We start from the raw sequence: 53420 nt of genomic DNA, 5'->3' as shown, positions 1-53420 counted from the left end.
CGAACGGCCGCAGCGTCTGCGCGGCGGCGACGGCACTGAGCGCCGACATCGCCTTGTTCCGGGCCTCCGTGTCCTCGTAGACGGGATCGGAATCGGCGACGACGCCGGCGCCCGCCTGCACGTACGCCGTGCCGTCCTTGATCAGCGCCGTGCGGATCGCGATCGCGGTGTCCGCGTCGCCCGCGAAATCGAGGTAGCCGACGATGCCGCCGTAGATGCCGCGGCGCGTCGGCTCGAGCTCGTCGATCAGTTCCATGGCGCGAACCTTGGGCGCACCGGACAGCGTCCCGGCCGGGAAACAGGCGGTGACCGCGTCGAGCGCGTGCCTGCCCTCGGCCAGCCGTCCCGTCACCGTCGAGACGAGGTGCATCACGTGGCTGTACCGCTCGATGTGCCGGTAGTCGTGGACCTTGACGGTTCCCGGCTCGCACACCCGCCCCAGGTCGTTGCGGCCGAGGTCGACGAGCATCAGGTGCTCGGAATTCTCCTTCTCGTCCGCGAGGAGATCCTTCTCGAGCAGGATGTCGTCCTCCTCGGTGGCGCCGCGCCACCGGGTGCCCGCGATCGGGTGCGTCGTCGCGACGCCTTCCTTGACCGTGACGAGCGCCTCGGGGCTCGAGCCGACGATCGAGAACGCCGTGTCGCCGTCCGGGCCGGGCACCTGGACCAGATACATGTACGGGCTCGGGTTCGAGGCGCGCAGCATCCGGTAGACGTCGATCGGCTCTGCCGTGCAGTCCATCTCGAAACGCTGCGAGAGCACCACCTGGAACGCCTCGCCGGCCTCGATCTCGCCGATCAACCGGCGCACGTCCGCGCCGAAGCTCTCGGTGGTCCGCTGACGGCGGTACACGGGTTCCGGCCGCGCGAAGGTGGACACGGTCGACGGAGCGGGCGCCGCCAGCGCATCGGTCATCCGGTCCAGACGCGCGAGGGCGTCGTCGTACGCCTCGTCGACCCGCTCGTCGGAGCCGTCCCAGTTGACCGCGTTGGCGATGAGCGTGATCGCGCCCTCGTGGTGATCGACCGCCGCGAGGTCGGTGGCGAGCAACATCACCATCTCGGGGATCTGCAGGTCGTCCACCGCGTGGTCGGGAAGCCGCTCGAGCCGGCGGACTGCGTCGTAGCCGAGGAATCCGACCATGCCACCGGTCAGCGGCGGCAGGTCGGGTAGGCGCTCACTGCGCAGCAGCTCGAGGGTGCGGCCGAGCGCCACCAGCGGATCGCCACCGGACGGGGCGCCGGCCGGGGCACTGCCGAACCACGCGGCCTCGCCGTCGCGGACGGTGAGGGCGGCGGCGCTGCCCGCGCCGATGAACGACCACCGCGACCAGGACCGCCCGTTCTCGGCCGATTCCAGCAGGAACGTACCGGGTCGGCTACCGGCCAGCTTGGTGTAGGCGGACAGCGGGGTCTCGGCGTCCGCCAGCACCTTTCGGATGACGGGGACCACACGATGTTCGGCCGCCAGCGCCCGGAACTGCTCGCGGGTGGTGGTCGAATCGTGCCGTGGCCCCCGGCCCGGAACGGCCGAGGGAGCTGCTGGGATGGTGGTGGACTCGCCGCGCATGCACCCATCATCCCAGGAACACCGATCGCGGCCTCGGTCGCGGGTAGCGTCGGCGCCCATGAAGCCCGGTGAGCGCGCGCCCGAATTCGATCTTCCCGACCAGGACGGCACCCGTCACACGCTGACGTCGCTGCTCGCAGGCGGACCACTCGTGCTGTTCTTCTACCCCGCGGCCTCCACCCCGGTGTGCACGGCGGAGGCGTGCCATTTCCGGGATCTGGCGCACGAGTTCGCGGAAGCCGGGGCGTCCGTGGCGGGGATCAGCCGTGACGGCGTCGAGAAGCAGTCGAGCTTCGCCCGGGCGCAGTCGTTCGACTACCCGCTACTGGCCGACGTCGACGGCACCGTCGCCGAGCAGTTCGGCGTCAAGCGCGGCCTGCTCGGCATGATCACCCCGGTCAAGCGGAGCACCTTCGTCATCGACACCGACCGCACGGTCCTCGAGGTGATCTCGAGCGAACTGCGTGCCAACCTGCACGCCGACCGTGCCCTCGAGTTCGTGCGCAGCCGCGCCTGATCCGCGTCAGGCCACCTGGATCGAACGCTTGGCCAGTCCCATCCAGAAGCCGTCGATCACCTGATCGGCGATCTGCTCCGGGTTGCTCGACGCCCCGAGCGTGACGAACAGCGGCGCGAAGTGCTCGATCGTCGGATGCGCGTAGGGCATGCCGGGCGCCTGCGCACGGAAGTCGATCAGCGCGTCGACGTCGCCGGCCGCCAGGCGTTCCGCCGTCCAGGCGTCGAACTCCGCCGACCAACCGGGGGCGACCGCGTCGGGCGACGGGTCGCGCAGGAACGGCAGCCCGTGCGTCGCGAAGCCCGATCCGACGATCAGCACGCCCTGTTCGCGCAGCGGTTGCAGGCGCCGCCCGAGGTCGAGCAGGCGTACGGGATCGAGGGTCGGCATCGACATCTGCAGCACCGGGATGTCTGCGTCGGGGTACATGACGGTGAGCGGCACGTATGCGCCGTGGTCGAGCCCGCGGTTCGGCTGGTGGTGGACCGGTTCGCCGTCCGGCATGAGGGCGGCCACCTGCCGGGCCAGGTCGGGAGCGCCCGGCGATCGGTACGTGACCTCGTAGAAGCGCCGCGGGAAGCCACCGAAGTCGTAGACGAGCGGCGTCCCGGTCTCGGTGGCGCCGATCGTGAGCGGTGCGGACTCCCAGTGCGCGGAGACGACGAGGATCGCCGTCGGGCGCGGCAGATTCGCGGACCACCGGGCCAGCTCGGCGACCCACTGCGCGCTGTCCACCAGCGGGGGTGCGCCGTGACTGAGGAAGATGGCCGGCATGTCGCTCACAGGAACTCCTTTGTTGAAGCTTCAAGTTAACATGTGAGTCAACCGCCACGTACCGACATCTGTTCCCCGCACCGAGGCACCGGCTGCGCGGATTTGGCACGCTGGCACCCGAACATCGATTTCGACTTTCAGCGATCGGAGAACGACCCGATGGGCGTGCAGCACCACACCGACACCCCCTGGCTCACCGGAGCGCAGCAGGAGGCCTGGCGGACGCTCGTCTCGCTGGTGACACGGCTGCCCGCAGCACTCGACACCCAGTTGCAGCGCGACTCCGAACTGACCCATTTCGAGTACTTCGTGCTCGCGGTGCTCTCGGAGGCGCCCGGCCGGCGCCTGCGACTGTCCGAGCTCGCATGTCAGGCGAACGCGTCGCTGTCGCGCCTGTCGCACGTCGTCACGCGCCTCGAGAAGCGCGGCTGGGCGAGGCGCGAGACCGTCGCGGGAACCCGCGGGGCGTTCGCGGTCCTCACCGACGACGGTTACGACAAGGTCGTCGAGGCCGCACCCGGTCACGTGGCCACCGTCCAGGCGCTGGTGTTCGAGGGCCTCGACGACACGCAGGTAGCGCAACTGTCGACGCTGGGCAAGGCACTCGTCGAGCAGCTCGACAAGGGCATCGCCGCGGGCACCGGTAAGGCGTAGAGCGGATCCTCGTGACTGCCATGGCTCCGGTGCCACCGCGCAAACCCCCGCCGTGGGACGGCAGGCTGACGTTGACGCCCGGCGCGGTTCTCTATCGAGGCGTCGGCGGCGACTCGGGTCTCCACGCGCACCACGCCGTGCAGGTGATGGTCTCCCTGGACGAGCCGTTCGGGCCACGGGGTCGCGGGCTCGGCCTCGCCGCGGATCGGGCCCGCGGCGGGGAGTTCGAGGACGCGATGGAACGCATCGCGATCGATCACGCCGACGACTCGGACGCCGTGCGCACCATCGACACCCTGGTTCGCGCCATCGCCCCGGACGGGCCGCCGCGTCCGGCCCGCCTGTCGGAACCGGTGCTGTCGGCACTGCGGCAGCTGGAGAGCGAGCCCGGGTCGCGGGCCACGCTGGGGCACGCCGCTGCGGCGGCCCACATCTCCCCCTCGCGGCTGACCCACCTGTTCACCGCGAAGTGGGTATCCCCTTCCGCCGCTACGCGTTGTGGATCCGTCTGCGCACAGTCGGTGAGCGAGTAGCGTTCGGCGACAACCTCACTCAGGCCACGGTGGCAGCCGGATTCAGCGACTCGTCGCACCTGAGCCGGGTGTTCAGGACCAATTTCGGACTGAGTCCGTCGGCGCTGCTGGGAATGACGGTCCGCCGCGACGCGTGTCCGGAGAGCGCGTCCTGATCCCATCGACGACCGGTGGGTCGATCTCGAGGGGGTCATTCTCGATGCCGACTACCTGAACGGGCTCCGCAACACCGTGGCGCCGGAGGGCCCGTTCCCCGGATACGGCGCGGGTACCGAGGACATCGGCGATCCGCCGGTGGCGTGGACCGGCACGGATACTGCGATCCAGAAGACCGGAGTCAACGGCGACTTCGGTACGTACGACGATCCGGACGCCTTCTACGCACACCACGGAACCAACCTCACCGGATTACGGAACCTCTTGTTCCAGAAAGTGATCCGGCACGCGATGAATCGGAAGGTCGCCGCGATCCGCGGCTGCGGGGTCAGCCCAGAGGTTCGCCGCCGACGCCCCAGTGCTCCCGCGGAACCTCGGTGATGGTCACCCACACCGACGACGCGTTCTTTCCGGTCGCCTCGGCGTATGCCTTGGTGACCGCGGCGATCGTCTCGCGCTTCTGTTCGGCGGTCAGTCCGGGCGTCTGGCTGATCTGGATCAACGGCATGACGCCATTGTCGCCGCCGCCTGTCGCCCTCCGATCGCCGGGGCGGCGATGACGCAGCGGCCCCGGAGTCCACGGTTATCGTGCGTCGGCCCGGGGTACCCGCTCTCGCATGGGAACCGACAGCAAACTGCGCGTCGTCGTCATCGGCGCCACAGGCAACGTGGGTACGAGCGTGGTCGAGGCGCTCGGGGAGGAATCGGCGATCGGAGAGATCGTCGGCGCCGCCCGGCGCCCGACCGACCTGGTCCGACCGAAAACCCGCTTCGTGGTCGCCGACACCACCACCGACGATCTCCGCACCATCGTGCGGGGCGCCGACGTCGTCGTCCATCTGGCGTGGTTGTTCCAGCCGACCCACCGACCCGAGGTCACCTGGGACAACAACGTTCTCGGTGCGATCCGCCTCTTCGAAGCGGTCGCGGCCGAGCAGGTACCGGCACTGGTCTACACGTCGTCGCTGGCCGCCTACTCCCCCGGTCCGTCGGATCGGGCAGTCTCGGAGGAATGGCCCACCCACGGGTGGCCCGGCGCCGCCTACCCGCGCGAGAAGGCCTACCTCGAACGGTGGCTCGACGCGTTCGAACTCCGCCACCCCGACACCCGGGTGGTCCGTATGCGACCGTGCTTCCTGTTCAAGCGGCGGTCGGCGACCGAACAGCGCCGACTGTTCGCCGGGCCCCTCGTTCCCGGCAGCCTCGTTCGCCGCGGTCTGATCCCCGCAGTCCCCATGGCCGACGGGCTGATCGCGCAGGTGCTGCACACGAGCGACGCCGCCGCCGCGATCGTGCAGGCAGTACTTCGACCGGTACAGGGCGCGTTCAACCTCGCGACCACGCCGGCGATCGACGGCCGGTATCTCGCGGAACTTCTCGGGGCCCGCCCGATTCCGATTCCGCGCCGCGCGCTGCGGCTCGCGACGTCGGCCGCGTGGCATCTCCGGGTGCTTCCCGCCTCTCCAGGGTTGCTCGACACCGTCCTCGCGCTACCACTGCTGGACAGCACTCGGGCCGAGACCGAACTCGACTGGCGACCCCGGTTCACCCCGCGGGAGACCCTCGAGACCTTGCTCGGCGGACTCCGGTCCGGGGCGGGGCTACCGACAGCGCCGTTGGCCGGGGATTCCGTCTCGCGCCGGCTGCACGAACTGTCGACGGGTACCGGTCAGCGCGACGACTGAGACCTGCGCGCCGACCGGAACCCGCGGGCGGTGGCCGGGCGTCACGGGCAGGCCGGTGTGACGATGTCGTAGATCCGCTCGGCCTGATCCTGCGACGGCTCGGTGCCCTTGTTGGCCGCCAGCACCCGGATCTTGTCGGTCACCTGCTCTTCGCTCACCCCGTTGGCGAGGTCGTTGCACGAGGTGATGACGATGTTCTCGATGCTGTCGTCGTCGCGGTCCTCCGAGAGATCCGAGTAGCCGGTTCGGAACGCGACCACGAATGCGTCGAGCTTGGCCTGGTCGACGGTCCCCAGCTGTTCGGTCGATGTGACCGATGTGGGGCTCGCTTCGCCGGTCTCGGTTTCCGTGGTCGCCGGCATCTCCATCGACGTCTGCATCGTCGTGTCGGTGCTGTCGTCCTTGTCGTCGCCGCACGCCGCGAGCGTGAGCACGGCGCCGGCACCTACCAGGGCAGTGGCGATGATCTTCCTCATTCGATTTCCCTTCCTTGTCGGGGACCGGACGGGGGCCGGATCCCTACTGCTCGGCTCGGGTGGACGGGACGAACTGCTGCTCGTACAGGCGGGCCGCCTCCTCGAGTACCGAGCGATGGATCCGCGCCAACGGACGGAAGTGCGCCACGAGTGGCTCCAGGTCCAGGCTGTGACCGATGACGGTGCCGGTCAGCAACCAGGGGAAACGATCGGGCTGCCGTTCGTCGCGGGTCCGTTCGTCGGGCGATTGCTCGCCGAGACCGCAACAGCGGTGGAGGCGCCGGGCGATCCAGCCCTCGGCGGTGCCGGGCCACCACGGCTCGGGAGACAAGGGCGTCACGACCAGGCCCGGCATGTCGATCCCGGATTCCCGGTCGACACTCCGACAGTCGGCGCCGTCGCGGTCCGGGCCGGCCGAGTAGCGCAGGAAGATGCCGTGGGTCGACGCCGTCAGGGCGACCAGTTCGGCCAGAGTGGTGATCGAGACCAGCGGCGGACTCGACGGCTCCCGACCCGAAACCGCACCGGTCACGGCGCCACCCTCCGAACCCTCGTCTCGCACGAACTTCTCGACCGTTCGCCCCGTCTCGACGACGACGATCACGGTTCGTATACCCGGACCGGCGCCCGCCCAACCATCCTCCGGCCGTCGTCGGGCCGGGCAGGTTTCACTTCCGGGCGACTCGGGAATACACCGTCAGTTGCATCCGCTCCGGAGACGCACGTCCGAGAGGCAGACATGAGATTCGAGGCCCATTGGGAAACAACAGCTTCTCCGTCCCAGGTGTGGGACGTCCTCGCCGACGGCTGGCGCTACCCGGGCTGGGTGGTCGGGGCGTCGCGCATGCGTGCCGTGGACCCCGAATGGCCCGCGCCGGGCACCCGCATCCATCATTCGGTCGGTTTGTGGCCGTTCCTGATCGACGACCACACCGAGGTCCTCGAGGCCGATCCTGGGAAAGCACTCACGTTGATCGCCCGCGCGAAGGGTTTCGGCCGAGCGCGGATCGAGATACAGGTGCGTCCCGACGGCGTGGGCAGCGTGATCGAGATGGGCGAGCATCTCGCCTCGCCTCCCATGTCGTGGTTCCCGCAGAGCGTGGTCGAACTGGCCGCGGTGCCCCGCAATCGGGAGTGCATCCGGCGCCTGGCGCTCCTCGCGGAGAGTCCCTCCCATCCGGGCGACGGTTCGACCGCGCCGACACTCGGGTGATCGGATGACCGAACGAGCAGACGCAATCGTCGTGGGCGCCGGACCCAACGGGCTGGTGGCGGCGATCACGCTCGCCGACCGCGGATGGGACGTGCTGGTGCTCGAGGCCGAGCCGACCCCCGGGGGTGCCGTTCGATCCGGCGACCTCCATCCCGGCTACCGCTACGACCGTTTCAGTGCGTTCTATCCCCTCAGCGCGGTGTCACCCGCATTCGAGTCACTCGATCTGGAGACCCACGGACTGTCCTGGAGCAGGGCACCGATCTCGGTGGCGCACCCGCTGGACGCGGCGGACGAGGACGCCCCCGCCGTCCACCCGGACCCCGCCGCCACGGCGGCCGCTCTGGAGCGATTCCACAGCGGCGACGGCGAGCGGTGGCTCGAGCTGTACCGGATGTGGGAACGGATTCGCGAGCCCCTGCTGGGCACCCTGTTCGGCCCGTTCCCGCCGCTCCGAGGACCGATGAAGCTGCTGCGCGAACTCGGTTCCGCTGAGGCCCTGCGGATCGCCCGGTTCCTCCTGCTGCCGGCGAACCGGATGGGTCAGGAACTGTTCGCCGGCGAGGCGGCCAAGGTTCTGCTGCTGGGCAACGCCCTGCACGCCGACGTGCCACCCGACGCACCGATCAGCGGCGCGATGGGCTTCCTTCTGGGCATGCTCGCCCAGGACGTCGGCTTCCCGGTCCCGGTCGGCGGCGCGGGCGCGCTCACCGACGCCCTGGTCCGGCGACTGGAGGCAGCGGGTGGCCGGGTGGAGTGCAACAGCCGCGTCGAGGGTGTGACCGTCGAGGCGAACGCGGCCACCGGGGTCCGGTTGGCCGACGGTCGCACCGTCCGGGCCCGGCGCGCGGTCCTGGCGGACGTGTCCGCGCCCGCCCTCTACGAACAGCTGCTCCCCCGCGAGGTCGTCCCGGCCAACGTCCGGACCGCCCTCGAGCACTTCGAATGGGACACTCCCGTCGTCAAGGTGAACTACGCTCTGCGCGAGAAGATTCCGTGGCAGGCCGATACGGTCCGGCGGGCCGGCACCGTTCACGTGGGCGGTGACACGACGAAGCTCGCGAAGTGGCACACCCAACTGGCCGCCGGTGAACTCCCCGAACACCCGTTCCTTCTGGTGGGTCAGATGACGACCGCAGATCCGACCCGGTCCCCGGAGGGCACCGAGAGCGCCTGGGCGTACACGCATCTGCCGCGCGGCGTCGCCGACGACGCCAGCGCCGAGAAGATCGCCGAACGCACCGACGAACAGCTCGAACGCTTCGCCCCGGGCTTCGGGTCACGGGTGGTGGCGCGGACCGTCCAGCGGCCGTCCGACCTCGAACGCGCGGACGCGAACCTGGTCGACGGCGCCGTCAACGGCGGCACTGCGCAACTGCACCAGCAACTGGTGTTCCGGCCCGTCCCCGGCTCCTCCCGGCCCGAGACCCCAGTCGGAAAGTTGTTCCTCGCCAGCGCGTCCGCACACCCGGGTGGCGGCGTCCACGGCGTCTGCGGGCTCAACGCCGCCCGGGCCGCCCTTGCGCAGCACGGCCTCGGCGCCCCCGTCCGCCGAGGCCTCAACCGCGCGGTCGCCGAGGTCGTGTGGCGTTCGTCGAAGCGGAGGTGACGATGCGGATCGCGATCACCGGCGCCACCGGCAATCTCGGTACGGCGCTGCTGCGTGCCCTGTGGGAGGAAGGCGGCCACGAGATCGTCGGCATCGCGCGGCGGCGGCCACCGGACGAACCTCCCTACGCGGGGGCGTCCTGGCACACGGTGGACGTCGCGGCGCCGGACGCCGCCGAGCGGCTCAGGCTGCCGTTCGCGGGGGCCGACGCGGTGGTCCACCTCGCGTGGGGTTTCCAGCCGACCCATCGTCGCCGTTACCTGCACGCCACCGGGGTGAGCGGCACCCGCGCCGTACTCGACGCGGCCGCCGCGTGCGGCGTCGAGCATCTGGTGCACGTGTCCTCCTCGGCGGTCTATTCGGCGGGCGCGTACGGCCGCCCCGTGGACGAGTCGTGGCCCACCTCGGGGGTGCGCTCCTCCGTCTACAGTCAGGACAAGGTGGCGGCCGAGCACGCCATCCGCGGCCACGTGGATTCCGGCGCCGCCCCTTCCGTGACGGTGTTGCGGCCCGGGTTGATCGGGCAGTACCGCGCCGGAAATCAACTGCTGCACTACATGCTCCCGGATTGGATCCCGGCGCGGGCACTACGTTTCGCACCGCTGGTGCCCATCGATCGAAGCCTGTGCATCCCCGCGGTGCACGCCGCCGACGCTGCGGCAGCCGTCGCCGCTGCGATCCGGCAGCGACGGTCGCGGATCTACAACATCGCGTCCGACGTCCCGGCGACGAGCGCCGATCTGCTCGCCGGTCTCTCCGTCTCCGGCGTGCACGTTCCCGCCCGCGCGCTGCGCGAAGTCGCTGGGGCCACGTGGCGACTGCATGTGCAACCCGTCGACGGCGGATGGATCGACCTCGCGTATTCGACACCGCTGGTGGATGCCACCCGGGCGCGCGACGAGTTGGGGTGGACCGCGCACACCGACGGCCCCGAGGTCGTCCGCGAACTGGCGGAGGGGATGGTCGACCGGGCGGGTACCGGCAGCCCCGTTCTCGCGGATCGGTCGGTTCTCGAGCGGTTGACGGCGTCGCTCCGCCGGGGCCCCGTCGGGGTCCGGAAGCCGACGTGACGGTCAGTCCACTCGCCTCGCCGCCGGCTCCGCGTTGCGTGTCTCCAACGGCGGGAGAAATCCACCGATGAGGATCATCGCCACCGCGAGGCCCAGGTGGAGCCAATTGTCGGCGTCGTTGACCGGAATGAAATTGGCGGCGTCGTCGCGATCGATCGAGACGCCGTAGATCCACACCGCGAAGTAGACGATTCCGCCGCCGATCAGATATGTCCGGGCGAGTCCCATGCTCCGGGCCATCAGGATTCCGGCCACACCGAAGGCCAGGTGGATGATGTTGTGCAGTACCGATACCTCGAATATTCCGAGCAGCTTCGCATCCGAGTGATGACCTGCCCACGTCATCGTGTCGTAGTCGGTCGTGATCCCGGGGATGAAGCCCAGGATTCCGACGACGAGGAACACGACGCCGAACGCCAACGCCACCATCTCCGTTGCCGAGCGCTTCCGAGCGGATGTCCGCCGAGGGTCGCTGGACATCTCTCACCCCTTCCGTTTCGGGTCGTCCACCAGCGGGATACCCGCGATCACGAAGGTCAATCCCGCTTCCGCCCGACACTTTCGTGTGTCGCGATCCCGGCGAGTGGGTACTCGGCATGCACGAGGAAACCCCGCCGTCGGCCCTGGCGCCGGCGGATCTCCAGGAGGCAGTCATGACGCAACGACCGGGCGAACATCTGGACGAGGAACCGCAGTCCGAACGGGGCGCTCCCGGGTCACGCGACACCGGCGCCGACGACCCCAGCGCAGGTGAGCACCGACGCGAGGGCGCCTTCGAGGAGGAATCCATGACCTCGTCGGGCGAACCGGGCTGGCAGCGCCCCTCGGACGCCGGGGGTCACGGATCGTCGTCCGAAGACGCCGCCGTGCCGCCGTACGACGATCGCCAGACGGAGGCGAAGTCGGCCGAGCACATGCGTGCCCGGGCCGGAGATCCCGACGGCACCGGCGAGGCACAGCGAAGCGGCGTGGAACACGAACAGCCGTCTGCGTCCGACGAAGGCGTGGGACCGGCGCACGAGCCGGGCACCCGGCGAGGTGAGGATCACCCGCCGGAGACGACCCACCCCGAGCAGTAGCGCCCCGGAACGAAGGCACGACAGGAGGTAGAGCCGATGGAAATCCTGGTCATCGTCGCACTCGTGGTGATCATCGCCGCGGTGAACGTGCGCTGGTGGTATCGCCGGCGTCGCGGCGACGCGCCGACGCCCGAGGCCGGCACCGCGGAGGGCAAGACCCGTCAGATGAACGACGTGCACCGCGAACGCCGGCAGAACGACTCGTGAGCGCCCTGGGCCGTCACCATCGTCCGATTCCGTGGTAGGAGAAGCCGCATGCGGCCAGGGCCGCGGGGTCGAGCAGGTTGCGCGCATCGATGACGAGGGGCCGCTGCACTTCCCGCGCAGCGGCGCTCCAGTCGACGGCGCGGAACTCGGGCCACTCCGTCAGGACCACGACAGCCGACGCGCTCTTCACGGCCGCCGCGGAGTCGTCGACCACCTGGAACTCGCCGTCGGTGTCGACAGCGGACGCGCGTTGTGATCCGCACGCGGGGTCGTATGCGGTGACGACCGCGCCGCGGACGCACAGGTCGTGCACGACGGCCAGTGCGGGGGATTCCCGGATATCGCCGGTGCCGGCCTTGAACGTCAGCCCCAGAATCCCGATCCGATGCCCCTCGAGCGATGCCCCCGGGTCTCCCGTCAGTTCCTCGGCGATCCTCGCCACCAGCCGCTTTCGATGACGCGTATTGGAAAGCACCGCGGCCTGCACGGTGTCCAGCACCAATCCGACACGGCGTGCGGTGTCGATCAATCCGCACGTGTCCTTGGGGAGACAGGAACCGCCCCACCCCGGCCCGGGTGCCAGGAAGGATCCGCCGATGCGCGGGTCGGCGGCCATCACGGCGGTCACCTCCGACACGTCGGCGCCGACCGCGCTGCACAGGTCCGCGAGCTCGTTCGTGTAGGAGGCCTTGACCGCGAGGAATCCGTTGCACGCGTACTTCGCGAGTTCGGCGCTCTCCCAGTCGGTACGGAAGACGGGAGCGGCAACCGAGTTGTACAGCGACGCGACGGCGTCGACGGCATCACCGCTCGGTCCGCCCACCACGATGCGCTCGGGCCGGAGGAAGTCCGCGACGGATCGGCCCTCGCGCAGGAACTCGGGATTGCTGACGACGCCTATTCGACCCGTCCCGAGTGAATCCTGGAGCGCGCGAGCACTTCCCGGAGGGACGGTCGACTTCACCGCCAACGCGAACAACCCCGGGATCTCGTGGGAGATCGATTCCGACACCGACGTCACGCTGCCCAAGTCGGGTGCACCGTCCCGACCGGGCGGAGTGGGCAGGCAGAGAACCACGACGTCGCAATCGGCCAGCGCATCGAGACCGGTGTCGAAACGGACTGTCCCGTCACGCAATCCGCTGCCGACGAGATCGGCGAGCTGCGGCTCCAGGATGTCGACCGCGCCTCGACGCAGTCTCGCGACACGAGTGGCATCGTTGTCCACACACCGCACCGAGTGCCCCAGGTGCGACAGACAGGCGGCGGTGGTGAGCCCGACGTATCCGGCTCCCACGACGCCCACCTGCCGTCCGGTCATCGTCGACCTCACCTCACCAACTGTGCCGACGCGGCCGTCACCACGGCCTCCGCCGCGATGTCCGCCAGTCCGGGGTCGAGGCGCGCGGCATGCGGGTCCCCGCGGCGGCCGGACCACACCACGGTGTGCAGGTCCAGGTCGATCCGCGGCCCCCACGTCAGCGGGGGTGTCGGCCCGAACAGCACGACCGAACGCGTCCCGAATGCCGTTGCCATATGGGCCGTTCCGGTATCCCCGCAGATCACCAGCCGCGCATGCGCCACGAGCGCGGCGAGCTCGCCCAGTCGACACGGGACCGCGCGCCGAACCGGCACGCGGGGCCCCACGGCCCGGCACACGTCGTCCACGAGCGCCCGCTCCCCCGGACCACCGGTCACTACGACGGCGCCCCCGAACGCGTCCGCCAGCTCCCGGATCACCGCGGCGAACCGATCGGCGGGCCAGCGACGGGCCGCGCTCGCCGCACCGGGGTGGACGACGATCGCGCCGACGACGGGCGCCGTCCGGGGGCGCCGGATCCGCAGATCCGCCGGGTCGGCGGGCACCCCGTGGTGCAGCAGCAGCGCGCACCACCGGTCGACTTCGTGCAGCCGCTCGTCCCACTCCGGACCGTCCGCCCCGATGTGCGGATCCCGGTGGCACCAGACGGCGCCGGGGGCGGAGCGGCGCAGCAGCGTCGTGCTCTGCGGGCCCCGCCCGTGCAGGTTCACGGCCAGGTCCGGACTCGAACGGTAGGCCATGGCGCTCAATCCGGACGTGGGCACGATGTCGTCGACGCCGCCGATCATGCCGACGAGGTCCCGCAACTCGATCGCGGTGGCCAGGCGTAGTCGCGCACGCGGAAACCCGCGCCGCAACGCCCGCAGCGCCGGGACCGCCGTCAGCAGGTCACCCATGCCCAGCGCCCGCAGCGCCAATACGTCGCTCACGGCCACGACGACTCTTCGGACGCGCAGACCACCATTTCCCGGATCTCGCACCCGGGCGGCTGACCCAGCGCGTAGACGACCGCCGCGGCTACGTCCTCCGGCCGATTCAGGTGCGCGTCCGGCGGCGGACGATACTGCTCGGTACGACCGTCGAAGAATGCCGTGTCCATCCCACCGGGTACCAGCAGGGTGACCCCGTACCGGCCGGCCGTCTCGGCAGCGAGCGCACGGGTGAAGCCCACGACCCCGAACTTGGCCGCGCAGTAGGCGGTTGCGTCGCTCACCGCCTTGAGCCCGAGGGTCGACGCGCAGGTCACGACGCGCCCGGCCGGGCTGGCCAGATGAGGCAGTGCGGCGCGCACGACCGCCGCGGTGCCCATCAGGTCGACGGCGACGACGCGCTCCCAGTCGGTCGCGGGCACGTCCTCCAGCTTTCCGCAGCAGTCGATTCCGGCGGCCGTGAAGACGCCGTCGAGTCGCCCGCCCACCCCGGCCGCGAGTTCGGCGGTCGCCTCGGCCACCGCGGCACTGTCGGCGATGTCCACGAGCCGGTAGGCGTGTTCGCTGTCGGGCACCGCCACGTCGAGCACCAGCGGTGTCCCTCCCGCCTTGGCGACGGCGGTGGCGGTCGCGGCGCCCAGGCCCGACGCACCGCCCGAGATGAGCACGTTCCCGATGTCGGTCACGGATTCCTCCCTTCGAAGCCGAGACCGGCGCGGTCCCGGAACACTTCCCGTTGCGATTCGATCGCGGCAACGACCTTCGTCGTCGAGTAGTCACCGAACGTCGGGATCGTCCGCACTTCTCCCCCGTTCCGCCGGACCGTCTCCGCCTCGGGAAGATCGGTCGACCGGTAGTCGCCACCCTTGACCCAGACATCGGGCCGCAGCCGCTCCAGGAGTCGACTCGGGGTGTCCTCGTCGAACATCGCGACGGCGTCGACGGCGTCCAGTTCGCGCAGCATCGCCGCCCGCGCGTCCTGGCCCAGTACCGGACGGCCGGCGCCCTTCAGCCGGCGTACGGATTCGTCGGAGTTGAGGCACACCACCAGCGCATCCCCGAGCGCCGCCGCCTCGCGGAGCAGGCGCAGGTGCCCTGGATGGACGAGATCGAAGCATCCGCCGGTGGCAACCAAGCGGCCGCCCGCAGCACGCACCCGATCCGCGAGGATCCGCGCATCCGAGCAGCGTTCGGTGGGCCGCCGGACCCGCCTCGACGCGGCGCCGCGGTCCGCGGTGGCCATCGAACCCGCGCCGCCGGCGGACACGAAACGGGACGCATGGTCGACCGCGACCGCCACCGCTTCGGTCACCGATGCGCCGCCGCCCAGTGCGGCGGCGGCGGCCGTCGCGAAGCGATCACCGGCGCCGCAGGTGTCCAGTCGGCCGGTGCGCAGCGTCACCGGCACCTCGGGGACCGGCACCACGTGGACGCGATGTCCGCGCTCGACGACGGTCGCACCACCCGAGCCCTGGGTGATCGCCACCGCCCGTGTCCCCCACTGTCCGAGCAGGCGCCGTCCGGCCTCCGCCGGCACCAGCGCTTCGGAACCGCCGCCGAGTGCCCCGTACGCCTCGCGCAGGTTCGGCGTGACCAGCGCACACTCCGGCTCCGGCGTCGCACCGCGCGGGTGCGGATCCCACACCAGCGGAACGTCTGTCGCCAGCGATGCGACCAGGGTCCGCAGACCGCGGTGCCGCGTCGTGCCGCGCCCGTAGTCGGCGACGACGATCACGTCGGCGGCATTCAGCGCACGCTCGACGGCGGACGTGACGGGTGTGCTCGCGGTGGTTCCGTCGCCGGAATCGATCCGCAACAGGTGCTGCACGTCGGTCCGGATCCGTGTCTTCGTGACCGTCGCCCCCGACAGGCCGAGCGGGACGACGTCGCAGTGTTCGGAGACGAGTTCGACGAGCCGACGTCCGTCCGCGTCGGCGGCAACCGCCGTCACCAGCACCACGTCGTCGACGTCGCGGGCCGCGAGCACGGCGGCCAGCGCGGCGCCGCCGGGCCGTACCCGAACGCTGTCCGCGTCGAACACCGGCACCGGTGCCTCGGGCGAGAGCCGCTCGACGTGGCCCTCGAGATCGACGTCGAGAAGCGAATCCCCCACCACCACCATGCGGGTCACGGCGTGGACCTCGGCGCCGTGTCCCTCGGTGTCGTGTCCCTCGGTGTCATGTCCCTCAGTGCCGTGTCGATCTCGGCACACAGCGCGTGCACGAGGACCAGGTGGACCTCCTGCACGGTCGAGACGCGGGGCGCGTCCACCGCGATGGCCTCGTCCACGAGCGAGGCCAACGGGTTGGGCTCGCGCCCGGTCATGGACCACGTCGTGACCCCCATCTCGTGGGCTGCCTTGGCTGCGGTCAGCACGTTCGGACTTCGCCCGCTGGTCGACAGACACAGCAGGATGTCTCCCGCGCGGGCGTGCGCCCGGACCTGGCGCGCGAACATCTCGTCGATTCCGTAGTCGTTCGCGATAGCGGTGGCGGACGACGTCTCGGCGTGAAGGGCGATCGCAGAGAGCGGCATTCGCTCCCCCTCGAAACGACCGACCAGTTCTCCCGTGAGGTGCTGAGCTTCCGCCGCACTACCGCCGTTTCCACATGTCAACAGTCTCGCGCCTCCGGGCAGAGCGGCGGCGAGGTGCCGGCCCCACCGCTCGAGAAGCGGGGTCGCGGCCACCACGACGTCGAGAGCCGCGTGGAGTTGCGATGCATGGTCGTCGAGATGCTCCGACATCGAGGCCTCCGATTCCGAATGCGGGCGTGGACGGGCTACCCGTGCCGGAGGGCGTCAAACACCGACCTTGCGGATTCCCCGCCGCACGCGTGAGAAGCCCGCAGCCGGGGTATCCGTGACCATGACAGAAGAACCGACCGCACTCGCCCTCGTCTGCACGCTCAAACCCTCCCCGGGGCCGTCGAGCAGCGACCTGATAGCCCACCAGGTGCTGGGCGAACTGGAAAAGCACGGGATCTCGGGACGAACGATCCGGGTCGTGGACCACCACATCGCCCCCGGGGTCGAGAAGGACATGGGAGAGGGTGACGAGTGGCCGGCCCTCCGGCGCGCAGTCCTCGAATCCGACATCCTGCTGATCTCGACGCCCACGTGGCTGGGGCAGATGGCGAGCGTCGCGAAACGCGTCCTCGAGCGCCTCGACGCCGAGCTTTCGGAAACGGACGACGAGGGACGTCCCATCCTGTTCGACAAGGTGGCCACGGCCGCAGTCGTGGGGAACGAGGACGGCGCCCATGCCATCGTCGCGAGCTTGTTCCAAGCCCTCAACGACATCGGGTTCTCCGTGCCCGCCCAGGGCTGCACCTACTGGAACGGCGAGGCGATGACTCCCGGCGACTACAACGACCTGGAGGATGTTCCGGAGGCGGTGGCCTCGACTAACTCGACCCTGGCCGTCAACGCGGCGCACCTCGCACGGGTGCTGCGGGAGAAGCGGTATCCGGCCACGTGAGCGCGTCGGTCGAGATGGACGAAGCGGCCCGCGCGAACCACCGTCGGGGCTGATCGCAGCGGGCGGCGTACCTCACCAGACGCCGGTGGCCATCAGGATCAGCGCGACCACCACCGCGGCGAAGACCACCACGATGAGGGCGACCACGACGATCGTGGCCGCGCCGGTCACCGGAAATCCGTGGCGCGTGTCCGGTTCGTGCTCCGACACGCCCGACGTCCCGCCCGACGCGGGCGGCGTCGACCCGGCGGGCACGCCTCCGCCCGGCTCGAGGTCCGGTGTGTTGCGGGGGTCGGGATCGGGTCCGTCGGCTGCTCGTGGATCGGTCATCTCGTCCTCCTGGTCGCTTCTCACCCGAGTACCCCGTCGAGCCTCGAGTCATTCGCCGCGCTCCGTGTGGGCAAGTGAATTCCCGATCCGTGTTTGCACGGTCGCCGAAGCGGCTATCCGATCGCGTGGAGCGTGTCGATCCGGGCCGGTGGGGTGCCGGGCATGTCCCTCCCCGTACGAAGGAACCGGTCATGAAAGGTGGCATGCGAGTCGCCCTCGGTGTCGCGGTCGGCTATTTTCTCGGCCGAACCCGGAAGATGAAGGTCGCGCTGATGCTCGCCGGAGCGGGAGCGACCGGGCGCCTACCCAGCAATTCCCGCGATCTGGTGCGCGAGGGCATCAAACGGCTCGGCGACTCGGCGGAAGTCGGGAAACTCACCGAGAGCGTCCGAGGTGAACTCACCGATGCAGCGAAACGCGCGGCGGTCGCCGCCGCGAGCAACCGGATCGACGCCCTCACCAATCGCATCGAGGGCGTCGGATCCGGCGTGGGCGAGGGCGTCGGCAAGGTGGGCGAGGACGTCGGCGACACCGTCGGCAAGATCGGTGAGGGACTCCTCGGCGGCAAGGAGTCGCAGGGCGACGAGAAGGAAGCGGCGCCGGAGGCGGACGAAGACACCGAGGTATCCGAATCCGACGCGTCGACGGATGAGCGCCCGCCCGCCCCGCGGCAGCGCAAGAAGCGGACCGACTCCGACGACACCGCGGGCGACGACGAGCAGGAGGAGCCCCGTCGCCGAGCCGCGGCGCCACGGACGTCGACCTCACGACGCAGCACCCCGCGCACGCGTAAGGACTCCGAGCCGAAGTCGCGTACGCGAACACGGTCGACCGCGTCCGCCGACGCACCCGTGCGCCGTACCGGGAGGTGAGAGCGATGACCGCAACGAAGGAAGGGACCGAGGAACAGGGAGCCGCGGCCGGCGGGGACCAACTCAAGTCGTCCCTGCAGCACCTCGTCGGTGCCGTCGCGCAGAAGGGGGTGAAGTCGCTGACCGATACCGTCACCTCGACGGTCGGCAACCTGGATCAGTTCACGGAGGGCGGCGGCGGTGGCGGTCTCGCATCCGCCGTCACCGGACTCGCCCAGGGCGAGTCCCCCGCGAAAGTGGCGCTCAAGGCCGGAATGTCGTCCGTGACGGGAAAGATCAAGGAGAAGGGGCGCGACCTCAAGGACGCCCTCACCGGCGGAGGCAAGGGTAAAGGTAAGGGCAAGCGGGACAAGATCACCAACATCGTCGAACAGATCGACATCGGCGCACCGGTCGACCTCGTGTACGACCAGTGGACTCAGTTCGCCGACTTTCCCCGGTTCATGAAGAAGCTCGAGCAGGTGGAACAGATCTCGGATGAGAAGCTGAGATGGAAGGCGCAGGTCTTCTGGTCCCACCGCTCCTGGGAATCCACGATCCTCGAACAGGTCCAGGACGAACGCATCGTGTGGCGCTCGAAAGGCGACAAGGGATATCTGGACGGCGCGGTCACGTTCCACGAACTCACCCCCGACCTCACCAGGGTACTTGTCGTGATCGAGTACCACCCGCAAGGCTTCTTCGAGAAGACCGGGAACATCTGGCGCGCCCAGGGTCGACGAATCCGTCTGGAACTCAAACACTTCCGACGCCAGGTGATGATCCAGACACTCCTGCATCCCGACGATATCGAGGGTTGGCACGGCGAGATTCACGACGGCGAGGTGGTACCTGAGGACGAACTCGAGGAGGAGCCCGAGGGCGACGAGGAGGACGGGGCCGACGAGGAGGACGACGGGGCCGAGGATGGCGCGGACGAAGACGAAGACTTCGACGAGAGCGAGGAGAGCGACGACGAGCCGGCGGACGAGCCGGCGGACGAGGACGACGGCGGCGAGGAAGCAGCAACCGGCTCCGGGGGGCGAGAGGACCAGCGGAGCAGCACGTAAGCGCCGCCGGGAGGAGTGATCGGAAGATGACCATGGTTCAAGGGGGCGGTGGCGCGGGCGGCCCCGGCTCCCAAAGCCTCGCGGACGTCGTGGACACGATTCTCGACAAAGGTCTCGTGATCGATGCCTACGTTCGACTGTCCCTCGTGGGCATCGAACTCGTCACGATCGATGCCCGCGTCGTGGTCGCCAGTGTCGACACGTATCTGCGGTTCGCGGAGGCGGCCAATCGCCTGGAGATTTCCGAGACCCAGCCGAAAGGATTGCCGGACATGGTGCAGGACATGACCTCCGGCGTTGCGGAGGGCAAGACGAAGGGCGCCATCGAGGCCGCCGGCGAGAAGGTGCTCGACTTCCTCGGCGGCGCACAGGACGAGCGCGAGAAGCAGCGCCGCGGGCACTCCGGTGGAGGCAGGGACCGATGAGCGAACAGGAATCCGCGCCGGACGGAGGGGGCCCCGTGGTGTACGTGTACGGACTGGTGCCCGCGGACGTGGAAGTGAAGGAGGACGCCACCGGCATCGGTTCCCCACCGCGGCCGCTGAAGACCGTGACACACGACGACGTCGCCGCACTGGTCAGTGAGATCGACCCGGATGCCCCGCTCGGCAGCTCCGACGATCTTCGCACTCACGCCGCCGTGCTCGACGCCACGGCAACGGTGGCACCGGTGCTGCCGTTGCGCTTCGGTGCGGTACTCACCGATACCGATGCGGTGGTAGCCGAGCTTCTCGAACCGTATCGAGACGAGTTCCACGAGGCGCTCGAGCAGCTCGAGGGCATGGTTCAGTTCGTCGTCAAGGGCAAGTATGTCGAGGACGCGATCCTGCGGGAGGTCCTCTCGGAGGAACCCGAAGCCGGACGTCTTCGCGACGCCATACGCGACAAACCCGAGGACGCGACCCGGGACGAGCGCCTGGCGCTCGGCGAGCTGATCAGCCGGGCGTTCACCGGCAAGCGCGAGCAGGACACCCGGCGCATCGTCGAGGCGGTCGAGCCCGTCGCCGCGGCCGTATCGGCGCGCGAACCGACCGACGACGAGGGGGCCGGTTCGGTGGCCGTGCTGATATCCGCGGACCGGGCGGAGGAGTTGGACGAGGCCGTGGCTCCACTGATCGACGACTGGCAGGGTCGGGTCGACGTGACCGTGACCGGACCGCTGGCCGCATACGACTTCGTGAAGACTCGGGCACCGGGAACCTGACATGGGACTCTTCTCGGCCGTGTTCGGGCTCCCGCTGGCCCCGGTCCGAGGTGTGGTGTGGATCGGGGAGGTGATACGCCGTCAGGTGGAGGAAGAGACGACGAGCCCCGCCGCGATGCGCCGTGACCTCGAGGCGATCGAGGAGGGGCGGCGTTCGGGACGGATCTCGGAGGACGAAGCCGCGCGGGCCGAGGACGAGGTTCTCCACCGGGTCACCCGCCGCAGAGACGTCGGCACCCCCCGCGAGGAGGAGTGAACGATGACCGAACCGCGAGACCCCGACGAGCACAACGATCTCACTGCACCGCAAGCGGCCGCCGAAGCTGCTCGCCAGATCGCCGCACTCACCGGGCGGACGCCGATCGGAGCGGTTTCCGTCGCGCCGAGCGACGAGGGCTGGTCCGTCGAGGTGGAGGTCGTCGAGGACCGCCGAATTCCGTCGTCCTCCGATGTTCTGGCGATCTACGTCGTCGTCCTCGACATGGACGGAATGCTGCTGTCCTACCGGAGGAGCCGTCAGTACACGCGCGGTCGGTCCGAGAAGGGTGCACAACAGTGACGATGTCCGGAGGCGGTTCGAACTACCCACAGCAGTACAGCCAGGGTCTCGGCGGCGCCGGCCACGAACCGGCCAACCTCGGCGACATCCTCGAACGGGTTCTGGACAAGGGCATCGTCATCGCCGGTGACATCCGGGTCAACCTCCTCGACATCGAACTGCTGACCATCAAACTGCGACTGGTGATCGCGTCGCTCGAGACCGCTCGCGAAGTCGGCATCGACTGGTGGGAACACGACCCGTGGTTGTCCGGAGGCAACCGGGACCGGGACCGGGACCTGGAACTCGAGAACGAGCGTCTGCGCTCCCGCATCGAGGCTCTCGAATCCGGTGAGGGACGCGTCGCGGACCTGACGCCCGGCTCGCAACCGGCCGTGCACCCCGCCGAGGCGCTCGCGGAGGAGGAGCCCGGTGACGACTCCTGACGACGGCGTGTGGGTGTACGCGGTGACCACCGAGGAACCGTTCCCCGGCGGAATCTCCGGCATCCGCGGGGTGGCCGGTGAGGAACTGCGGACGGTCACCGGATCGGGCTTCGCGGCCGTCGTCGGCACCGTGCGTCTCGACGTCTTCGGAGAGGAAGCGCTGCGCCGCAACCTCGAGGACCTCGACTGGCTCTCCGAGACGGCACGCCGTCACGACGCGGTCGTCGCCGCGATCTGCGCCGGCGGCGCCACCGTGCCGCTGCGACTGGCGACCGTGTACTTCGACGACGATCGTGTGCGAACGATGCTGCGCGACAATGCCGACCAGCTCGGGGAGGCGTTGGAACAGATCACCGACCGTTCCGAATGGGGTGTGCGGGCCTACCTCGATCGTCCCCGCACCGAGGCCCGGGACACCGCCGACAAGCCCAACAGGCCTTCCGGGACGGCATATCTCATGCAGCGGCGGGCGAAGGTGGCCGCCCGGGAGGAGGCCGAGTCCGCCGCGGGTCGGCGGGCCGACGAACTCTTCGCCGAGCTGGCGCGGTGGGCGGTGGCCGGCGTGCGGCAGCCACCCTCTCCTCCCGACCTGTCCACGCGGCGTTCGCTGGAGATCCTCAATGCATCGTTCCTGGTCGACAACGACCACCACCGCGACTTCGTCACGGCGGTCGAGCACCTCGGCGAACGGCTCGACGACGTCGAGGTGACGCTCACCGGCCCCTGGCCGCCGTACTCCTTCACCTCCGTCGAGGCGGGTGTCCGATGAGCGGCGTTCCGGATCGGCGAATCGCGCTGGTCGATCTCCTCGATCGCGTCCTCGGTGGCGGCGTGGTGGTCGCGGGTGAGATCACGCTTTCGATCGCCGACGTGGACATGGTCCACATTTCTCTCCGCACCCTCGTGTCGTCGGTCAGTGCTCTCACCCCGCCGATCGACGGAACGCCGGAGACCGGGCAGTGAGCGACGGTCGACCACTTCCGAGCGACGATTCACCGTCCCGTCCGCGCCCCCCGTCGACGCGGCAACGGATCGACGCCGACCCCGAGTCGGTCGAACGGGGCCTCGTGGCACTCGTGCTCACTCTCGTCGAACTACTGCGGCAGCTGATGGAACGGCAGGCGCTGCGCCGGGTCGACGCCGGGGACCTCTCCGACGACCAGATCGAACGCATCGGAACGACGCTGATGCTGCTCGAGGAGAAGATGGAGGAGTTGCGGGAACACTTCGGCCTCGAACCGGAGGATCTCAACATCGATCTGGGACCTCTCGGACCGCTACTGGCGGACGACTGACACACCGGCGCCCCGAAGGTACCCATGATTCGGAGGTACGCATGACCCGCACCACCGTCGTGATCGCCACTCGCGACAGACCCGCCGAGCTCGCCCGGACACTCGACAGCCTCCGCGCCGACAGCCCCGCGACCCCGGTCGTCGTGGTCGACAACGCCTCCCGAGATCCTTTGCAACCCTGGTTGAATGCCCACCACGCCGATGTCGAGGTGATCCGGCTCGAGGAGAATCGTGGCGCGGCCGGCAGGACGGTCGGTGCCCGCCGGGCCGACACCGAATTCGTGGCGTTCTGCGACGACGACTCGACGTGGGATCCCGACGCCTTCGCGGTCGCGGAACGGACGTTCGACTCGTACCCGTCGTTGGCAGTGCTCGCCGCTCACACGCTCGTCGGGCCGCATCAGCGACCGGACGCGATCACCGCCGCTCTCGCCGCAAGCCCACTTCCGCATCCCGGACCGCTGCCCGGCCCCCGGGTGCTGGGCTTCCTCGCATGTTCGGCGATCGTCCGGCGGCGAGCCTATCTGGCGGTGGGCGGCTTCGACCCGTTGCTGCACTTCGCCGGGGAGGAACGAATGCTGTCACTCGATCTGGCCGTGCAGGGCTGGGATCTGTGCTATCTGCACAGCTTGGTCACGCGACACTATCCGTCGGACGTCCGTCCCCCGTCCGCGTGGCGCCGGCGCCGCGAGTTACGCAACGACACCCTCACCGACTGGATGCGCCGACCCGTGCGCGCTGCGCTCGGATCGTCCGCCCGCCTGTTCCGCCGGGCCCTCGCCGACGACTGCGCCCGTGGTGCCGTCCGCGACGTGGTCCGCCTGCTGCCCGTGGCCCTTGCTCGCCGACGGTCGCTGCCGGCCAATGTCGAACGCGACGTCCGACTGCTCGAGACCACACCGGACCCTCACCCGGGAGTGACACCGTGACCGACCGCGCCACCGTCGTCGTCATCACTTTCAATCGTCGCGACGAACTGAGACGGACCTTGCGGGCCATGACGTCACTGCCCGACGCCGTACCGATCATTCTGGCCGACAACGGTTCCGATGACGGCAGCGCCGCCATGGCCGAATCCGAGTTTCCCGACGTCACCGTGCTGCGACTACCGCGGAACCTGGGAGCGGCGGCACGCAACATCGCGGTGGAGCGGGTGACGACGCCGTACGTGGCGTTCTGTGACGACGACACGGTGTGGCAACCCGGGGCGCTCACGACCGCCGCCGACATCCTCGACCGCCATCCGGGGCTGGCCACCGTCACGGGCCGCTGCCTCGTGGCGCCCTCCCTCGTCGAGGACCCCCTCACCCCGGAACTACGCAATTCTCCCGTCGTCGGCCCGGATTGGCTGCCTGGGCCCGCCCTCCTGGGCATCATGGCGGGATTGACGATGATCCGGTGCCGGGCCTTCCGTGAGGTCGGCGGCTTCGAACCGCGGATGTGGCTCGGCGGCGAGGAGGAGTTGCTCGCGCTCGACCTGGCCGCCGCCGGGTGGTGGATGTGCTGGCGCGAGGACGTCGTCATCCACCACCGCCCCTCGACCGCCCGCGATGCTCGCCGACGCCGTCAACTCGGCATCCGGAACACGCTGTGGACGCTGTGGCTGCGCCGCCCCCTCCGCTCCGCCTTCCGACGGTCGATGCAGATCGTCCGGTCGGCCCCCGCCGACCGGTACACCGCGGGCGCGGTTCTGGAAGCTGCCCGGTCGCTGGCGTGGGTCGCACGAAACAGAACCGTCGTTCCGGACCGGGTGGAGGCCGGTCTCCTCGCTCTCGAGAAGACGCAGATCCACTCGTCGGCGCGGCGATACGTGGGCTGACCTGGGCTACAGCACCAGCTCACCGGCACGACGCGCGCGCGTTACCCACGATTACCTATCCATAGAGTTTGAAATTCGCGGAATCGGTAACCCTCCGTGCATGAGCGATCGGAGCGACGCGCGCAACATCCTCGTGTGGCACGTGCACGGCTCGTGGCTCGACGCGTTCGTTCGCGGCGGGCATCGGTACCTCGTCCCGACGCTGCCCGGGCACGGCCCCTGGGGGCGTGGCCGCATGGGCCGCGACTGGCCCGCGGAGGCCGTGGAGGTCGGGCCGAAGGACCTCGAGGACGCCGATGTCGACGTCGTGGTCGCGCAGAATCCCGGCGAGATCCCGCTGGCGGCGCGCTGGCTCGGCCGTACACCGGGCCGGGACGTCCCCCTCGTCTACGTGGAACACAACACCCCGGGTGGGCACGCTCCGACCACGCGTCACCCGATGGCGGATCGAGACGACCTCACGCTCGTCCACGTCACCCACTTCAACCGCACGATGTGGGATTCGGGCGGCACACGGACCCGGGTGATCGAGCACGGCGTGGTCGACCCGGGTGCGCGCTACAGCGGCCGACTCACCCGCAGCGCGACGATGATCAACGATCCGGTGCGACGGTGGAGGGCGGTCGGGACGGACCTGCTGCCGAGGCTCGCGGCGGCCGCGCCGATCGACGTATTCGGAATGCGCACGGGAGAACTGGCGGGCAGAGCCGACATCCCCCCGTCGGTCGCGGGCGGCGGCGACCTCGCCCGCGCGGACCTGCACGACGCGGTCGGTCGACGCCGCGTGTACGTGCACACCGCGCGATGGACCTCCCTCGGGTTGTCCCTGATCGAGGCGATGCTCCTCGGGATGCCGGTGGTCGCGCTCGCGAGTACGGAGGTCGCGGTCTCGGTGCCGCCGGAGGCCGGGGTCGCCGCCACGGACCCCGACCGCATGGTGGCAGCCCTCCGCCGCTTCGTCGACGACCCGGCAGACGCCGCCGAGACGGGGCGTGCGGCACGGGACTTCGCTCTCACCCGGTTCGCACTGAGCCGCTTTCTGCTCGACTGGGACGCCCTCATCGACGAGACAGCACGCCGACCACTGTGCGCCAGGAGGTAGCGAATGAAGATCGCGATGATCTCGGACCATGCCAGCCCGCTCGTCGCAATGGGTGGGGTCGACACCGGAGGACAGAACGTCCACGTCGCGGCACTGTCCGCGGCGCTCGTGCGTCGGGGTCACGACGTGGAGGTGTTCACCCGGCGGGACGACGAGTCCCTCCCGGAACGGGTCCGCTCCGAGGACGGATACGACGTGGTACATGTGCCTGCGGGGCCGGCGACTCGAATCCCCAAGGACGCGTTGCTTCCCCACATGCAGGAATTCGCCCTCGGGCTTCGTGATCGCTTCGCGCAGTCGCAGTTCGACGTGGCCCACTCCCACTTCTGGATGTCCGGCCTCACCGCGCGGCTCGCGAGCCGGGCCTGTGGCGTTCCGCTGGTGCACACCTTCCATGCGCTGGGCATCGTGAAGAAGCGCTATCAGGGCACAGCGGACACCAGCCCACCCGAGCGGATCCCACTGGAGTGCAAGATCGGCCAGAGTGTCGATGCGGTCGCCGCGACATGCTCGGACGAGGTGTTCGAGCTCGTCCGGATGGGCATCCCCCGCTCGCGCATCACCGTGGTGCCGTGCGGTGTCGACACCGAGGAGTTCCGTCCGGACGGTCCGCGCGCTCCCCACGGTGACCGGTTCCGCCTCACCACGGTGGGCCGGCTGGTGCGCCGCAAGGGCTTCGACGTCGCGATTCGCGCGCTCGCCGCGCTGCCCGACACCGAACTGGTGATCGCCGGCGGGCCGGTCGCGGGTTCGGTGCACGACGACGAGGAGGGGTGTCGGCTCCTCCGCCTCGCCGAAGAACTGGGAGTGCGGGCACGTCTGGTGATGCCGGGGCAGATTCCACGCGACCGCATGCCGGAACTGCTGCGATCGTCGGACGTCGTGGTGTGCTCGCCGTGGTACGAACCGTTCGGGATAGTTCCGCTCGAGGCGATGGCGTGCGGCAAGCCCGTGGTCGCGAGCGCGGTGGGGGGACTGACCGACACCGTCGTCGACGGGGTGACCGGTGTGCACGTCCCGCCGCGCAACGCCGACGCACTCGGGCGCGCACTGCGTCGACTGCTCACCGAGCCGGTGCAGTGCGAGCAGCTCGGGCATGCCGGCCGCGATCGGGCGGTGCAACGCTTCTCGTGGAACCGGGTGGCCGGGGAGACGGAGCGTGTGTATGAGTCGGTGCTCCGCGAGGCGGTCCCCCGAGCCGCCGGCGGGGTGGGCCGATGAGCAGGGCCGGCGGGCCGGGCCGACGCCGGGTCGTCGTCACGGGAGGAGCCGGGTTCCTCGGCCTCCACCTGTGCACGCGCCTGTCGAGGCGGGGAGATTCGGTGGTCTGTGTCGACGACTTCTCGACATCGGCGCCGTGGGCACGGTCGACACTCGACGCACTCGAGCGCGTGACCGTGGTCGACGGTTCCGTGACCGATCCGCCGCCACTGCCCCGCCGCGTCGATCTCCTGATCCATCTTGCGTGTCCCGCATCGCCGCGGGACTACCGGAACGACCCCGTCGGCACCCTCGCCACCGGTGGTCTCGGAACCCTCGAAATGCTCGATCGTGCAGCGGCATCGGGCGCCCGCTTCGTGCTGGCGTCGACGAGCGAGGTGTACGGCGACCCGCAGGTGCACCCGCAGGCGGAATCGTATCGAGGCAACGTCGATCCCGTGGGCCCCCGCAGCATGTACGACGAGGCCAAGCGTTTCGCGGAAGCACTCGCGTCCGCCTTTCGCCGCCAGTACGACACCGACACCGCGATCGTGCGCATCTTCAACAGTTACGGCCCCGGTATGCGCGCCGACGACGGGCGTATGGTGCCGGCCTTCGTCTGCGCGGCCCTCGACCGTCGGCCGATCCCCGTCGCCGGGACGGGACGTCAGACGCGCTCCCTGTGTTTCGTCGACGACACCGTCACGGGCATTCTGGCGATGGCGGACAGCCGGCACCCCGGGCCGGTCAACATCGGATCCGATCACGAGACGTCGGTCCTGGACGTGGCCGCCGTCGTCAATCGAATCGCGCGCTCGGACGCGGGTGTTCGCTTCCTGCCGGCGGCGCCCGACGATCCGCGCCGACGGTGCCCCGATGTCGAGCGCGCCCGTCGCCTTCTCGACTGGGCCCCGAGAGTGACGCTCGAGGACGGCCTGCGCCGGACCGTGGACTGGTTCGCCGGGATGGCGCGGACAGAGAAGGTCGCCGACGCATCGGCGACCACGCGAGGGGGTACGTCGTGAAGATTCTCGGTGTCAACGCCGTGTTCCACGATCCCGCCGCGGCCGTCGTCGACGACGGCCGGGTGATCGCAGCCGCCGAGGAGGAGCGGTTCACCAGGCGAAAGCACGGCAAACGGCCGTACGCCTTCTCGACGTGGGAACTCCCCGAGCAGTCCATCCGATGGTGCCTGTCGGAAGCAGGACTCACCGCCGGCGACTTGGACGTCGTCACCTACTCGTACGATCCCGCGCTGGTCGATCCCGGGCTGCCCGGCACCGAACGGGACTGGGAGTTCCTGCGCACCATGTACGCGCAACGATTTCCCGGATTCCTGACCACGGTCCTTCCCGACATCGATCCCTCGATCGTGCGATTCGTTCCGCACCACCTGACCCATGCCGCGTCCGCCGCACTCGCGTCGCCGCAACGCGACTGCGCGGTGCTGGTCGCGGACGGACGCGGAGAGGCCACGTCGTACCTGGCGGGCGAGTTCCACGACGGCAAGATGACCCAGCTTGCCTCCCAGGTACTTCCGCATTCGCTGGGGCTGATGTACGAGGATCTGACCGAGCACCTCGGATTCGCACGGTCGAGTGACGAGTACAAAGTGATGGCCCTCGGCGCCTACGGAACGCCGCGCTTCCTTCCGGAACTGCGGCGTCTGGTGACCACCACCGGGAACGGAACCTTCCGGATCGAACCGATCGACTGGGACTCGCTGGCCCCGCGGCGGCACCCGGGTGCCGAATGGACTTCCGCGCAAGCGGATCTCGCGTGCAGTGTGCAGCGACGGCTCGAGGACGTTCTGCTCGAGTTGGCGCGCTGGCTGTACGACCGGACGGGCAACACCCACCTCACGCTCGCCGGCGGCGTGGCATTGAACTGCGTTGCCAACACCCGTCTGCACGCGGAGGGGCCGTTCGACGACGTGTGGGTGCAACCGGCGTCGGGCGATGCGGGCACCGCGCTCGGCGGCGCGCTCCTGGCTGCCGCGGAACTCGGTGACACGCCGGAACACCGTCCCGGCTACGACCTGGGACGGAGCTGGAGCGACGAAGAACTCCGAGACATCCTGGTCGCCGCGGCGGTCCCCTTCGAGCGTCCGACGGACATCGCGGACACCGTGGCCGAGGCGCTCGCACACGATCAGGTGGTCGGGTGGTTCCAGGGCCGCGGCGAATTCGGGCCGCGCGCTCTCGGGCACCGCTCGCTGCTCGCGCACCCGACACCGGCCGCGAACATCGAGAGGCTCAACGCAGTGAAGGGCCGCGAACAGTTCCGGCCGGTCGCCCCGATGGTCGCGGTCGATCGCGCGAGCGACATATTCGGGCGGGGACCGATCCCGAGTCCCTACATGCTGTTCGTCCACGACGTCGCGCCGGAATGGCGGGATCGACTGACGGCGGTCACGCACGTCGACGGTACTGCCCGGATCCAGACGGTCGATCCGGGTTCGGAGCCGCTCGTGTATCGGATGCTGACCGCGTTCGAACGCAGAACCGGTGTGCCAGTGGTGGTCAACACGAGCTTCAACACCGCGGGCCGGCCGATGGTCGACTCGCCCGGCGACGCGCTCGAGTGCTTCGGAGCCGCACCGATCGACCTGCTCGCGATGGGGCCGTTCGCGGTACGGAGGCCGCGATGACCTCGGACGGGTTGCGCTACACCGTCGTCGTGCCGACGGTGTTGCGACCGAGCCTGCACGTGCTGCTGCGCGCCCTCGCGGAAACGACCGGTCCGCAACCCTCCGAGATCATCGTGGTGGTCGACCTGCCCGGCCACTTCGCTCCCCCCGACGGACTTCCCACGAGCGTGGCCGGGATCCCGGTGCGCCGGCTGTCGTCCGGCGGTCGCGGGCCCGCGGCCGCGCGCAACCGCGGGTGGTCGGCGGCCACGGAGCCATGGGTCGCCTTCCTCGACGACGACGTGGTGGTGTCCGACGACTGGGCCCGGCGACTCGTCGAAGACCTCACCGGCCTCGGGCCCGAGGCCGCCGCTTCCTATGCGAGCATCGAGGTGCCGACCCCGATCGGACGACGGCCCACCGACGACGAGCGGCGCACACTGGCCCTGCAGGATGCCCGATGGATCACCGCGGACGCTGCGATGCGCAGGTCGGCGCTGATGGCCGTCGGGGGCTTCGACGAGCGCTTCCCGCGCGCGTACCGCGAAGACGCCGACCTGGCGCTACGGCTGACCGACGCGGGATTCACCCTGCACGCCGGAGCACGCGTCACCACGCATCCGATCGGGCGCGCACGACCGTTCGGCAGTGTTCGTGCGCAGGCCGGCAACGCCGACAACGCGCTCATGCGGCGCCGGCACGGGCCGGACTGGCGCCGCACCGCGGGCGAGGGGCCGGGCCGGATCGGCCGACACGCGTTCACCACGGTGTCCGCCGGGCTGACCCTGGTCGCAGCCGTCTCGGGACGACGCCGGACCGTCGCTGCCGCGGCTGCGGCATGGCTCGCATCCACCACCTGGTTCGCGCTCGCGCGAGTCGCACCCGGTCCGCGCACCGTGCGCGAGATCCTCGACATGGTGGGAACCAGCATCCTCGTCCCCCCGGCGGCCGTCCTCCACCGGATCCGCGGTGAGATCGCGGTGTCGAGGAGCGGAACATCCATCCGTTCGCCCGTACTGGCAGTGCTGTTCGACCGGGACGACACGATCATCCACGACGTGCCGTACCTGTCGGACTTCCGTGGGGTCGACCCGGTGCCGGGCGCCGAGGAGGTCCTGGCGACACTTCGGGCCGCCGGGGTTCTCGTCGGTGTCGTGTCGAACCAGTCCGGGGTGGCACACGGGCGGATCACCGCGACGCAGCTCCGGGAGGTCAACGACGAGGTCGAGAGGCGGCTCGGCCGATTCGACACCTGGCAGATCTGTCCCCACGCCGGAGGCGCCGGCTGCGCCTGCCGTAAACCGCTGCCCGGGTTGATCTTCCGGGCGGCGGCAGATCTCGGTGTCCCCGTAGAACGTTGTGTCGTCATCGGGGACACGGGGGCGGACGTCGACGCCGCCCGCGCGGCCGGCGCGATCGGCATCCTGGTGCCCACGGATCGCACTCTCCGGGCGGAGGTCGATCGGGCACGCGCGGACGGCAGCCTGGCGACCGACCTGGCATCCGCCGTCGAGCTCGCCGGGCTCGGACGGGACAGGATCGTCGACTCGTGACCGGCACCCACACCCTCGTCGTACGTCAGGACAATCTCGGTGATGTGCTGCTGGCCGGCCCCTGCATCCGAGCAGTGGCAGCCGGATCCGATCGGGTCACGCTCCTCGTCGGTCCCCGGGGAAGCGCGGCGGCCGCGTTGCTTCCCCACGTCCACGAGGTCGTCGAATGGGAGGCTCCGTGGATCGACCCGGACCCGTCCTGGCCCGGCTCGGCGTCGCTACTCGATCTCGTCGATCGTCTCCGACGTCGCCGGATCGACCGCGCACTGATCCTCACCTCGTACCACCAGTCCCCGCTGCCGACAGCGATGCTGCTCCGAATGGCCGGGGTCCCGTCGATCGCGGCCATTTCCGACGACTATCCGGGGGCCTTGCTCGACGTGCGCCACCGACTCGACGCCGACGTCCCCGAGACCGAGCGAGCACTGGATCTGGCCCGCCGCGCCGGATACGAACTCGCTCCTGGTGACGACGGCAGACTGCGGGTGCGAGGCGACCTTCCCGACGTCGCCGCGCTCGTCGGGCCGGCGCCGTACGTCGTCGTGCATCCGGGAGCCTCGGCGCCCGCGCGGACCGCGTCGCCCGGATGGTGGGCGCGAACGATCCGGCATCTCGTCGCCCGTCGGCACCGGGTCGTCGTCACCGGTGGGCGCGGCGAATCGGCACTGACGCATCTCGTCGCCGCGGGATCCGCCGTCGATCTGGGCGGGCGCACGACGTTCGCGGAACTCGCCGCGGTTCTGCGAGCCGCGGAGGTGACCGTCGCGCCGAACACCGGTGCCGCGCATCTGTCGGCAGCCGTGGGGACACCGGTGGTCTCCCTGTTCGCACCGGTTGTTCCGGTCGAGCGGTGGAAGCCCTACGGCGTCCCGAGCATCGTGCTCGGCGACCAGCACGCCCCCTGCCGAGGCTCGCGGGCACGTCGGTGCGGCCTGACCGCGCATCCCTGCCTGGATGCGATCGGCCCGCGGGCCGTGAGCGATGCGGTCGCCGAACTGTGGACCACTTGCCAGGAGTTCCGTGATCCACGAGTTTGGAAACGAGGCCCCACGGGAATCCTCCGAACGAAGCCACCGACCGGATGAGCCCGTCAGGCCCAGTTTCGAAGCGAGGAGTCATGAGCGAAGCGTGCATCTCCACGAGCAGAAGCGAGGGGCCCGCACCTGTCGTGGAGCTTCGTACCCCTGCCGATGCCTCCCAACTGGCCCCGATCCGGGGGGTGTCGGCGTCACTGGCCGAGCAGTGCGACATGACACTCGATCAACTCGCCGATCTACGGCTCGCTGTCGACGAGGCCTGCAGCACGCTGTTTCGCATCGCACTTCCGGACAGCGACATCGTGTGCACCTTCCGGGTGAAGGCCGATTCCTTCCGCTTCGCCGGCTGTGTGCCGACCACCGGCGCGGAAGTGGACGGACACTACGAGCAGACGTTCGGTTGGCATGTCCTTCGCACCCTCACCGACGAACTGACGCTCCATCGCCACCACGGCAACGGCGACGGCCGAGCCTCCACCATCACGATTTCGTTCGCCATGGGGTGTGGGGAGACCATGTGACCCCCCGGACGGCGGACCGACCGGACGAGTACAGCGACGTGAAGCCGATGTTCGCGTCCCTGGCAGCGCTGGGCGAATCGGACCCCGCGCGCGCGGACTTGCGGCGGTCGATCATCACCCGCTGTCTGCCGCTCGCCGAACACATCGCGCGACGGTTCGACCGTCGGGGCGAGCCGTTCGAGGACCTGGTACAGGTCGCCAGCATCGGCCTCGTCAACGCCGTGGACCGATACGACGTCGATCGCGGGTCGGACTTCCTCGCCTTCGCCGTGCCGACGATCATGGGTGAGGTCCGACGACACTTCCGTGACACCGGCTGGGCGGTCAGGGTGCCCCGGCGCCTGAAGGAGCTTCATCTCGAGCTGGTCAAGGCGTCGTCGGGTTTGTCCCAGCGCCTCGGGCGCTCGCCGACCACCCGTGAGATGGCCGAAGAACTCGGAATAGGAATCGAGGAAGTCGCGCAGGGGTTGCAGGCCGCCAACGGCTATCAGGCCCTCTCCGTCGATGCGACCGTCGGTGGCAGTCCCGATCCCGGATCGACACTCGGCGATCTGTTGGGTAACACCGACTCGGACCTTGCCGGGGTCGAGGATCACGAGACGCTGCGGGTCATCCTGCAGGGACTACCGGACCGGGAACGCACCGTCCTTTTGCTCCGGTTCTTCGGCAATCAGACACAGTCACAGATCGCGGCACGCGTGGGGGTCTCCCAGATGCATGTGTCCAGGATCCTCTCCGACACGCTGTCCAGGTTGCGGGCGCAGGTGGAGCGATAGCCGCCGCTCCCGGCCGGAATACCCGTTTCGCGAGCCCGGAAAACCCGGGCGGATGCCGTCGGCCTGTACACGCGAGCCAGTCGGTGTTAGAAACGAGAGAGGTTGAGCACACAGCCTGTCCACATCAGAGACGGGCGCATCGGTGACCGTCGCTCGAGTGGTCGCCTCGGCCGAGTCTCGGGCGGGACGTCATCTCACTCGATTGCAGCGGATGGAGGCACGCCGTGCCTGATCTTCCCAGTACAGCAATGCTCATGGTCTGCACGTCCGAGTACGACGCCGGCGCTACCGCGACCCCCCCGACGGCGCTGGTGGTCGAGGTTCTCGTCGACTTGGACCTCAACACGACGGACAGCTTCCGTCGAGTATTCGCGGCTCTGCTCGGCGACCTGACGGCTGACGGGCAGGTGCCCGCGGATCCCATCGTGCTCGATCTCTCCCGTGTCGAGTTCATGAGCATCGACGCCGCGTCCGCCCTTGTCGACGCCAAGGACGCCGCGGCCCGAGAGGGTCTCGAACTGAGGCTCGTCACCGCGACGCGGGGCGTCGAGCACGCCCTCGCGGCCACAGGCGCGCGCCGATCGTTCGACTGTCATCCCACGGTGGGCTCGGCCCTGGCGTGCGGGTCCCGCGAGCCCGGCGCTTTGGCCGACCGCTCCTACTGACCGGCGCGCCGGTGAACGGATATCCAGATGAACGACGACACCGCCGAGACTCTGAGTGAGCGCTTCGACGAGATCACGGAGGCCCTCCAAGATCTGTCCGGTGTCCTGGACGAGTACGAGGATCTGGCAACAGTTCTGCAGCACGTCGTCGAGGGCGCCGTTCGGATCGTCCCCGGGGCGGACATGGCCGGTGTGACGATTGTGACCGACGACTCCGCGGAGACGGTTGCCGCGACGCATGCCCGCGTCCGTCAGGTGGACGAAACCCAGTATGCGAACGACAGCGGTCCGTGTCTCACGGCTTCGCGAGACGGAAGAAGCGTCGTCGTCGACGTGGACCAGGTCCGGTCCCGATGGCCCGACCTCGAGGAGTCGGCTGCAGGCCTCGGGATCAAGAGCTTCATCGCACTGCCGCTGGTGCTTTCGGACCGAATCCACGGCTCGTTCAACCTCTACAGCAGCGATCCGCAGGGCTTCCAGTCGCTCGACGAGTCACTGGTCGAGGTTTTCACCACCGCTGCAGTGACGGCTCTGCAACAGGCGGAGCGGCATCGCCGCGCGCTGATGTCCATCCGCAACCTGCAGGCGGCGCTGACTTCTCGCGCAGACATCGACCAGGCGATCGGAATCGTCATGGCGCTCCACGGCGTACCGGCCTCCGAAGCCTTCGACCGGCTGGTGAGCAAATCCCAGGAGGCGAACGTCAAACTCAAGGTGGTGGCCCGGCAACTTCTCGACAAGATCGTCACGCAGGAGTGACCGCCGTCCGCATCCGCAGAGATCGTTGACGGACCGCATTTCGTCAGATCAGCATCAGATCAGCAAGGATGCCAGACCGACCGCGGCGAAGATCACCAATGCCAAAGTGGCGCAGATTAATCCGGGCGATCCGAGCAAAAGCGGCGGAAGGGCGGCGGTCGCTCCGGAACCACACGAGAGTGCCGCCGAGAACCCCCGGTTGGACTCGCCCGATGTCGCATCGGAGCGCCGAATATGACCGCTCGCGCGGTCGGAATCGAGCATCATGCGTCCGCACCCGCCTTCGACGAATCCGCCCCGCGCGAGTCGCACAACTCAGCCCACTGAGGAGGGACGATGGCGGGGCCACCCGCCATGCCGGCGTCGTCGCCGACCAGGGATATCAAGCTCTCGGCGGCGCACCCGACGCTCACGTGATGGTGCATCGCAACGTCGATCAGTTCGTCGAACGCGGCGTCCTGGCTACATCCACGAGCGGCACTGATCACGGCCGCGGCTGCGCGTTCGGGCGCGCGACCCGGACGCCGAAGGGACGAGGAGTGGGAGACTGTGAGGTGTTCACGATTCATCCGAGACGACTCCGATACATCGGAAGAAGAGCGGTCTCGCTGTCGACGCGTTCTCGCCTGGAGGGAGAACAGAATACGGAGCCGACGCGAGCGGGGCTTCCAGCATCGGCTGTTTGTTCAACCGTGAATGAGAATAGCGTCACACACCCTCGGGCCGCAAGGGTCTGTCCCGAACGAGAATCACCGAACGGCCTTCGTGGCGACAACCAGCACCCTTCCCTGCGAGGAGGTATAACCGAGCGATGGCGATCTCTCGAAACGACGGCGGCGCGCTGGCCGAGAAAATCTCCGATCTGGCGCAGAAGGCGGGGCGCAGCGTCGCCACCGCCGAATCTCTTACCGGAGGGCATATTTCGAGCCTCCTCGGCGCTGCCCCCAGCTCGTCCGATTGGTTCCGCGGCGCCGTCGTCGCCTATTCGAGCGAGGTCAAGCACGATCTGCTCCGAGTACCGCCGGGACCGGTCGTCTCGGAACCGGCGGCACGCAGCATGGCCGCGACGACCGCGACGCTCCTGGGCGCCGACACCGTGGTCGCGGTGACGGGCGCCGCCGGCCCCGACGGCCAGGACGGTCAGGACCCGGGGACGGTGTGGTTCGGCCTCTTCGACAGGGGTGTCGTCCGCGCCGTTCGTAGGACCTTCCCGGGTGACCCGACGGAGGTGGTCGAGTCGACCGCGGAGCACGCCTTGGAGTTGCTGATCGAGTGCCTCGCTGCCGATTGACAGGTCATGTGCCGCGGGCTCAGGGCTCGAGGAGAACCTTCACCGCGCCGTCCTGCTTCTTCTGGAAGATCTCGTAGGCGCGCGGCGCCTCGTCCAGCGACAGTCGATGGGTCGCGAAGGTGTCGACGCCCAGCGGGTCGCCGTCCGTGAGGAGCGGGAGGATGTCGTCCACCCAACGCTTCACGTTGGCCTGACCCATGCGGAACTGGATCTGCTTGTCGAACATCTTGAACATCGGAAGCGGATCCAGCGCACCCCCGTAGACACCGACGATCGACACGGTGCCACCGCGCCGGACTATGTCGATCGCCGCTTCGAGCGCAGCGAGCCGATCGATACCCGCGTGGGTGAACAACGGGCCCGCCACCGCGTCCGGCATGAACGACGTCGCCTGCTGCACCAGTTTCGCGCCTGGCGATCCGTGTGCCTCCATCCCTACGGCGTCGATCACGGCATCCGTTCCGCGCCCACCGGTCATGTCCCGGACGATCTCACCGAGGTTGTCGTGTTCACGCAGGTCCAGAACCTCCACACCGCGCTCCCGGAGGCGCGCCAGCCGTTCGGGGACCAGGTCGACGCCGATCACCCGGACTCCTCGATGCGCCGCGATACGGGCGGCCATGTCCCCGATGGGGCCCAGGCCCAGCACTGTCAGTGACTGGCCTTCGCGGACGTCGGCGTACTCCACGGCCTGCCACGCCGTCGGCAGAACGTCGGACAGATAGACGAAACGTTCGTCCGATGGGCCCTCGGGAACCTTGATGTGGGTGTACTGCGCCTGGGGCACGCGCAGGTACTGCGCTTGCGCGCCGGGAATGCTGCCGTACAGCTTCGAGTATCCGAAGAGGGCGGCACCGGTTCCCTCGGACCGGACCTGCGTTGTCTCGCATTGGGTTTGAAGACCGCCGTGGCACATCGGGCAGTGTCCGCACGAGATCTGGAACGGGATCACCACACGGTCGCCGACCGCGAGATCGCCCACATTGCTGCCGACCTCCCGCACGATGCCCATCGGCTCGTGCCCGAGAATGTCCCCTGGGTTCATGAACGGCGACAGCAGTTCGTACAGATGCAGGTCCGACCCGCAGATGTTGGTCGTCGTCACCTCGATGATCGCATCGTTCGCTTCCTGGATCCGCGGATCGGGAACTGTGTCCACCGATACGTTCCGCTTGCCTTGCCATGTCACCGCTTTCACCGCTACCTCCAGGTCGTCTCGTCTCTCTGCCGACACCTACCCAGTCGGCAACCGCCGCAAACGTCACACGCCGGCGGCCAATCGATACGGAATCCGGTCTTCCGGGCCGTACGGCGCGACCACGACGCGGAAAGTCGTTGCGCCTCCTCACCATCTCCGTCCGCTCCCCTACCGTCGGGCAATCTCGTACCGTTCCGTGCAAGAACGAGCGGGCTGGACGACAATCGAAGGCACAGGCAAGCAGGGACCGCACCGGTCCGTCCGGCGCGGAGAAACGAATTCGACACCGGGGAGGCTCGAATGAACAGCAACGACCCTCGCGACCTCGCGCACACCACCCGGGAACATCCCGGTGAGGCGATCGAGGATGCGCGCAATTGGCCCGGATATGCCCTGATCGGCGTAGCCATCGTCACCTTGGGGCTCACTCTCGTCGCAGCCGGCTACGGCTTCGCAGGCTGGGCGTGGATCGCGGGGATCGTCTGCGTCGGCGCCCTGCTGGTCGGGACCGCTCTCGTGCTCGCGGAACATCGGCGCGTCAAGCGACTGGACAACGCCTCGCTCACCGACCAACTCGGCCACTGACGATGTTTACCGGCGGACCCGACCGGGTACACGCCGCATAAATCGTATCCGCGGAAGGGAGATCGCGTCATGTCGGACAAGGGCAAGTCGGGGCCCGCAGAGGCCGTCAAAGGCGCTGTCGAGGGCGTGAAGGGCAAGGCCAAGGAAGCCGCGGGCGCCGTCACGGGTCAGGACGATCTCGTGCGCGAAGGAAAAGCGCAGCAGGACAAGGCCGCCGCGCAGCGGGAAGCGGCTGAGAAGGAAGCCGAGGCAGAGAAGGCGCGCGGGAAGGCGGCAGCCCAGGAGGCCCGCCAGCGCACCGAGCAGGACTCGTAACGCGATGACCTCGGACACGACACTGCGCGGGACGGGTGAGCCGATCCGCCCACGCGAGCCGAGCCCACGTAGATTCTGGCGCCTGCCTGGCGTCTATCCACCACAGTCCGATACCCGTCTTCTCGCGCGGACGTTGGTCGCGGAAGCGATCGAACCCGGTACCCGCGTCCTCGATATCGGCGCCGGTACCGGGTACCTGTCGGTCTCGGCCGCTCTGGCCGGCTCGCGAAACGTCACTGCGGTGGACGTCGACAAGCGCGCGTTGCTCAACACACGACTCAACGCCACGCTGAACGGAGTGCAGGTCCGCGCTGTGCGCGGGTACCTCACGATGCCGTTCGCGGAGAACGACTTCGACCTGGTCGTCAGCAATCCACCGTACGTGCCGGCGGCCGAGGACACCCTTCCCACCGGCGGCTTGGCTCGGTGCTGGGACGCCGGCCGGAACGGCCGCGCCTATTTGGACCAGATCTGTCGAGAAGCTGCTCGCATTCTCAGGCCCGACGGTGTGCTGCTGCTTCTGCAATCGGAGTTGAGCGACATCGCCGCGACGCGTACCGAGCTACAGCGTCACGGGCTGTCGACGGACATCGTCTCCACCGAGCACGTCCCGTTCGGTCCGGTGCTCACCGAGCGGGCGCCACTCCTCCGGCGACGGGGCCTACTCGGACCGGACGACGATCTCGAGAAGTTGGTCGTGTTTCGCGCGGTGAACAGGGGCGCCATGACGGCCGGGTGAGCGGTCATCCTGCGGGTCGGTGCACCGGTCCGGAAATGCGTGTCCAGTGGTCATCGGAGCAGACAGCGGCCACGGCTCCGTGCGGGCTCGCCTCGTCCCCATCGACTCGGACTACCCGTTCGTCTCTCCCGTGAACAGGCGATCCCCGCGCTTGTTTCCAGGTCGGTTGCCAACGCGTCCAGCAGGTCCACCAGCCACGTGCCGGTGCGAGAACCCAACGTTCGTCGATCCCCGTCGGCATTCTCGACGACCCGCAGTAGCCACCGCACCGGGCTGTCACCGTCGAGAGATCCGTCGCACGTTGCCAGCAGCATGCGACCCGCCGGGAGCGACACCTCGATGCCGGCTCGCCCATCGAGAACCACAACGTCCGCCACGCCGCCGGTCGCCTCGCTCAGGGTCCGCGCGGCGTCGGTCCACAGGCTCCACGATCTGGTGCGATCGCGCCTCATCGGACACCGACACGAGTGCGACGGCCCGGGCCTCGGACCGCGAGAAGGGCTTCGGCCCTGGAGAATGCGACCGGAAGTCGTCGCACGGGGCACGCCATCACAGCATGCGCGAATTCTGTGGACGGATCGACAACCACCATCCACTCCGCTCCGGCGCCGGCTCGTGCGAACGCGTCCACGTCGTCCAGGAGGTCGAAGAGTTCCGGGAAGCCGATCTCTACGCTCGACAGATCCAGGATCAACGTGTGCGATCCCCGCATGTTCGACGTGATCCGGCTTTCCCAGGCCAGGCCGAGAAGCCGCCGCAGGTCGTCGATCTCCGAAGCCTGAACACCGTCGACGGTGATCGCTACGACCTTCGCCAGCGGCTGCTCGATCCCGATGTGTAGAACGCTGCACTGCCAGTTCTGGTGGGCCGCATGCGCGCGTGGGTACGATGAACCGTCCGCAATCATCATGTGTGCCTCTCCCGGACGGGGCTACTCGCGCCAACGCGAAGAGTGCACAGAAGCGGCGCCCGCCCGTACTCGTCGGTGAAGTGATGAGTTTTCGGCTTGGGCTCAACCGCTGACTACAGGATAGCAATACTCGTTCGAGTAGGGCCCGTCGGACAACGAGAGATCGATACCGCAGCCCGGCGCGCGGACATTCCGCGAACCGCGGCTGTCAGCGTCGCGCGGCGGCACTACGTCGTCGGTTCTCCTTCTCGATCGCATCGACCAACTCGTCCTTGTGCATGGTCGACCGGCCGTGGATATCGAGTCGTCGGGCGACGTCGTAGAGATGGCGCCTGCTCGCGTTCGCGTCGACGCCCTCCGCCGTCCGCCCGCGTGCGCGCGGCCCCCCGCTTCGTGCACGCTCGTCCGAGGGCCCCTTCTCCGCCTTGGGTTCCCAGTGGTCACCGACCTTCTCGAAGCTGTGTTTGAGAGCCGCGTACGCCACCCGGTGTGCTCGCTCCCCTTCGCCGTACTCCTCCGCCGCGGCATCGTGAGCCTTGGCGAAGGTTCGTTGCGCCTTGGCGGACGAGCGCAGGAGCGTCTCCGGCAACTCCTGCTTCTTCGGTTGTCCGGACTTCGTGGTCTTGGGCATTATTGCTCTCTCCCTTCGCTTCTCAGGCCGATGCGAGTTTGCTCAGCGCGGGGGCGAGTTCGTCTCGGTAGAAGTCGAGGAACCCGTCCACGTCCGGTCCGGCGTCGACCAGGGCGAGGTGATCGAAGCCGGCGTCGGCGAACTCGCGGATCCGCTCGAGATGGCGGCTCGGATCGGGCCCGTATCCGAAGCTCTCGGCTATGTCGGATTCTCGCACCACGGAGGCCGCCGCCTCGAAGTTGACCGGGTTCGGCAGCTCGGCCTGGACCTTCCATCCCGTGGCGGAGAAGCGAAACAGCTTGTGAGCGGACTGCAGAGCGGCTTCCTCCGTCGGCGCCCAGGACAGCGGAACCTCGGCGTACCTCCGACCCGCCCCACCCGCCTTCTCGTAACGGTCGATCAGGTCCCGGTCGGCCTCCGTCGCAAACAATCCGTCGCCCAGCTCGGCCGCGATCTTCGCCGCCGGGCCCCCGGAGCCCGCCACGATGATCGGCGGAAGGCTCTCCGGCAGATCGAACACGCGTGCATCCTCGAGTTCGAGATGACGTCCGGAGTAGCTGTGGTACCCGCCGCTCCACAGCAACCGGATGATCTCGATCGACTCACGGAGCATTGCCGAACGGGTCGCTGCCGGCGGCCAGCCGCGCGCGACGACGTGTTCGTTGAGTCGTTCGCCGCTGCCCAGTCCCAGCACGAATCTGCCGTCGGACAACAGCGCTGTCGTTGCCGCCGCCTGCGCCACGATCGCCGGGTGGTAGCGCACGAAGGGACACGTCACACCGGTGGCGAGCTCGAGGGTCGAGGTCTTTGCGGCAATCGATCCCAGGATCGACCACGCGAACCCCGAGTGGTTCTGATCGTGCAGCCACGGATGGAAGTGGTCACTGATCTCGACGAAGTCGAAGCCCGCCTCCTCGGCGCGGACCGCCTGCCGAACCAGTTCGGTCGGTGAATACGCCTCTGCGAACAGCTTGAATCCGATTCTCACAACGCCTCCGTCCCTCCCGCACGCGCAACCCGATGCGTTGTCCGACTACCCCGAGGGACGCCACCCGAAACCGCCCCCACGCACGGCACGGACACCCGTGCGCCGTATTGCGTTCGAGTCACGATCACCGAAGTGCGCGTCCGTCGAGGATTCCTCCGCGGCACGGCGGGTATCTCGCCGGTGTCCGAACTACCACGTCCAGAGGAAGTGACATGTTCACCCACAACAAGGATCTCCAGTTCGAAGTCCGAATCGACAAGCCCGACCCGCAATTCGCGACGCTTCTCCAGGAACAGTTCGGCGGTGCGAACGGCGAGCTCAAAGCTGCGATGCAGTACTTCACGCAGGCCTTCGTCCTGCGGCGCAAGAACCCCAAGATGTACGACCTGTTCATGGACATCGCCACCGAGGAGTTCAGCCACCTCGAGATCGTGGGATCGATGATCACGATGCTTCTCGACGGCCTCAACGACGATCTCAAGCAGGCCAACGAGCGATGCGATTGGATGCCCGTCGTCGCGACCGCGGACGGACGGGAGCAGGCGATCCATCAGGTTGCCGTCAACCCGACCTACCTGAGTCTCACCGGCGGCGGACCCGACGTCGTCAACTCTGCCGGCACCCCATGGTCGGGAACCTTCATCAACTCCAACGGAGATCCGTCGGTGGATCTGCGAAGCAACCTCGCGGCGGAATCTCGCGCGAAGATCGTCTACGAGTACCTCAAGCAGTTCACCGACGACCCGGGGGCACAGGACACGCTCACGTTCCTGATGACCCGGGAAGTGGCGCACTATCAGCAGTTCACCGCCGCCCTCAACGAGCTTCCCGTCAACTTCCCACCCGGCCAGTTGCCTGGCGACGACCGCTTCCAGAACGTCGCCTTCAACATGTCGAACGGCGGTTCGGTGCGGGGCCCGTGGAACGAGGGGCAAGGTCCGTGGCCCGAGGGGACGGAATGGCGTTACGTCGACGCCCCCGCCGAACAGTGGTTGCGCAGCGAGGACAGCACCAACCGGGGCGACACCGAAAGCCCCGACGGCGGGCCTGCCGTCCACGGCACCAAGCCGTTCACCCACGAGCAGCACGTGGCCGCGAACTGACCGAGGTGACGCCGAGATGCTCCCCGCCTGGAACCGGCGGGGAGCATCGTCGTTTCGGTCAGCTCGGTGGCGTCTCGGGCGGGTGGTGGCGCGCACGCCCGCTGAAGACATCACGGACCTTGTCCACCGCCGCGGCCATGGCCCGGTGGTCTTCAGAACGGCCGGCCGCGGTGGCGTGTTCGGATGCGGCCGTGTCGGAGCACGCTTGCGGGCCAGCTCGAGCCGGTTGCCGGCATCCTCCAGATCCGACGTGGGAACGGCGTCGGTCACCCGTGGCCAGACCTCGTTCTGTTCGTACTCGATGTGCTTCCTTGCGGCGCCGAGGAACTCGCGCAGCGCGGATTCGTAGTCCTCGTCTCCCGGCGAGCCGTGCTCGATGGTGTCGAGCAATTTCTCGCCGTCCACCTCCTGTCCGATCGCCGTGTCGGCCAGGTCGTCGCCGCCCGGGACCACGTCTCGGACGATCGGCCAGAAGATCTCCTGCTCGATCGCCTCGTGGCGGGAATCCGCGATCACCAGATTGGCCACCATGTCGTCCCGACCCGGCGATCCTGGGCCGGCACCTTCGAGTACCTCCAGCATCCCCAGCACGCTCTCGTGCTCGGCGCGCAGAAACGTCAACGCATTCACCACACCCATCACCTCCGTAGTCCAGGGCTGTCTGTAGGACATAACCGAATCGGGACGAGTCCAAACCATCCGGTGGACAGGACCGGGCCGATCGGTGCACGGTGGGCAGCACGACCCTTCCGACCAGAAGGAGCACTCGAATGCACGAGCGAGAACCGCTGCAGGATCCCACCACCCGCTACCCCGTGCCGGATCTCGAGGGGCAGCCACCGATAGCACATCCCGGACTCACGTCCGACATGCGAACCCGGCCCGATCACGGGGAACGGGGATATCGCGGTGCCGGACGCCTGAAGGATCGACGAGCCCTCGTCACGGGTGGCGATTCGGGCATCGGGCGCGCCGTGGCCGTCGCGTTCGCCAGGGAAGGCGCCGATGTCGCCGTCAGTTACCTTCCGGAGGAGGAAGCGGACGCGCAGGAAAGCCTGCGGTTGATCGAGGAAGCGGGCCGCCGGGCCCTTCCGCTCCCCGGCGACATCCGCTCCGAGGAGCACTGCCGCGCGCTGGTGGACTCCACCGTCGACGCGTTCGGGGGGCTCGACATCCTCGTGAACAATGCGGCGTACCAGATGGCGACCCCCGGCGGAATCTCCGACATCACGACCGAACAGTTCGACCGGGTCATGAAGACGAACCTGTACGCGCTGTTCTGGCTGTGCAAGTTCGCCGTCGAGGCGATGCCTCCGGGGTCGACGATCGTCAACACCTCCTCGATCCAGGGCACCAATCCTTCACCGTCCCTCATGGACTACGCGACCACCAAGGCCGGCATCGTGGACTTCACCAAGGCGCTGGCGGACGATGTGGCCAAACGTGGTATCCGGGTGAATGCCGTTGCTCCCGGACCCATCTGGACGCCGCTGATTCCCGCAACCATGCCACCGGAGCAGTACCGCGAATTCGGGAAGGACGTCCCCCTCGGCCGACCGGGGCAGCCGGCCGAGCTCGCACCCGCGTACGTGTTCTTCGCCTCCGACGAATCCAGTTACATCACCGGCGAGATCCTCGGTGTCACCGGAGGCACACCGTTCACGTGAGCCGACGCCTCAGTGCGTCGGATGCGCGGTCGGTGGGCCGGCGTTGCCGCCGAACGGATGTCGCCAGCTCTTCGGGTGCTCGGATCGGTCCGCCTCGGTCCGGGGCGTCGAGACTGCGGTGGCGTCGCGGGCCGGCACCGCGGCGGCGTCCCGACGCTCCAACTCGTGACGGGCGTAGCGCGCCTTGCGCGAGTACCGTCGCGAGCCCGCGAGCAACAGCGCGAGTCCCAGCATGCCCGCGGCGCCGACCACCAGCCCGACGAGGAAAAGCGTGCCGGTGGACCCGGTCACGTGGACACCGAAGACGGTGAAATCGTCCTGGAGCGCATGCTCGCTACCGGTGTTGTTCACGACGCCGGCCACGCCGATCGCAACCGCGGCGATCAGGATGACGAGTCCGATGATGATCATGAGATCTCCTCGATCGTTGGGGGCGGTCGCCCTAGGACGCCGCGAATTTCAGGCCGTAGTGGTTGAGGGTCGGCGGGAGCTCGGTCCCCGCTCGAAGGCGGGGCTCGCTCACCTGCTCGATACGCTCGAAGGACTGCAGCAGTGCCGACAGAACCGTGCTCGCCACGAGCAGTGAGACGTTCCGGCCGGGGCACTCCACCGGGCCCCCGCTGAACGGCAGCAACGTCTTCAGGTCGTCGGCGCGTCCGTCGATCCAGATGTCGGGCGTGAACGTATCCGCGAAATCGAAGCGATCGCGGTCCCGGTGCAGCGGTGGCGTCAGGACGATGAACAGGCTCCCCTCGGGAACCACAGCCCGCGCGCCGCCGGGCACCCGCCATGTCGTGGGGCGAGTCGAGTCCCGCAGGATCGCCGGCGTCGTCGGCCACAGTCGCAGCGATTCGAGAATGGTGGCTCGGTGAATCGGCATGGTCGAGGCGGTGCCGGGCGCCCGATCGGACGCCTCTTCCCGAACTCTCGACAGTTCGTCGGGATGTCCCGCCAGCAATGCGAGGGCCCGCAGAGTCGCCATTCCAGCGGCGTCGAATGCGAAGAGCCAGTGTGGAATCTGGCCTACTGGATCGACATCCGGTGTCAGCTCCGCGGACCCGAGCGCGTGGATCAGCGAACCGGGCTCGGCCCGATCGGCGTAGTCGTAGAGGTTGTCGAAGAACCGATCGCGCAAGCGGCGGCGGGGCGGCGTGAGATAGGACCAGTTGCCGTTTGCCCGGAGTTTCCACAATCGATCGGTGACGTCCGTGTCGTCGCGTGCACTCTCCCCCAGCGTCACCTGTCGAGCAATCTTCCACCACGTCCGGATGAAATCTGCAGCATCGAAGGTCCCGGAATCACGTGCACCCTGCGCGAACGCCGCAACTTCGCGGTCGATCGTCCGAGCGATCACATCGGACGCGCTGTGCAGGGGCTTCGGTGTCTCGAGCGCCGCCTCGTTGACGGCTCGGCGCCGCGTCCGCACCTCGCCCTTCGAGATGAGGACGCCGTGGGGTTGGAAGGCGCCCAGCGCGGCCTGCTTCTCCCGATTGGCCGGGGTGAAGGGATCCGGGCTGTCACCCAGGACGCGAGCCACGTCATCGGGATCCAGGAGCAGTACCACTCGACGGCCGGGCAAGCGAAACTCCACCGGCCCGCGCCCGAACTCGGTACGCAGCCGGCGAAACATATCGATCGACATCGCATCGGCCCGCGACTTCTCGAGCAGCGGCATGAGCAGATGTCGGCGGGCGATGATTCCCGACGCGACCGACGGCAGCCCCAGGGCAGTCACCGCTCCGATCGCTCGAAGTCCGGACACGACCGGAGGAAGATCGGTGCGGGCGCCGTCCGATGCGGTATCTGTCGGCGAGGGGAAATGCGTCGTCATGCCCATCATCTACCCGAACCGCCGGAACGCAAACGTCTCACGGGGACGACGAGGAGACCTGGCTTCCACACGTGATGCTCGGCCAAGGTTTCGAACACATGGGCGGCGGGAATCCCCGAGATATGACCGAAGCCGAAGGCGCAGGGGCAGAGTGGGAGACGGCGGATGTCCGGTACCCCCAGCCGAGCCCCCTCGAGTCCTGGTGGCGTCGCGTCATGTCGTGCGGCCCGAATCCGAAGGCGAAGGGCCCGGCGCCGGAGAAGCAGTCGTCGACGTCGGAGGGCGACCCCGACACCGACGCTGCGGAGTGACCGGTCGCACTGCCCCGTCTCCCCGTCGCGCCCGTGACAGTCCGCGTATCGACCTTCGTCGGACATCGGGCGGCCGATCTCGCGAGACGTCGCGCCGGCAGTACCTGCGCGACGTGTAGCGCTGCCGACTGCTGGGTATGTCACAGGCAGGAGACACCAGGAAAGGAGACGGACATGGCACGGTCGTCGATCAAGGACGAGAAGCAGTACGAGAAGTTGCGGGAGAAGGGCGCATCCAAGGAGAAGGCGGCCCGCATCGCGAACGCCAGTGCCGATCGTGGGCGCTCCGAGGTCGGGAAGAAGGGCGGCAAGTCGTCGTCCTACGAGGACTGGACCGTCGACGAACTGAAGAAGCGCGCCAAGGAGATCGGCCTGTCCGGATACAGCTCCAAGCGCAAGGCGGACCTCATCTCCGAACTGCGCAACCACTGAGCCCGTGACAGCGAAGCCCGTGACAGCGAAGAATGCCTCGCTGTGGCTCGACCGTCCGCGTCCCGCGGCGAATCCGCCGATTCCGGACGGTAGCCGTGTCGATGTCGTGGTGATCGGCGCGGGGTTGACCGGTCTGTGCACCGCGCTCGAGCTGTCGCGTTCGGGCGCGACGGTGGCAGTCCTCGACGCCCGCCGCGCGGGTTCGGTGACGACAGGTCGCACGACGGGCAAGATCTCGCTCCTCCAGGGAACGAAGCTGTCACAGATCGCCGCCCGGTACCCGCGGGACGTGGTGCGCGCGTACGTCGACGCGAACCGCAATGGTCGACGGCGGCTGCTGGATCTCTGCCGCGGCTTCGGCGTGCCCGTGCAGATCGAGACTGCCTACACGTACGTGACGACGCCCGGGGGCACGGCGGCGTTGGCTGACGAGTTCGAGGCCGCGTCCGGAGCGGGCCTCGACGTAGGCTGGAACGATCCTTCCGACCTGCCGTTCCCGGTGACCGGCGCCATCGCCCTCGCCGAGCAGGCACAGTTCGACCCTGTCGACCTGGTGGAGGCGCTCGTGCACGCATTGCGCGAACGCGGCGTCCCCGTCGTCGAGAACACCCGGGTGCGATCCGTCAGCCGCGGGCTGGGCCGGACTGCCGTCCACCACGCCGGCGGCAGCCTCACGGCCGACCGGGTGGTGCTCGCGACCGGAACTCCGATCCTCGACCGTGGATCGTTCTTCGCGAGACTCGAGCCACGACGGTCGTATTGCCTCGCCGTCGCTGGCGTGGACCGACCGCCGCGCGGGATGTATCTGTCCGCGGACTCACCCACCCGATCCCTACGCTACGTGCCGACCGCAGACGGTGAACTGCTCGTCGTCGGCGGCAACGGGCACACCGTCGGCCGCGGCGGAGCGACGAAGCCACGCGTCGCGGACCTGATCGGCTGGACGGGCAGACACTTTCCCGGCGGCGACGTCACCCACATGTGGTCGGCGCAGGACTATCACTCGACGGACGAGATGCCGCTCGTCGGCGGTGTGCTTCCCGGCGACGACCGCATCCTGGTCGCGAGCGGCTACGACAAGTGGGGAATGACGAACGCCGCTGCGGCCGCCGACATGATCGCCGCACGAATCCGCGGGGAGCCCCGGGAGTGGGCGAAGCCCTTCGACCCGTGGGCCCTGAGCCGCGCTCCGAGAAGCGCCGCGCCCACCCTCGAACTCAACGCTGCAGTAGCGGTCGAGATGGCCAAGGGGTGGACAGCGCCGCTCGTCCGATCTCGCTCGTCGACACCCCCCGAAGGCACTGGCCACGTGCACGCCGGGGTTCCGGTCCCCGAAGCCGTCTGCACCGTCGGCGGCCGGACCCACCGAGTGTCCGCGGTGTGCCCTCATCTCGGGGGCATCGTCCGCTGGAACGACGCCGAACGCAGTTGGGATTGCCCGCTGCACGGTTCCCGGTTCACCCCGGAGGGACGCCTTCTCGAGGGCCCCGCGACCCGGGATCTGAGCGGATCGGATTGCGTTGCGGACCTTCGGGGTAAGTGACCGATATGGATCAGTCACGGGCGCCTCTGCTGGAGGCTCTGCAGGAGTACCACCGCTTGGACCGCTACGGCTTCTCCCCGCCCGGCCACCGACAGGGCCGCGGCGCCGACCCCCGGGTGCGGGAGGTTCTGGGCGCCGAACCCTTCCGCGCCGACGTCCTGGCATCGGGGGGACTGGACGATCGCAAGTCCTCCGAGGGGTATCTGTCGAAGGCCGAACAACTGATGGCCGAGGCGGTCGGTGCAGATCAGGCCTTCTTCTCGACCTGCGGCAGTTCGCTGTCGGTCAAGGCCGCGATGATGGCCGTGGCAGGGAACGATCCCGGCGGCCTGCTCGTCGCCCGCGACTCGCACAAGTCGATCGTCGCCGGTCTGGTCTTCAGTGGTGTCACGCCCCGGTGGATCACACCGCGGTGGGACGAGGACATGCACTTCTCCCATCCGCCGTCCCCCGAACAGGTCCGCGCCGCGTGGGAGAAGCATCCGGATGCCGCCGGCGCCTTGATCGTCAGCCCGAGCCCGTACGGCACGTGCGCAGACATCGAAGGCATCGCCGAGGTGTGCCATCAACGCGGAAAGCCCCTCATCGTCGACGAGGCGTGGGGAGCGCACCTGCCGTTCCACGACGACCTGCCCACGTGGGCGATGGACGCCGGCGCCGACGTGTGTGTGGTGAGCGTCCACAAGATGGGTGCCGGGTTCGAGCAGGGGTCCGTCTACCACGTCCAGGGTGACCTGGTCGAGGGCCGGTATCTGGCGCAGTGCGCCGACCTGTTGATGACGACGAGTCCGAACGTGATGCTGTACTCGGCGATGGACGGCTGGCGGCGACAGATGGTCGAGCACGGCCACGACCTGCTCGGCAGCGCCCTCACACTCGCCGGGCATGCCCGCGAGCGGATCGCCGCCATCGACGGACTGACGGTGCTCGAGAACCGATTGCTGGGAGAGGAGGCCTCGCACGACCTGGACCGGCTGCAGGTTCTCGTCGACGTGAGTGAGCTCGGTGTGTCGGGGTACCAGTGCACCGACTGGCTACGCGAACACTGCCACGTCGACCTCGGCATGACCGACCATCGACGAATCCTCGCCACCCTGTCGATGGCCGACGACGATGCCAGCATCGACCGCCTCGTCCAGTCGCTGCACGCCGTCGCCCGAGCGGCGGAGTCGTTCACGCCGCCTCGCGAGATGTACCTCCCGAATCCCGCGGAACTGCAACTGGAATCGGTGCTCTCACCACGGGATGCCTTTTTCGGCCGGATCGAGCTGGTGGATGCGAGCAGCGCCGCCGGGCGGATTGCCGCCGAACAGATCACCCCCTACCCGCCGGGGATCCCCGCGGTGGTGCCCGGAGAGCGTCTCGACCAGGGTGTCGTCGACTACCTGCGCAGCGGCATCGCCGCCGGTATGAACATTCCGGACGCGTCCGATCCCACGCTCGAGAAGTTTCGGGTCGTCGTCGAGCACTGATCCGCCGACCCGGCGGCGGTCCCTGTTTGGAATCCGGCCGCGCCGGGCACCCACTACGTACGCACCAGGAGGTTGGAGATGACCGACGGCAACACCGAGCGCGAGCAGAACGCCCGCCGCACGTCGGCGGACGACGTGCACGACGACCCACCCGGGCCGGCCGATCACGGTCGCGACGGCGGGATGGCGACCCGGGAGAACGCGCCGGACGTGGTGCAACGATCCGACACCGACGACGACCGCTGATCACATCGGAGGACCCGGTGAACTATCTCGACAATGTCGTGAAGAAGGTGGGCGAAGTCGTCGGCGACGTGGTCGGCGACGTCGTCGGGCACTCGTCGCGGTCCGACAGAACCCAGTCGGTCACGATCGGCCGCCCACGCGACGAAGTGAAACAGTTCTGGCGCGCACCGGAGTCGCTGTCCGCGGTATTCGACCGCGCCGCGGACGTGCGCGCGGGAGACGTTGCGGGGGAATACGTCTGGAGCCCGGGCGGCTCGCCTGAGGACAATTCGGGCGACACGGAGCAGTGGCGCGCGACGCTCCACGAGGAGGGCGACACTTTCCGGTTCACGGCGGAGGACGCCGCTTCCCCCATCCCGACGCCGGGATTCGTCCTGACCTTCCGCGACGCCCCGCGTGAACTCGGCACGGAGGTGACTCTCCGGGCCGAGACTCCGCTTCCCGACTTCCTGTCGTCACCGGCCGCCTTCGCGGTTCTCTACCGCGCACGTGCCCTGCTGCAGACCGGAGAGGTACCGACCCTGCGCGACAACCCCAGCGCCCGCGGCCGCGGGCGGTGATTCGACGCCGATCACGAAAGAGGTTCCCCGATGCGTGCGCTCTGTTGGAACGGCGTCAACGACCTGGCAGTGGAAACCGTCGACGACCCGCGCCTGGTCAATCCTCACGACGCGATCGTCAAGGTGCGCCTGACCACCACGTGTGGATCGGACCTTCACTTCATCGACGGCTATCTGCCGGGCATGCGAGAGGGTGACGTGTTCGGCCACGAATTCATGGGCGAGGTGGTCGACGTCGGACGGGAAGTCGGCGAGATCACCCCCGGGACGCGGGTGGTGGTGCCGTCGTTCATCAGCTGCGGCTCGTGCTGGTTCTGCGACCACGACCTGCCGTCGGTGTGCGATACCACCAACCCCAACGCCCACCTTCAGCAACCGGTCTTCGGCTACCCCACCGGCGGGATCTACGGCTACACCCACCCGTTCGGGGGCTATCAGGGTTCGCACGCCGAGTACATCCGTGTCCCGTTCGCCGACGTCAACTGCTTCGCCGTGCCCGACGGTGTGTCCGACGAGCAAGCCCTGTTCCTGTCGGACGCCGTGCCCACCGGCTACATGGGTGCCGATTTCTGCGACATCACCACCGGTGACACCGTGGCAGTGTGGGGCGCCGGCGGTGTGGGGCTGATGGCCGCGAAGAGCGCGCTCCTGCTCGGCGCGGAACGGGTGATCGTGATCGACCGATTCCGGGAGCGACTCGACCTGGCGCGCAGCCTGTGCGACGCCGAGACGATCGACTACACCGAGGTCGACAGTGTGCGCGAGGTGCTACGCGAATCCACCGGCGGGCGCGGGCCCGACGCATGCATCGACGCCGTCGGGATGGAGGGTCACGGCACCGGGGTCCAGGAACTCTACGACCGCACCAAGCAGCTGCTGCGCCTCGAGACCGATCGTGCGACCTCGCTACGGCAGGCGGTACTCGCCTGCCGCAAGGGCGGTGTGGTGTCGGTGCTGGGTGTCTACGGCGTGACGGACAAGTTCCCGATGGGCGCCGTGACCAACAAGAGTCTGACCATCCGCTCCGCGCAACAGCACGGACAGCGTTACCTCCCACGGCTGTTCGAGCACGTTCGGAGGGGTGAACTCGATCCCGCAGTGCTCGCCACCCACGACCTCCCCCTCGAGGACTCGGTCCGCGGTTACGAGATGTTCAAGAAGAAGCAGGACGGCTGCGTTCGTGCCGTCTTCCGTCCGTAGCGACACGAGAGAGCGCGATGCTGTCGCAGTGGAGTCCTACCGTCGGGGTCGAGGAAGAGTTCCTCCTCACCGACCCGGTCACCGGGTGGCCGCGCATGGACAACCAGGCCGTCGTCGCCGAGGCCCGACGCGCCGGCGTGGAACTTCAGCTCGAACTCGGCGCCTGCCAGGTCGAGACGACCTCTTCGGTGTGCGCAGGACCGGAAGAGCTGACCGAGGAGCTGGCCCGTCTGCGTTCGGCGGCCGCGAGAGCGGCCACCCGATGCGGATGCCGACTGCTGGCCGCCGCCGTTCCACTCGTCGGACCGCGCGAGCACCGGGTCAGCGACGACGATCGTTACCGAGCGATGGAGCGCGCCTTCGGCGTCCTGGCTCGGCAGCACGGCGTCTGCGGCTGTCACGTCCACGTCGCCGTACCGGACCGGGACTGCGCGATCGTGGTGAGCAACCGCCTCCGCCCGTGGCTGCCGTCACTGCTGGCCCTCACCGCGAACTCGCCGATCTACAGCGGCGTCGACACCGGATGCGCCAGTTGGCGATCCGTCATGTGGCGCCGGTGGCCCAGCGCCGGGGCTCCACCGCTGTTCGCAGATGCGCGCGAATTCGACAGCGTCGTCTCGGCCATGGTCGCCACCGGCAACATCCTCGATCGCGGAATGGTCTACTGGGATGTCCGCCCGTCGGCCCAGTTCCCCACGGTGGAGGTGCGGGTGAGCGATGTCCCGGCCACCATCGACGAGTCCGTGCTGCTCGCGGTCCTCGTGCGCGCACTCGTCGTGACGGCTCTGCGGGATGCGGAAGCCGGTTCCGCCGTTCCGGATCTGCCGGGCCACGTGCTGGACGCCGCCTACTGGCGCGCCGCCCGCGACGGGTTGGACGGCGTGGGCATAGACCCCGTGACGGTGACCGTCGCGCCCGCCTCCGTCCTGCTCGAGCGGATGATCGACAGCGTCGGTGAAGCACTGGACCGGGAGGGCCTGCGGGCCGCGGCGGAGAACGGACTGCGTGCTCGAACAGCCGTGGGCAACGGTGCCCGGCAACAACTCTCGGCCTTCCGCCGACGGCACTCGGTCCTCGATGTGGTCGACAAGGTCGCGGACCTCACCCTGGAGGGTTGCGGATCCGCCCCGTGACCCGGGGTGGACAGCCACCCGGAGGGAACCCGCGACCATCGACGCGATGCTCCCTTGCTACTTTTTGTGACGACATGTCGTCATAAAGAAGGGTGGAGCGGTGCCGACGATCACTGGAGACCTTCGTGCCGATGGGGCCCGACTCCCGCTGCGGCAGCAGGTGGCGCCGGCCGGCCTCGCCGGCGCGGACCGGCGGAGG

General features: G+C 68.8%; 66 protein-coding genes and 1 pseudogene (1 of these 67 running past the window's edge). 47 read left to right on the top strand and 20 right to left on the bottom strand.

Annotation, left to right across the window (positions count from 1 at the left end):
• Positions 1-1570, bottom strand: partial view of an anthranilate synthase component I gene (locus ABEU20_RS03850; protein ID WP_420163041.1) — the 5' portion only. It extends 32 nt beyond the left edge of the window; 1570 of the gene's 1602 nt are visible here — the first part of the coding sequence; it begins with the start codon at positions 1568-1570; its stop codon lies off the left edge, out of view.
• Positions 1571-1628: 58 nt separating this feature from the next.
• Between ABEU20_RS03850 and ABEU20_RS03845 the strand changes: the two genes are divergently transcribed.
• On the top strand, positions 1629-2087 hold the full coding sequence (locus ABEU20_RS03845) for a peroxiredoxin (protein ID WP_420163040.1): 459 nt from the start codon (positions 1629-1631) through the stop codon (positions 2085-2087).
• A gap of 6 nt (positions 2088-2093) precedes the next feature.
• Here ABEU20_RS03845 and ABEU20_RS03840 read toward each other — a convergent pair whose 3' ends face one another.
• The gene (locus ABEU20_RS03840) at positions 2094-2861 is read right to left on the bottom strand and encodes a dioxygenase family protein (protein WP_420163143.1); all 768 of its coding nucleotides are present in this window, start codon (positions 2859-2861) and stop codon (positions 2094-2096) included.
• Between the two features lie 159 nt (positions 2862-3020).
• Here ABEU20_RS03840 and ABEU20_RS03835 point away from each other — a divergent pair, with 159 nt between their 5' ends.
• The 3 genes from ABEU20_RS03835 to ABEU20_RS03825 are packed head-to-tail and all read left to right on the top strand — an operon-like array spanning position 3021 to position 4203.
• A complete protein-coding gene (locus ABEU20_RS03835; protein WP_420163039.1) occupies positions 3021-3515 on the top strand; it encodes a MarR family winged helix-turn-helix transcriptional regulator in 495 nt (164 codons plus the stop codon).
• 11 nt (positions 3516-3526) lie between these two features.
• The gene (locus tag ABEU20_RS03830) at positions 3527-4048 is read left to right on the top strand and encodes a hypothetical protein (RefSeq protein WP_420163038.1); all 522 of its coding nucleotides are present in this window, start codon (positions 3527-3529) and stop codon (positions 4046-4048) included.
• Positions 3985-4203 (top strand): helix-turn-helix domain-containing protein, encoded by a 219-nt coding sequence (locus ABEU20_RS03825; protein WP_420163037.1) that lies wholly within the window; start codon positions 3985-3987, stop codon positions 4201-4203. The genes ABEU20_RS03830 and ABEU20_RS03825 overlap by 64 nt, the downstream gene beginning before the upstream one ends.
• Positions 4204-4532: 329 nt before the next feature.
• Here ABEU20_RS03825 and ABEU20_RS03820 read toward each other — a convergent pair whose 3' ends face one another.
• A complete protein-coding gene (locus ABEU20_RS03820) occupies positions 4533-4712 on the bottom strand; it encodes a tautomerase family protein (protein WP_420163036.1) in 180 nt (59 codons plus the stop codon).
• A 109-nt stretch (positions 4713-4821) separates the two neighbouring features.
• On the opposite strand from ABEU20_RS03820, the gene ABEU20_RS03815 reads away from it, so the two are divergent.
• The gene (locus ABEU20_RS03815; RefSeq protein WP_420163035.1) at positions 4822-5889 is read left to right on the top strand and encodes an NAD-dependent epimerase/dehydratase family protein; all 1068 of its coding nucleotides are present in this window, start codon (positions 4822-4824) and stop codon (positions 5887-5889) included.
• A 41-nt stretch (positions 5890-5930) separates the two neighbouring features.
• On the opposite strand, the gene ABEU20_RS03810 is transcribed toward ABEU20_RS03815, so the two are convergent.
• Positions 5931-6365, bottom strand: a complete 435-nt coding sequence (locus ABEU20_RS03810; RefSeq protein ID WP_420163034.1) for a hypothetical protein — start codon at positions 6363-6365, stop codon at positions 5931-5933.
• Positions 6366-6408: 43 nt separating this feature from the next.
• The gene (locus ABEU20_RS03805) at positions 6409-6897 is read right to left on the bottom strand and encodes a DUF6098 family protein (RefSeq protein WP_420163033.1); all 489 of its coding nucleotides are present in this window, start codon (positions 6895-6897) and stop codon (positions 6409-6411) included.
• A gap of 207 nt (positions 6898-7104) precedes the next feature.
• On the opposite strand from ABEU20_RS03805, the gene ABEU20_RS03800 reads away from it, so the two are divergent.
• Genes ABEU20_RS03800 through ABEU20_RS03790 form a run of 3 tightly spaced genes read left to right on the top strand, consistent with a single transcriptional unit; the run spans position 7105 to position 10257 of the window.
• Positions 7105-7578 carry an SRPBCC family protein gene (locus tag ABEU20_RS03800; protein ID WP_420163032.1) on the top strand — a complete coding sequence of 158 codons (474 nt, stop codon included), beginning with the start codon at positions 7105-7107 and terminating at the stop codon, positions 7576-7578.
• 4 nt (positions 7579-7582) lie between these two features.
• The gene (locus ABEU20_RS03795; protein WP_420163031.1) at positions 7583-9187 is read left to right on the top strand and encodes a phytoene desaturase family protein; all 1605 of its coding nucleotides are present in this window, start codon (positions 7583-7585) and stop codon (positions 9185-9187) included.
• The gene (locus tag ABEU20_RS03790) at positions 9163-10257 is read left to right on the top strand and encodes an NAD-dependent epimerase/dehydratase family protein (RefSeq protein ID WP_420163030.1); all 1095 of its coding nucleotides are present in this window, start codon (positions 9163-9165) and stop codon (positions 10255-10257) included. Before ABEU20_RS03795 ends, ABEU20_RS03790 begins: the two co-directional genes overlap by 25 nt.
• A 3-nt stretch (positions 10258-10260) precedes the next feature.
• On the opposite strand, the gene ABEU20_RS03785 is transcribed toward ABEU20_RS03790, so the two are convergent.
• Complete coding sequence (locus ABEU20_RS03785; RefSeq protein ID WP_420163029.1) at positions 10261-10737, bottom strand: DUF4383 domain-containing protein; 477 nt, start codon at positions 10735-10737, stop codon at positions 10261-10263.
• 173 nt (positions 10738-10910) lie between these two features.
• On the opposite strand from ABEU20_RS03785, the gene ABEU20_RS03780 reads away from it, so the two are divergent.
• Positions 10911-11336: a hypothetical protein gene (locus ABEU20_RS03780; RefSeq protein WP_420163028.1), complete on the top strand. Its 426-nt coding sequence runs from the start codon at positions 10911-10913 to the stop codon at positions 11334-11336.
• A 36-nt stretch (positions 11337-11372) separates the two neighbouring features.
• The gene (locus tag ABEU20_RS03775; protein ID WP_420163027.1) at positions 11373-11543 is read left to right on the top strand and encodes a hypothetical protein; all 171 of its coding nucleotides are present in this window, start codon (positions 11373-11375) and stop codon (positions 11541-11543) included.
• Between the two features lie 13 nt (positions 11544-11556).
• Here ABEU20_RS03775 and ABEU20_RS03770 read toward each other — a convergent pair whose 3' ends face one another.
• The 5 genes from ABEU20_RS03770 to ABEU20_RS03750 are packed head-to-tail and all read right to left on the bottom strand — an operon-like array spanning position 11557 to position 16538.
• Complete coding sequence (locus ABEU20_RS03770; RefSeq protein ID WP_420163026.1) at positions 11557-12864, bottom strand: UDP-glucose dehydrogenase family protein; 1308 nt, start codon at positions 12862-12864, stop codon at positions 11557-11559.
• A gap of 8 nt (positions 12865-12872) precedes the next feature.
• A complete protein-coding gene (locus tag ABEU20_RS03765) occupies positions 12873-13793 on the bottom strand; it encodes a glycosyltransferase family 9 protein (protein WP_420163025.1) in 921 nt (306 codons plus the stop codon).
• A complete protein-coding gene (locus ABEU20_RS03760) occupies positions 13790-14479 on the bottom strand; it encodes an SDR family oxidoreductase (protein WP_420163024.1) in 690 nt (229 codons plus the stop codon). The genes ABEU20_RS03765 and ABEU20_RS03760 overlap by 4 nt, the downstream gene beginning before the upstream one ends.
• A complete protein-coding gene (locus tag ABEU20_RS03755; protein WP_420163142.1) occupies positions 14476-15915 on the bottom strand; it encodes a PfkB family carbohydrate kinase in 1440 nt (479 codons plus the stop codon). The genes ABEU20_RS03760 and ABEU20_RS03755 overlap by 4 nt, the downstream gene beginning before the upstream one ends.
• A gap of 5 nt (positions 15916-15920) precedes the next feature.
• A complete protein-coding gene (locus ABEU20_RS03750; RefSeq protein WP_420163023.1) occupies positions 15921-16538 on the bottom strand; it encodes a D-sedoheptulose-7-phosphate isomerase in 618 nt (205 codons plus the stop codon).
• A 121-nt stretch (positions 16539-16659) separates the two neighbouring features.
• On the opposite strand from ABEU20_RS03750, the gene ABEU20_RS03745 reads away from it, so the two are divergent.
• The gene (locus tag ABEU20_RS03745) at positions 16660-17271 is read left to right on the top strand and encodes a flavodoxin family protein (protein WP_420163022.1); all 612 of its coding nucleotides are present in this window, start codon (positions 16660-16662) and stop codon (positions 17269-17271) included.
• A 72-nt stretch (positions 17272-17343) separates the two neighbouring features.
• On the opposite strand, the gene ABEU20_RS03740 is transcribed toward ABEU20_RS03745, so the two are convergent.
• A complete protein-coding gene (locus ABEU20_RS03740; RefSeq protein WP_420163021.1) occupies positions 17344-17601 on the bottom strand; it encodes a DUF6480 family protein in 258 nt (85 codons plus the stop codon).
• Between the two features lie 191 nt (positions 17602-17792).
• On the opposite strand from ABEU20_RS03740, the gene ABEU20_RS03735 reads away from it, so the two are divergent.
• From ABEU20_RS03735 to ABEU20_RS03630, 22 genes are all read left to right on the top strand, one after another.
• Positions 17793-18473 (top strand): hypothetical protein, encoded by a 681-nt coding sequence (locus ABEU20_RS03735; protein WP_420163020.1) that lies wholly within the window; start codon positions 17793-17795, stop codon positions 18471-18473.
• A 5-nt stretch (positions 18474-18478) separates the two neighbouring features.
• The gene (locus ABEU20_RS03730; protein WP_420163019.1) at positions 18479-19522 is read left to right on the top strand and encodes an SRPBCC family protein; all 1044 of its coding nucleotides are present in this window, start codon (positions 18479-18481) and stop codon (positions 19520-19522) included.
• Positions 19523-19548: 26 nt separating this feature from the next.
• On the top strand, positions 19549-19947 hold the full coding sequence (gene gvpJ, locus ABEU20_RS03725; RefSeq protein ID WP_420163018.1) for a gas vesicle protein GvpJ: 399 nt from the start codon (positions 19549-19551) through the stop codon (positions 19945-19947).
• Positions 19944-20726, top strand: a complete 783-nt coding sequence (locus ABEU20_RS03720) for a GvpL/GvpF family gas vesicle protein (protein WP_420163017.1) — start codon at positions 19944-19946, stop codon at positions 20724-20726. The genes gvpJ (ABEU20_RS03725) and ABEU20_RS03720 overlap by 4 nt, the downstream gene beginning before the upstream one ends.
• A gap of 1 nt (position 20727) precedes the next feature.
• Positions 20728-20982: a gas vesicle protein GvpG gene (locus tag ABEU20_RS03715; RefSeq protein ID WP_420163016.1), complete on the top strand. Its 255-nt coding sequence runs from the start codon at positions 20728-20730 to the stop codon at positions 20980-20982.
• A gap of 3 nt (positions 20983-20985) precedes the next feature.
• Positions 20986-21285 (top strand): gas vesicle protein GvpO, encoded by a 300-nt coding sequence (gene gvpO / locus ABEU20_RS03710; RefSeq protein WP_420163015.1) that lies wholly within the window; start codon positions 20986-20988, stop codon positions 21283-21285.
• A complete protein-coding gene (locus ABEU20_RS03705; protein WP_420163014.1) occupies positions 21282-21710 on the top strand; it encodes a gas vesicle protein in 429 nt (142 codons plus the stop codon). Before gvpO ends, ABEU20_RS03705 begins: the two co-directional genes overlap by 4 nt.
• Positions 21697-22479 (top strand): GvpL/GvpF family gas vesicle protein, encoded by a 783-nt coding sequence (locus tag ABEU20_RS03700; RefSeq protein WP_420163013.1) that lies wholly within the window; start codon positions 21697-21699, stop codon positions 22477-22479. Before ABEU20_RS03705 ends, ABEU20_RS03700 begins: the two co-directional genes overlap by 14 nt.
• Positions 22476-22673: a gas vesicle protein GvpJ gene (gene gvpJ / locus ABEU20_RS03695; protein ID WP_420163012.1), complete on the top strand. Its 198-nt coding sequence runs from the start codon at positions 22476-22478 to the stop codon at positions 22671-22673. The genes ABEU20_RS03700 and gvpJ (ABEU20_RS03695) overlap by 4 nt, the downstream gene beginning before the upstream one ends.
• A 68-nt stretch (positions 22674-22741) precedes the next feature.
• Positions 22742-23005, top strand: coding sequence for a gas vesicle protein K (locus ABEU20_RS03690; RefSeq protein ID WP_420163141.1), 264 nt, complete (start codon positions 22742-22744; stop codon positions 23003-23005).
• Positions 23006-23046: 41 nt separating this feature from the next.
• Positions 23047-23934, top strand: coding sequence for a glycosyltransferase family 2 protein (locus ABEU20_RS03685; RefSeq protein WP_420163011.1), 888 nt, complete (start codon positions 23047-23049; stop codon positions 23932-23934).
• Complete coding sequence (locus ABEU20_RS03680; protein ID WP_420163010.1) at positions 23931-24824, top strand: glycosyltransferase family 2 protein; 894 nt, start codon at positions 23931-23933, stop codon at positions 24822-24824. Before ABEU20_RS03685 ends, ABEU20_RS03680 begins: the two co-directional genes overlap by 4 nt.
• Positions 24825-24924: 100 nt before the next feature.
• On the top strand, positions 24925-25926 hold the full coding sequence (locus ABEU20_RS03675) for a glycosyltransferase (protein WP_420163009.1): 1002 nt from the start codon (positions 24925-24927) through the stop codon (positions 25924-25926).
• 3 nt (positions 25927-25929) lie between these two features.
• Positions 25930-27147: a glycosyltransferase gene (locus tag ABEU20_RS03670; RefSeq protein ID WP_420163008.1), complete on the top strand. Its 1218-nt coding sequence runs from the start codon at positions 25930-25932 to the stop codon at positions 27145-27147.
• Complete coding sequence (locus tag ABEU20_RS03665; RefSeq protein ID WP_420163007.1) at positions 27144-28151, top strand: NAD-dependent epimerase/dehydratase family protein; 1008 nt, start codon at positions 27144-27146, stop codon at positions 28149-28151. Before ABEU20_RS03670 ends, ABEU20_RS03665 begins: the two co-directional genes overlap by 4 nt.
• The gene (locus ABEU20_RS03660; RefSeq protein WP_420163006.1) at positions 28148-29776 is read left to right on the top strand and encodes a carbamoyltransferase family protein; all 1629 of its coding nucleotides are present in this window, start codon (positions 28148-28150) and stop codon (positions 29774-29776) included. The genes ABEU20_RS03665 and ABEU20_RS03660 overlap by 4 nt, the downstream gene beginning before the upstream one ends.
• Positions 29773-31308 (top strand): HAD-IIIA family hydrolase, encoded by a 1536-nt coding sequence (locus ABEU20_RS03655; protein ID WP_420163005.1) that lies wholly within the window; start codon positions 29773-29775, stop codon positions 31306-31308. Before ABEU20_RS03660 ends, ABEU20_RS03655 begins: the two co-directional genes overlap by 4 nt.
• Positions 31305-32393: a glycosyltransferase family 9 protein gene (locus ABEU20_RS03650; RefSeq protein WP_420163004.1), complete on the top strand. Its 1089-nt coding sequence runs from the start codon at positions 31305-31307 to the stop codon at positions 32391-32393. Before ABEU20_RS03655 ends, ABEU20_RS03650 begins: the two co-directional genes overlap by 4 nt.
• Before the next feature lie 32 nt (positions 32394-32425).
• A complete protein-coding gene (locus ABEU20_RS03645; protein ID WP_420163003.1) occupies positions 32426-32866 on the top strand; it encodes an ATP-binding protein in 441 nt (146 codons plus the stop codon).
• Positions 32863-33642, top strand: coding sequence for a SigB/SigF/SigG family RNA polymerase sigma factor (locus ABEU20_RS03640; protein WP_420163002.1), 780 nt, complete (start codon positions 32863-32865; stop codon positions 33640-33642). Before ABEU20_RS03645 ends, ABEU20_RS03640 begins: the two co-directional genes overlap by 4 nt.
• A gap of 224 nt (positions 33643-33866) precedes the next feature.
• A complete protein-coding gene (locus ABEU20_RS03635) occupies positions 33867-34307 on the top strand; it encodes an STAS domain-containing protein (protein WP_420163001.1) in 441 nt (146 codons plus the stop codon).
• Between the two features lie 27 nt (positions 34308-34334).
• Complete coding sequence (locus ABEU20_RS03630) at positions 34335-35066, top strand: GAF domain-containing protein (protein WP_420163000.1); 732 nt, start codon at positions 34335-34337, stop codon at positions 35064-35066.
• Positions 35067-35120: 54 nt separating this feature from the next.
• On the opposite strand, the gene ABEU20_RS03625 is transcribed toward ABEU20_RS03630, so the two are convergent.
• Together ABEU20_RS03625 and ABEU20_RS03620 are read right to left on the bottom strand one after the other, a co-directional pair.
• Entirely contained in the window at positions 35121-35333 is a 213-nt protein-coding gene (locus ABEU20_RS03625; RefSeq protein ID WP_420162999.1) for a hypothetical protein, read from the bottom strand.
• Positions 35330-35554, bottom strand: coding sequence for an ANTAR domain-containing protein (locus ABEU20_RS03620; protein ID WP_420162998.1), 225 nt, complete (start codon positions 35552-35554; stop codon positions 35330-35332). Before ABEU20_RS03620 ends, ABEU20_RS03625 begins: the two co-directional genes overlap by 4 nt.
• Before the next feature lie 323 nt (positions 35555-35877).
• Between ABEU20_RS03620 and ABEU20_RS03615 the strand changes: the two genes are divergently transcribed.
• Positions 35878-36357, top strand: coding sequence for a CinA family protein (locus ABEU20_RS03615; protein WP_420162997.1), 480 nt, complete (start codon positions 35878-35880; stop codon positions 36355-36357).
• A 19-nt stretch (positions 36358-36376) separates the two neighbouring features.
• Here the strand turns inward: ABEU20_RS03615 and ABEU20_RS03610 are convergent, their stop codons facing one another.
• The gene (locus ABEU20_RS03610) at positions 36377-37555 is read right to left on the bottom strand and encodes a zinc-dependent alcohol dehydrogenase (RefSeq protein WP_420162996.1); all 1179 of its coding nucleotides are present in this window, start codon (positions 37553-37555) and stop codon (positions 36377-36379) included.
• A 300-nt stretch (positions 37556-37855) separates the two neighbouring features.
• On the opposite strand from ABEU20_RS03610, the gene ABEU20_RS03605 reads away from it, so the two are divergent.
• The 3 genes from ABEU20_RS03605 to ABEU20_RS03595 all read left to right on the top strand — a co-directional run bounded on the left by ABEU20_RS03605 (position 37856) and on the right by ABEU20_RS03595 (position 39194).
• Positions 37856-38140, top strand: a complete 285-nt coding sequence (locus tag ABEU20_RS03605; protein ID WP_420162995.1) for a hypothetical protein — start codon at positions 37856-37858, stop codon at positions 38138-38140.
• Positions 38141-38209: 69 nt separating this feature from the next.
• Positions 38210-38455, top strand: coding sequence for a microaggregate-binding protein 1 (gene mbp1, locus ABEU20_RS03600; RefSeq protein ID WP_420162994.1), 246 nt, complete (start codon positions 38210-38212; stop codon positions 38453-38455).
• 4 nt (positions 38456-38459) lie between these two features.
• Entirely contained in the window at positions 38460-39194 is a 735-nt protein-coding gene (locus tag ABEU20_RS03595) for a HemK2/MTQ2 family protein methyltransferase (RefSeq protein WP_420162993.1), read from the top strand.
• 1118 nt (positions 39195-40312) lie between these two features.
• Here ABEU20_RS03595 and ABEU20_RS03590 read toward each other — a convergent pair.
• Both ABEU20_RS03590 and ABEU20_RS03585 read right to left on the bottom strand, forming a co-directional pair.
• The gene (locus ABEU20_RS03590; RefSeq protein ID WP_420162992.1) at positions 40313-40735 is read right to left on the bottom strand and encodes a ChaB family protein; all 423 of its coding nucleotides are present in this window, start codon (positions 40733-40735) and stop codon (positions 40313-40315) included.
• A 22-nt stretch (positions 40736-40757) separates the two neighbouring features.
• The gene (locus ABEU20_RS03585) at positions 40758-41723 is read right to left on the bottom strand and encodes a TIGR03557 family F420-dependent LLM class oxidoreductase (RefSeq protein ID WP_420162991.1); all 966 of its coding nucleotides are present in this window, start codon (positions 41721-41723) and stop codon (positions 40758-40760) included.
• Positions 41724-41935: 212 nt separating this feature from the next.
• Between ABEU20_RS03585 and ABEU20_RS03580 the strand changes: the two genes are divergently transcribed.
• A complete protein-coding gene (locus ABEU20_RS03580; protein WP_420162990.1) occupies positions 41936-42826 on the top strand; it encodes a manganese catalase family protein in 891 nt (296 codons plus the stop codon).
• A gap of 58 nt (positions 42827-42884) precedes the next feature.
• Here ABEU20_RS03580 and ABEU20_RS03575 read toward each other — a convergent pair.
• Positions 42885-43456 (bottom strand): annotated as a pseudogene (locus ABEU20_RS03575) (hemerythrin domain-containing protein).
• Between the two features lie 140 nt (positions 43457-43596).
• Here ABEU20_RS03575 and ABEU20_RS03570 point away from each other — a divergent pair.
• A complete protein-coding gene (locus tag ABEU20_RS03570) occupies positions 43597-44493 on the top strand; it encodes an SDR family oxidoreductase (RefSeq protein ID WP_420162989.1) in 897 nt (298 codons plus the stop codon).
• 9 nt (positions 44494-44502) lie between these two features.
• On the opposite strand, the gene ABEU20_RS03565 is transcribed toward ABEU20_RS03570, so the two are convergent.
• Entirely contained in the window at positions 44503-44904 is a 402-nt protein-coding gene (locus ABEU20_RS03565; protein ID WP_420162988.1) for a hypothetical protein, read from the bottom strand.
• A 31-nt stretch (positions 44905-44935) separates the two neighbouring features.
• Complete coding sequence (locus tag ABEU20_RS03560; protein ID WP_420162987.1) at positions 44936-46324, bottom strand: cytochrome P450; 1389 nt, start codon at positions 46322-46324, stop codon at positions 44936-44938.
• 122 nt (positions 46325-46446) lie between these two features.
• Here ABEU20_RS03560 and ABEU20_RS03555 point away from each other — a divergent pair, with 122 nt between their 5' ends.
• From ABEU20_RS03555 to ABEU20_RS03520, 8 genes are all read left to right on the top strand, one after another.
• Positions 46447-46635: a hypothetical protein gene (locus ABEU20_RS03555; RefSeq protein ID WP_420162986.1), complete on the top strand. Its 189-nt coding sequence runs from the start codon at positions 46447-46449 to the stop codon at positions 46633-46635.
• A 174-nt stretch (positions 46636-46809) separates the two neighbouring features.
• Positions 46810-47067: a DUF7218 family protein gene (locus ABEU20_RS03550; protein ID WP_420162985.1), complete on the top strand. Its 258-nt coding sequence runs from the start codon at positions 46810-46812 to the stop codon at positions 47065-47067.
• 19 nt (positions 47068-47086) lie between these two features.
• On the top strand, positions 47087-48610 hold the full coding sequence (locus tag ABEU20_RS03545) for an FAD-dependent oxidoreductase (RefSeq protein WP_420162984.1): 1524 nt from the start codon (positions 47087-47089) through the stop codon (positions 48608-48610).
• A 5-nt stretch (positions 48611-48615) separates the two neighbouring features.
• Positions 48616-50082, top strand: coding sequence for an aminotransferase class I/II-fold pyridoxal phosphate-dependent enzyme (locus ABEU20_RS03540; protein WP_420162983.1), 1467 nt, complete (start codon positions 48616-48618; stop codon positions 50080-50082).
• Positions 50083-50160: 78 nt separating this feature from the next.
• Positions 50161-50328, top strand: coding sequence for a hypothetical protein (locus ABEU20_RS03535; RefSeq protein ID WP_420162982.1), 168 nt, complete (start codon positions 50161-50163; stop codon positions 50326-50328).
• A 17-nt stretch (positions 50329-50345) separates the two neighbouring features.
• Complete coding sequence (locus ABEU20_RS03530; RefSeq protein ID WP_420162981.1) at positions 50346-50888, top strand: hypothetical protein; 543 nt, start codon at positions 50346-50348, stop codon at positions 50886-50888.
• Between the two features lie 30 nt (positions 50889-50918).
• A complete protein-coding gene (locus tag ABEU20_RS03525; protein WP_420162980.1) occupies positions 50919-52088 on the top strand; it encodes a zinc-dependent alcohol dehydrogenase in 1170 nt (389 codons plus the stop codon).
• A gap of 17 nt (positions 52089-52105) precedes the next feature.
• Entirely contained in the window at positions 52106-53221 is a 1116-nt protein-coding gene (locus ABEU20_RS03520; RefSeq protein WP_420162979.1) for a carboxylate-amine ligase, read from the top strand.
• Positions 53222-53420 lie beyond the last annotated feature (199 nt).

Source organism: Rhodococcus parequi (assembly GCF_046042785.1).
GTDB lineage: Bacteria > Actinomycetota > Actinomycetes > Mycobacteriales > Mycobacteriaceae > Prescottella > Prescottella parequi.
Note: the sequence above shows the minus strand (reverse complement) of the source record. Positions and strands in the feature narration are given on the sequence as shown.

Excerpts from the sequence above, each read along its gene's own strand:
- ABEU20_RS03630 (WP_420163000.1), top strand. The coding sequence starts at position 34,335 with ATGAACGACGACACCGCCGAGACTCTGAGTGAGCGCTTCGACGAGATC.
- ABEU20_RS03730 (WP_420163019.1), top strand. The coding sequence starts at position 18,479 with ATGACCGCAACGAAGGAAGGGACCGAGGAACAGGGAGCCGCGGCCGGC.
- ABEU20_RS03625 (WP_420162999.1), bottom strand. The coding sequence starts at position 35,333 with ATGATGCTCGATTCCGACCGCGCGAGCGGTCATATTCGGCGCTCCGAT.
- ABEU20_RS03675 (WP_420163009.1), top strand. The coding sequence starts at position 24,925 with ATGAGCGATCGGAGCGACGCGCGCAACATCCTCGTGTGGCACGTGCAC.
- ABEU20_RS03535 (WP_420162982.1), top strand. The coding sequence starts at position 50,161 with ATGACCGACGGCAACACCGAGCGCGAGCAGAACGCCCGCCGCACGTCG.
- ABEU20_RS03840 (WP_420163143.1), bottom strand. The coding sequence starts at position 2,861 with ATGCCGGCCATCTTCCTCAGTCACGGCGCACCCCCGCTGGTGGACAGC.
- ABEU20_RS03785 (WP_420163029.1), bottom strand. The coding sequence starts at position 10,737 with ATGTCCAGCGACCCTCGGCGGACATCCGCTCGGAAGCGCTCGGCAACG.
- ABEU20_RS03555 (WP_420162986.1), top strand. The coding sequence starts at position 46,447 with ATGACCGAAGCCGAAGGCGCAGGGGCAGAGTGGGAGACGGCGGATGTC.
- ABEU20_RS03670 (WP_420163008.1), top strand. The coding sequence starts at position 25,930 with ATGAAGATCGCGATGATCTCGGACCATGCCAGCCCGCTCGTCGCAATG.
- ABEU20_RS03845 (WP_420163040.1), top strand. The coding sequence starts at position 1,629 with ATGAAGCCCGGTGAGCGCGCGCCCGAATTCGATCTTCCCGACCAGGAC.
- ABEU20_RS03665 (WP_420163007.1), top strand. The coding sequence starts at position 27,144 with ATGAGCAGGGCCGGCGGGCCGGGCCGACGCCGGGTCGTCGTCACGGGA.
- ABEU20_RS03715 (WP_420163016.1), top strand. The coding sequence starts at position 20,728 with ATGGGACTCTTCTCGGCCGTGTTCGGGCTCCCGCTGGCCCCGGTCCGA.
- ABEU20_RS03605 (WP_420162995.1), top strand. The coding sequence starts at position 37,856 with ATGAACAGCAACGACCCTCGCGACCTCGCGCACACCACCCGGGAACAT.
- ABEU20_RS03740 (WP_420163021.1), bottom strand. The coding sequence starts at position 17,601 with ATGACCGATCCACGAGCAGCCGACGGACCCGATCCCGACCCCCGCAAC.
- ABEU20_RS03590 (WP_420162992.1), bottom strand. The coding sequence starts at position 40,735 with ATGCCCAAGACCACGAAGTCCGGACAACCGAAGAAGCAGGAGTTGCCG.
- ABEU20_RS03735 (WP_420163020.1), top strand. The coding sequence starts at position 17,793 with ATGAAAGGTGGCATGCGAGTCGCCCTCGGTGTCGCGGTCGGCTATTTT.
- ABEU20_RS03770 (WP_420163026.1), bottom strand. The coding sequence starts at position 12,864 with ATGACCGGACGGCAGGTGGGCGTCGTGGGAGCCGGATACGTCGGGCTC.
- ABEU20_RS03800 (WP_420163032.1), top strand. The coding sequence starts at position 7,105 with ATGAGATTCGAGGCCCATTGGGAAACAACAGCTTCTCCGTCCCAGGTG.
- ABEU20_RS03645 (WP_420163003.1), top strand. The coding sequence starts at position 32,426 with ATGAGCGAAGCGTGCATCTCCACGAGCAGAAGCGAGGGGCCCGCACCT.
- ABEU20_RS03685 (WP_420163011.1), top strand. The coding sequence starts at position 23,047 with ATGACCCGCACCACCGTCGTGATCGCCACTCGCGACAGACCCGCCGAG.
- ABEU20_RS03810 (WP_420163034.1), bottom strand. The coding sequence starts at position 6,365 with ATGAGGAAGATCATCGCCACTGCCCTGGTAGGTGCCGGCGCCGTGCTC.
- ABEU20_RS03560 (WP_420162987.1), bottom strand. The coding sequence starts at position 46,324 with ATGACGACGCATTTCCCCTCGCCGACAGATACCGCATCGGACGGCGCC.
- ABEU20_RS03820 (WP_420163036.1), bottom strand. The coding sequence starts at position 4,712 with ATGCCGTTGATCCAGATCAGCCAGACGCCCGGACTGACCGCCGAACAG.
- ABEU20_RS03565 (WP_420162988.1), bottom strand. The coding sequence starts at position 44,904 with ATGATCATCATCGGACTCGTCATCCTGATCGCCGCGGTTGCGATCGGC.
- ABEU20_RS03595 (WP_420162993.1), top strand. The coding sequence starts at position 38,460 with ATGACCTCGGACACGACACTGCGCGGGACGGGTGAGCCGATCCGCCCA.
- ABEU20_RS03745 (WP_420163022.1), top strand. The coding sequence starts at position 16,660 with ATGACAGAAGAACCGACCGCACTCGCCCTCGTCTGCACGCTCAAACCC.
- ABEU20_RS03755 (WP_420163142.1), bottom strand. The coding sequence starts at position 15,915 with ATGGTGGTGGTGGGGGATTCGCTTCTCGACGTCGATCTCGAGGGCCAC.
- gvpJ (WP_420163018.1), top strand. The coding sequence starts at position 19,549 with ATGACCATGGTTCAAGGGGGCGGTGGCGCGGGCGGCCCCGGCTCCCAA.
- ABEU20_RS03720 (WP_420163017.1), top strand. The coding sequence starts at position 19,944 with ATGAGCGAACAGGAATCCGCGCCGGACGGAGGGGGCCCCGTGGTGTAC.
- ABEU20_RS03815 (WP_420163035.1), top strand. The coding sequence starts at position 4,822 with ATGGGAACCGACAGCAAACTGCGCGTCGTCGTCATCGGCGCCACAGGC.
- ABEU20_RS03615 (WP_420162997.1), top strand. The coding sequence starts at position 35,878 with ATGGCGATCTCTCGAAACGACGGCGGCGCGCTGGCCGAGAAAATCTCC.
- ABEU20_RS03520 (WP_420162979.1), top strand. The coding sequence starts at position 52,106 with ATGCTGTCGCAGTGGAGTCCTACCGTCGGGGTCGAGGAAGAGTTCCTC.
- ABEU20_RS03655 (WP_420163005.1), top strand. The coding sequence starts at position 29,773 with ATGACCTCGGACGGGTTGCGCTACACCGTCGTCGTGCCGACGGTGTTG.
- ABEU20_RS03795 (WP_420163031.1), top strand. The coding sequence starts at position 7,583 with ATGACCGAACGAGCAGACGCAATCGTCGTGGGCGCCGGACCCAACGGG.
- ABEU20_RS03750 (WP_420163023.1), bottom strand. The coding sequence starts at position 16,538 with ATGTCGGAGCATCTCGACGACCATGCATCGCAACTCCACGCGGCTCTC.
- ABEU20_RS03550 (WP_420162985.1), top strand. The coding sequence starts at position 46,810 with ATGGCACGGTCGTCGATCAAGGACGAGAAGCAGTACGAGAAGTTGCGG.
- ABEU20_RS03775 (WP_420163027.1), top strand. The coding sequence starts at position 11,373 with ATGGAAATCCTGGTCATCGTCGCACTCGTGGTGATCATCGCCGCGGTG.
- ABEU20_RS03780 (WP_420163028.1), top strand. The coding sequence starts at position 10,911 with ATGACGCAACGACCGGGCGAACATCTGGACGAGGAACCGCAGTCCGAA.
- ABEU20_RS03835 (WP_420163039.1), top strand. The coding sequence starts at position 3,021 with ATGGGCGTGCAGCACCACACCGACACCCCCTGGCTCACCGGAGCGCAG.
- gvpJ (WP_420163012.1), top strand. The coding sequence starts at position 22,476 with ATGAGCGGCGTTCCGGATCGGCGAATCGCGCTGGTCGATCTCCTCGAT.
- ABEU20_RS03540 (WP_420162983.1), top strand. The coding sequence starts at position 48,616 with ATGGATCAGTCACGGGCGCCTCTGCTGGAGGCTCTGCAGGAGTACCAC.
- ABEU20_RS03570 (WP_420162989.1), top strand. The coding sequence starts at position 43,597 with ATGCACGAGCGAGAACCGCTGCAGGATCCCACCACCCGCTACCCCGTG.
- gvpO (WP_420163015.1), top strand. The coding sequence starts at position 20,986 with ATGACCGAACCGCGAGACCCCGACGAGCACAACGATCTCACTGCACCG.
- ABEU20_RS03580 (WP_420162990.1), top strand. The coding sequence starts at position 41,936 with ATGTTCACCCACAACAAGGATCTCCAGTTCGAAGTCCGAATCGACAAG.
- mbp1 (WP_420162994.1), top strand. The coding sequence starts at position 38,210 with ATGTCGGACAAGGGCAAGTCGGGGCCCGCAGAGGCCGTCAAAGGCGCT.
- ABEU20_RS03525 (WP_420162980.1), top strand. The coding sequence starts at position 50,919 with ATGCGTGCGCTCTGTTGGAACGGCGTCAACGACCTGGCAGTGGAAACC.